This is a genomic window from Acinetobacter sp. 766875 (assembly GCF_000582055.1).
Classification (GTDB): domain Bacteria; phylum Pseudomonadota; class Gammaproteobacteria; order Pseudomonadales; family Moraxellaceae; genus Acinetobacter; species Acinetobacter nosocomialis.
Map to the genome: position 1 here is coordinate 1 of NZ_JEXX01000030.1, position 44915 is coordinate 44915.

Consider the following 44915-nt stretch of genomic DNA (forward strand, 5'->3'; position numbering starts at 1 on the left):
GGTGGATCAGGAAATTTGAACAACACTTATAAGTGATATTTTGCTCCCCAAATGATGTTATAAACATCAATATATGGAGTATTTTATGGCACGTAGACCAAGAAGAAATCATTCAAATGATTTTAAAGCTAAGGTAGCACTTGCTGCGATTAAAGCAGAAAAAACACTTGCTGAATTGAGTGCTGAATTTGATGTTCATCAAAACCAAATTATCGACTGGAAAAATCAACTGATTTCAGCTTCCTCGCAAGCTTTCGATCAATCAAAAGCTCCAACAGAACCACCCATCGATCTAAAAAAACTACATGCAAAAATCGGTGAGCAGGCATTAGAAATTGATTTTTTAGAAGGTGTGTTGAAGAAACTGGGCCGCTTCAACCACAAAAGTTAATCGATGACTCACTTCAGATTTCAGTATCTAAGCAAGCTCAGCTGCTGAAAGTCTCCCGTGGTTGTTATTACTATCGCCCAAAACCTGTGAGTGCATCAGATCTGAAGCTGATGCGGTGTATGGATGAGTTACATATGCAATACCCTTTTGCAGGTAGCCGTATGATGCGTGATTTGTTGAATCGTCAAGGACATCATATAGGACGACGTCATACACGTACTTTAATGAAGAAAATGGGCATTAATGCGTTATATTGCAAACCAAATTTAAGCCAGGCTAATCAAGCTCACCGCAAATATCCATATCTGCTCAAAGGATTGGCTATTCAGCGCAGTAATCAAGTGTGGTCTACGGATATAACGTATATCCCTATGGCAAAAGGCTTTGTTTATTTATGTGCTGTGATTGATTGGCATAGCCGCAAGGTACTTGCGCATAGAGTATCGATTAGTATGGAGGTTACATTTTGCATAGAAACATTAAATGAAGCTATTGAAAAATATGGTCGACCTGAAATATTTAATACAGACCAAGGCAGTCAGTTTACCAGTGATGCATTTATTGATGTATTGAAATCAAATGACATCCAAATCAGCATGGATGGTAAAGGTCGATGGGTTGATAATGTGATGGTTGAACGATTATGGCGGAGCGTTAAATATGAAGAGGTGTATCTCAAAGCCTACAGCAATGTTTTGGATGCGAAGAAGCAATTAAACGCATATTTTGAATTTTATAATTTGAAACGACCTCATTCGAGTCTGGACAAAATGACTCCAGATGAGTTTTACTATGACCAGCTACCACAACAAAATAAGGTAGCTTAACTAGAGCAGAGTATCACTTATAAATAAGCTTTTAGTTGTTCAAACATGTGGGACCACCTCTGACTGTGACAAAATCAGGCTTTCGAGCTATCGGAACAACTCAAGGTGAGAAAAACTTTAACCTATCCATTCTTTGTAATGGTGGCGAGAATAACTCCGGTATACCTACAAGTAACACATTGAGTTTAAGCTTTGACTACAATTCCGATGCTGCAAACAGTCAGGTTATTAGTAATAGTGCTGCTGAATCAACTAAAGCGAACGGTGTTGGTGTAGAACTTCTATGGAATATGAATGGTGCAAATAGTACGATTCAAAAAGGAAATAAACTAGGTATTGGTACTATAGGCTCCAACCAAACAGTTCAATATGATGTGCCATTAACTGCACGTTACTACCAAACTGCTGCCAATGTAACGGCGGGAGAAGTCAAAGCTAATGCCACCGTCACGATTCAATATGATTAGAGGCAATTTCATTCTTTCTGACTACTGAATCTTAAGAAGAGGTAGTTAGATAAGTTGAAGAATAAAGTTATTTGACTAATTTTTAACTAATACTAAAAGAATCATTTTTTGATATAAATTATTTTTTAAATTTTACTAACAAATAAATTAAAAAAATGCTCATAAGCGAATAAAGCCAATGAGCATTAGTGATAACCACTTAACCTGAAATACAAATTGTGGGAAATAGATCACAATTTGCATGACTATAATTTCAAAATTTACCTTAAATATCAAGTCTTTTTTTTAACAAAAGTTTGATAAAACTATTTAACCAGTTAATTTTAAACAAAAATTAATTAAAAATAAAATTTAGAATCCCTATTCTACAGACTTTCTAAAGAATTATCATTCGATTAATTAAGAAAATATGAATTTTATAGAGATTAATGTGCAGTAAAATTAAAAAATCGTTTATGTAGAATGTTTGAGTTAAAGCCCTAACTTCAAATTATGTAATTCTCTAAACTATAAAGCTTTACATAACCTATAAGAAAAAAAACATAAACAAATCTGGAAATATTCTTCAATTACAGCCTAAATCCCAGTTTTTATTACAAAACAACATGCTTATTTTTTGGAAAATCTTTTGTATTTTATTATTAAGTTTAGGGGCTTTCGGAGTTGGTTTAGGTATTAGTCATTTAGATTTTTTCTTATTTTTTATTGGGATACTTTTTCTATTGTGTTTTTTTCTAGCCCTAAAGCAAGCGCGTGAAGATGCAGGGATTTTCCCGGATGAATAAAAATTTCTTTAATTTAATAGGTACATAAGGAAAAACAGAGTTAAACAAAATTTAAAATTAAACTCTAAATGGTTCAAAACAATTCAAAAGAAAATCCATCACCACTCTTACCACAGGACTACTCCTTAGATCTTCATGGATGACCAACCAAATTTCAGCGCTCATCGGGTCATTATCTGGTAATTTTATCAAATTGCCTTGTTGGCCTAAAAAGTCAGGTAGAACGGCTAAACCTACTCCGCCGCATGCAGCTCTCCATTGCAACTCAGGATGATTAGTAACCATGAGCGGGTCTTTATTATTCAATTTTTCTTTTAATTTTTGTTGTTTCTGTCCATGTACACCACCGACCTCCACACTAATCCACTCATAATTTTCTTGATTCGTTGAAGCCAAATAACTTGGAGTAGCATATATTCCAAAAGGGATTTCTCCGACTTTACGAGCAACTAAATATTCATCTTTAGGTCGCCCAAATCTTACGGCAATGTCAGCCTCTCTATGCTGCAAAGATACATAATGAACATCTCCAAGTACACGTAGTTTTAATTGTGGATAATGACGATAAAACTTTCCGAGATGAGGCATGATTAGATGAGCGGCGGTTAACGGAGGCATACTAATAGAAACAGTCCCCGTAACCTCCTGCTGTCCAGCCAGAGCAAGCCTCTCAATAGAAAACGTCTCTTCCATCATACGTGCCACTACTTGGGCAAGCTGCTCGCCTTCAGATGTTAAAACGTAAGTGCGGGGTCTACGATCAACTAATTTTAATTTTAAGCTCTGTTCTAACTGAGCAATTCTTCTTGCAACAGTGGCATGGTCAACCCTTAACTTTCTTGCCGCAGCTGAAAGTGATTTTTCTTCAGAAAAAACTGAAAAATAATGTAAATTTTCCCAATCTATCATTGTGCAAATTTTCACATCAGAGATGAATTAATATGGAATTGTACACCTTTAAGTGATTACTCAGAATAGAGACATTCTTTTTCGGAGCCCTATCATGAATAAAACGGTGGTTTATGCCTACACAGGTGTTGTAATAACGATGCTTTTTTGGGGCTCAGCATTTAATGCGATGTCTTATATTATCCAATCGATGCCTCCTCTTTCGGCAGCAGCTGAGCGTTTTACGCTTGCAAGCCTTGCTCTATTTATTATTTTTGCGGCCATGGGAAAATTACGTTGGGCTACTTTTCAGCAGAATTTATTTATCTATCTTATTATTGGAATTATAGGGATTGCTGGTTTTAATATAGGTTGTTTCTATGGCTTGCAAACAACATCAGCAGTCAATGGTGCCTTAATCATGGCAACCACACCATTGATCACTCTACTGCTAGCAATTTTACTTGATGGAGAAAAATTAACACTTCCTAAATTTATCGGAGTTGTATTTGGTTTAAGTGGTGTGCTTTTCGTTATTAGCCATGGGCATATTTCCACGTTACTTCATTTAAAAATAGCAATTGGTGACTTTTATATCTTACTTGGTGGGATCAGTTTTTGTTTAGCCAATGTGTTATCACGCCGGTATGTAAAAAATGCTACGCCTCTAGAAACTACAACGTTCTCTATGCTGTTCGGTGCTTTGACTCTAATCATATTAAGTCTAATTTTCGAGCACCCATTTAAAGCAGTTGTTATGGCGCCTATTACTGCACACTTAGCTATGGGATACGTCATTATTTGCTCTACTATGATTGCTTATTTATTTTGGTTTAATGGCATTCAAAAACTAGGCGCAGGTAGAGCATCAATCTTTTTTAACTTTGTTCCAGTTTTTAGTATGTTAGTTGCAATGTTAGCTGGTCAAACACTTAATATCTGGCAAATTATAGGGACTGCTTTAGTTATGCTAGGCGTGCTAAGTAGTAGCGGCTTTATTCAAATTAAACGCCGTCCTGCACTTATAACCAAGCCTTGTACTAAATAGTGATCACACAAATTCATCTTAATTATTGCGTTGTAACAAACAATGTATGTTTCTTTAAAACTTAACAAATGGCTGCCATATATAGTTTTAAAAACACAACAAGGAGAAATTAAGATGAATTTGGATTTTACAACAATCGAAAAACAGGCCCAATTGCTCAAAGAAGAGCAAGAGAAATTAGAACAGAAAGATCATGATTTTCAGTTAGCTTTAGACAAGCACCGAGAAGCATTAAAAGACTTATTTAAAGAACTGTTTCACGATCGAGAAATTAAAACAGAAAAAGGAGGTCAATTTTGTGTCATATTTGGTGATTTTAAAATTTCTTTATTGATTGAAACAGCCAAATTTGAAAATGGTGTGCCCGTTAAATTAAACTCTGTGAACCCAATTATCGTTAAATTTAAGAAAGATAAACCAGTTGCCAAAGCTCAATTTTCCGATGCGACGCAATATCTAGATAGTGCATTTCAAACACCGCATTATCAGTACTACTATAAGCACGATGATAAAACCCAATTAGTCCAATTTTCGGAGTTACCCGTATTTTTTCAAGCCATTCTTGATGCTGAAGTCTAATTATCTGCCCTCATTAGAGGGCTTTTTTTATAGATTTTATTTACCGCTCACTTTCTCATCTTTATAAAAACACTCACCTCACCAGTCTACTGTTCTCACCACATCTAAATTTATGAGTAAAAAAATTAAAGCAATGATTTACCGAAACCATTGCTTCTTTTTGAAATAGCTTGTATATACATGTTTATATTTGTTTGTACAAAATGGATTCTAATAAAAGAAAAGCTCTTAAAGGATAAGGAGAGTGTTATGGACTCATCAACTGGAACATCGAAAAGTGGGTTTGTTGAAAACCGAAGTATTGACTTTATTCCTGAAAATGAAAGGCATGGCAGTATATTCGCCCAATTTACACTTTGGTTTGGTGCCAATTTACAGATTACAGCTATTGTCACGGGTGCATTAGCTGTCGTATTAGGTGGTGATGTATTTTGGTCAATCATTGGCCTATTTATTGGACAATGCTTTGGTGCTGCTGTCATGGCTTTGCATGCAGCTCAGGGACCCAAACTTGGCCTTCCCCAAATGATTTCCAGTCGGGTTCAATTTGGAGTGTATGGTGCATGTATTCCCATTATTCTGGTTTGCCTCATGTATATTGGCTTTACCGCAACTGGTGAAGTACTCGCTGGTAAAGCAATTGCACACCTTGCACAGGTGAGTAATACAACAGGTATTTTAATCTATGCTTGTTTTATTATTTTATTTGCAACTATTGGCTATCGCTTAATTCACTGGGTAGGAAAAGTCGCAAGTGTCATAGGTTTAATAGCTTTTATTATTATCCTTACTCAAATTTTAGCTCTCTCGAATATTTCAGAATTGCTTGCTGTACGCCATTTTAGCTGGCCATCTTTTTTATTGGCAGTTTCTCTTTCTGCTTCTTGGCAAATTTCATTCGGACCTTATGTAGCAGATTATTCTCGTTATTTACCTACAAAGACCTCTTCAAATCAGGTGTTTTGGGCAGTTGGCCTTGGGTCTTTAGTCGGCTCACAAATTTCTATGACACTTGGTGTATTGATTGCTCAAGTATCAAATGGTGGTTTTGTCGGTAATGAAGTTCAGTATGTTGTAGGTATGAATCCAATCGCTCTTGTGATTACTTTCTTATATTTTAGTATTGCATTTGGAAAGGTCACTTTATCCACACTCAATGCTTATGGCAGTTTTATGTGTATAGCGACCATTTGGAACAGCTTTAAACCAACTGGACAGATTTCAAAACTGACCCGACTTGTTATTGTTCTTGCAATGGTTCTGATCTCGACATTTATTGCAGTTGTAGGTGAACACACCTTCTTAAGTGCATTCAAAGCTTTTATTTTATTTCTTCTGACATTTTTCATTCCTTGGAGTGCAATTAATTTAGTTGATTATTATTTTATTTCTAAAGAAGAATGTGATGTAGACGCACTATATGACCCAAATGGTAGATATGGGCGCTGGAACACCATTGGTATAGCTTGTTATTTTATTGGCATATTACTTCAACTGCCCTTTATCGATAGCAAATTTTACAAAGGCCAAATTGCCGAAATGTTAGGTGGAATTGATTTATCCTGGTTAGTTGGATTGTTATCGACTGCACTTTTATATTATGTGCTAGCAAAAAGAGCTCAAACAAAGGTTTCAAAAAATCTTGAGCTTGAACAAATCAAATAGTTTTGCAAGAGATATCAAAGTTAACTCAACAATACTTTGATATCTCTTTAAAATTTTCTTCTATTCTTGAACAGTATTTACCTGTGCAGAAGCAGGTAATCCGAATAATTTATCGAATGTCCAGTTAAATATAAATGTATAAATTGGAATGATAATAATAAAGGCAACATCTAACCAAAATGCCGCAACAAGAGAAATATCCATCCACCATGCAATCAGCGGAATTAAGAACATCACTAAAGTGATTTGGAAACCGATCGCATGCGCGATTCTACGTTTAACAGTGCGTGACTTATTCTCTTGTCGTGCTTCCCATTTTTCGTAAAGAATGTTGTAAATAAAATTCCATGTTACCGCAATTGTCGTAATCATGACTGAGAGCGGTCCCGTGTGCTCTACACTATCTCCGGCCAAAAGAGCTAAACCTACTGATGAAATCACCATTCCAATAATTTCATATGAGGACACATAAACAATACGACGCTTTAAACCTTGCATAACCAATCATCTTTTCTTACTTCTTTTTATTTTAGTTTCAGTTAAAATCACATATAAAGTTAACAGCTTTCAGTTTCACTGATATCAAAATGAATTTTAATAGCGAAAATATAGAGCTTTTCTTAAGTGTACTTGATACTGGATCTTTCTCGGCAGCGGCACGTAAGTTAAATCGAGTACCCTCCGCCGTGAGCATGGCTGTTGCCAATATTGAGGCAGAACTTGGTTACCTTTTGTTTGAACGTACTCACCGTAAAGTCATTCCTACTTCAGCGGCTTTAGCATTAGAGCCCCAAGCACGTATTATTGCTGAGCAGCTTAGGTTATTAAGTACCCATGCCTATGAGCTTTCGCTAGGACTTGAAAGTAAATTAAAAATTGGTGTTGTTTCAGATGCAAATACCAATTTACTTTTTAAAGCGATAAAAAAACTGGCTGATAAATTTCCCTTACTTAATGTAGAGATTATTACAGCCCCCCAAGACGATATTCTAAATTTGCTCTATACAGAAAATATTAACCTTTGTCTGGCAGGTTCTGATCTCAATATAAAAATGCGTGAAAGCTTACAATTAGTGATGAATGAAACTCTAGTTGCTACAATTTCTGTTCACCACCCACTTTTAAAACAAAATAATAAGTTAATCTCTATTGAAGAATTAATTAATGTTCGACAAATTGTAGTTGCAAGTAGTGAATTAAACATACAGGATTCACGTTCAATTGTTGGAGAAATGTACTGGAAAACCAATAGTTTACAGACCGCGATTAATATGGTTGAGGCTGGTTTAGGATGGGGAAATTTTCCTTTATCTTTGGTAAAAGAAAAAATTGAACAAGGACATTTAGTTCAACTAGATTTTAAAAATACAAAAAATCATTTACCTTTATCTATCTATCTCATCTGGCTCCAAGATAAACCATTATCAAAAGCAGCAAGAGAACTTGTTCAAATGATTCAAGCAAATTTATCTCATGCTGCTTATTAAAAACCGCCCTATAGGCGGTTTTTAGTGCTTATTTAGATTTATCAGCTTCAGCTTTATCATTCTTATGCTTATAACAATAGCCAAACATTGCACCTGCGCTGAAGAAAAACATTGCTTTTAACATGATGACACTCCTATGCCTCGTTTAGTGAAAATTAAACTTAGCATTTAGGTGTGTTTCACTTTGACTACTATTTAAATCAGTTTTGTTCATAATGAAAATTTACGTGTCAATCTTTTTCAATTTATTAAAAAAAACCAAAAAAACTATTTATTTGATTCTATTAGATTAATTTTTTAAGAGATTTAGACTTGAGTTATCAATTAAAACAAAGCAAAAAGCCTATTCATGGTGAATAGGCTTCTTACTGTATTTCAGGACTAAGCAATAATAATAATTATCAAAAATACTCCACTACTGTATAAATTCCAAGTGTTTTAGTCAAGTATAAAATTCATCAATTACAAATAGTTGTAGGAAGTGTGAAAGAATATTCATTCTGTGTTTTACTGATAAAACTTACTGTAAAGTTATACTGATTTTAGAACCGGTCGTAGTCTTATTTTTTAATTTGCGAACTTCAAAATTTTTATAGATTGATAGTAATAGATTTAATAAATTTATCTCTATATGAACCCAGAATAACTTGTTCTATTCTATTCATTCTATTACGCATATCTTGAAAGTGAACCACATTGTTAGATTCTAATATTTTCTCTTTGTCATCTGCCTTTCTAATAAATAGTGGTTTATCACTTAAGTTATCTTCAAAAAATTTAAATGTTCTCCGTAAATCTTGAAAAGTAAAAGAGATATTACACTGCCCTTCTATTTTTTTTCGGAATTTTGAAATATTAACAATATGGCCAGTTTTAGACTTCACAGATGGGAACACCCATTCTTCATTAATTTTCATTTTACGATTTTTCATTAGATGCCAAAGGAAATCACCCATATAAAGTTTATAGCGCTCATTATTATAAGTATTTATAAAGGAAAGACTTCCTTCATCTAAGTCTAGATCTTCCCAACGTAAGCTTTCACACTCATTTCTAAAAAGTCCTGTTAAAACAAGTGTTAATAAAAAGTCCTTATTTGTTTCATTTTCTTGGCCCCGACCTTCATATTCAATAATTGCGTGTACCCATTTTTCTAAATTTTCTCTATGAATATAGTTACTTCGACTTGAAACTGCTCGCCAACGTTGTTTTGAATTTAAAAAATTAACTGGGTTCATCGCAGATATGATGAGTTCTTTACTTCTGTCTTGATAATACTTAACCGAAAAACGATAAATAGCTCGAAGTACTCGCATAGATAAGTTCGCTTTGGCATAACTAATTTTAGATAATTGAATATACTTATCTTCAACCATCTGTTCAGTAATATCAGTAAGTTTAAGCTCCCTCCAATCCATTAAGTATTTTTCTATGACATCTCTATAATCAACTAGTGTTCTGTCTTTTAGTTTGTGTTGATTGATATATGCTTGAAAAGCTTCATCGAGACTAGGCTGGTTAATTTTCTTATCTAAATTATTTTTTAATATTTTATTATTTTTGCTAATTAAATAATTGTTTTCAGTTAAATCTTTTAACTTCCGCTGAGCAAGTATACGAGCTTCTTCAAGAGTAATTTTTTCGTAATCTCCTAATTTACAACGTATTGCTCTACCTTTTACTTTCTTTTCTACAATATAAGTTTTATATGAATTATTTACACGAATAGCAAAACCAATAATCTCACTATCTCTATAAATTGCTGGAATGAGTTTAAGTTGATCGATAAATGACTTAGTTAGCTTTACTCGTGAAGTGCTCATAAGCTAGAATCCCTAGCGCTTGTGATAATTAACAATATAGCAAAATATTTTTCAGGTCTACTGCACACCTACTTTTGAAAAATACTTGTGTTTAATAAAAAAATTGATTAGTATTGCAGGCACTGAAAAGCCTTGAGATTAAAAGCTTTTCTTATTTATAGGGCCTATAGCTCAGTTGGTTAGAGCAGCGGACTCATAATCCGTTGGTCCACAGTTCAAGTCTGTGTGGGCCCACCAAATACAAACCCCAAAAACTATAAGTTTTTGGGGTTCTTTAATTTTAGACATACAGTCCAATATCACTACATTATTCAAAAATTGTTCGATTAAACTTAAAAAAATCTTTTCCTATTTCCATATTTTTAAACGTTCCTTTTAATATTTTGATTATTATTAATTATTAACTTAATTATTTGATCTATTTTTAGGCTAAATTTTGTTGAGGCATTGATTTCGAGTTTTCCATTTGAACATCCCAAAACTTTTTCCATAAATCACAGTATTCGAGACATAAGTTTTCTAAACGAATATAGTCTTCTTCTGTACAAGCTTGCATCAAAATAAACCAAAGGTCTTCTTCATGGTCATCATCTGCTGCCTCAGCAGTTTTGTCTTCAGAGACGCCATGAACATGGTAATATCCACCACCCTCAACCTCTATACCAACAGCACTTGTTGCTCTACGTAAAGGTGGACTATATAAAATGACTTCTTCTTCAGCTACTGCCAATAAAGCTGAAACAGCTTTATAGTCGTTATAAGAGTTTTCTAAAAATTCTCTCACTTGATGTGCAATGCTGGTCGGTTTATAACTTCGGCGCTCTTCCTCTGTTACGCCAAAATCATTAAGCACATCTTCGAATAATGGATAATGGGCATATTCAGGGTTTCCCTGATAGTAACCATCTCGATCGGCTCCAGGACGGAATCCAAACTCATCAAATATATTCAGGCTTAAAAGAAAACGCGGGAACATCTTTGCACCGGCATGCAATCTCGGCTCTAACTGCTTAGTTTGATACTGAGCCATTAATAAAGCATCTGTAAATGTTTGTACGATTGCATGACGATACTCTAAATGAATACGCTTTAAATTTTCTTTATTAATTTCTCCGTTATTTAAAGTTTCAATTGCAGGATGATGAGATACAGGATGCTGCGCAATCTTCGCTCTTAATTGAGTTAAAAAGTTAAGATTTTTATCCCAAAGTTCAGCTGAAATGCTTTGTTTCATCCCTGCGAGTGCCTTTTTCCTAGGATTATTAAAGTTCTCAAATTTTTTAGGCATAATCCACTCTCGTTAAACTTATTAAAGTTCTTTGGTTTTCCATATTTTATTTTAAAAACAAAGAGTTATACCAAAAATAAAACTCCTTTTATCAAAAATCCATATTAGAATTAAAATCATACGAAATCAAATAGAATATTTAAAAAAAGTTAAAAATAATGTCTATTATTTTTATAATATTAACTTGAATCAAATTATGTTTTTGATTATGATCAAATTGATTAAAAATTTAAAATCTATGTAAAGTAATAATTAGTTTTAACTAAATGGAATAGTAATGTCAAAAAAAGAAGATATTATAAATACTGCTTTGGATCTTTTTAACCAAATTGGTTATAACGCTACAGGCGTAGATAAAATTATTGCTGAATCAAACGTCGCGAAGATGACTTTTTATAAATACTTTCCCTCTAAAGAAAGTTTAATTATGGAGTGTCTGCATCATCGAAATATTAATATACAAAATTCAATTTATGAAAAATTAAGTTTACATCCAGACGCCGGACCTCTTGAGAAAATACATCTCATTTTTAATTGGTACATTGACTGGATCAATAGTGAAAACTTTAACGGTTGCTTATTTAAGAAGGCATTTATTGAAGTATCTAAACAATACACTTCAATTCGTGAACCATTTCAAGAATATACAAATTGGCTTGTAAATTTACTTAATACTTTATTAGTAGAGTTAGATATTAAAGAACCTACACCGCTTACTCATATCATCATCTCGATTATAGATGGAATTATTATTGATGGAACCATTGATAAAGAATTGATTGATCCTGTAAAAAAATGGAGATATATCGAGTATTTAATTAAAACCGAGAATTCATAGTATTTTTAATATATAAAAAATTACTTTAAATTGATTTATTATATATTTTTCTATTACGGATTTAAAATATAATATTAATAAATATAAATTTTATTAAATATTTCAATTTAAAAATTAAAATAAATAAAGTTTAACATGTTGATAATTTTCTACCCTTTTAGACCAACTCATATTAGAATTCCGCAACCTTATTGTCTCCCACGTCTCTATGAAAAAGTTTTTAGGCAATTCTATCTTCAAAGCAGTTGGTTGGACCTATGATGTAGATCCTACAATTCTTGAAAAAAAACAAGTAATTATTGGGTTCGAGCACACTTCTAACCTTGATGCGATCTTATCAATCGCTCTGTTTCAAATATTAGATTTAAAAATTCATACGCTAATTAAAAAAGAGCTTTTTAAAGGCCCAATGAAGCCCATACTTGAAAATCTAGGCGGCATTCCGGTAGACCGTAAAGCAAGTAAAGATATTGTTTCTCAAATGGTCGAGAAATTTCAAAGTAATGATACCTTCAATCTAGTCGTTGCCCCTGAAGCAACTCGTGCAAAAGATGGATCTGAGCGCAAACCTATTCGTACAGGTTTCTGGCATATTGCAAAAGCTGCGAATGTTCCAATTGTACTGATGTATGCAAATGCAAGAACAAAGAAAGGTGGCATTTTAGGTAAAATTTACCCTTCAGATTTGCAAAAAGATCTTGAAACAATTAAAGAACTTTATGCGCAATATGATATTGATGTGAAGATTAGCTAATTTGTTCTGTAAGCGCTTTTAAGACTAATTTTTTACTTAAATTTAGGCCTTCTAATCGTTGCTAATTGGTTAACAAAACATAGGACAACAGTTTTCAAGAAAACCATGCCTATGATAATATTCTGTCACTTTTGCATTTTTTAATTTTTGGAGTTCACTTCCATGGCGGGTCATTCTAAATGGGCCAATATTAAGCATCGTAAAGCTAAACAAGATGCAAGTCGCGGTAAAGTTTTTACTAAATATATTCGTGAAATTGTGACTGCTGCCAGACTTGGTGGTGGAGATGCTGCTAGCAACCCTCGCCTTCGTGCTGTTGTCGAAAAAGCACTTTCAGTCAACATGACACGTGACACCATTAACCGTGCAATCCAACGCGGTGTGGGTGGTGAAGACAATGACGATTTAAAAGAAGTAACTTACGAAGGTTATGGCGTTGGTGGTGTTGCTGTCCTTATTGAAACAATGACAGATAACCTCAACCGTACAGTTCCAGATGTACGTCACTGTTTCAGTAAAACAAATGGTAACTTAGGAACTGCAGGTTCTGTATCTTATCTATTTACTAAACGTGGTGAAATTACTTTTGAAGATGTTTCTTTAGAAGACAAAATCATGGAAGTAGCTTTAGAAGCAGGTGCAGAAGATATTGAAGTTTCAGAAGATGAAATTTTAGTAATTACTTCACCAGAGACTTTTGGTGAAGTTCAAGATGCTCTGGCTGCCGCAGGTTTAAAATCTGATAATGCAGAAGTTGTGATGAGTCCATCAACAAAAGCTGAGATTACAGATATTGACCAAGCAAAACAAATTCTTAAAATGATTGATATGTTTGAAGATCTTGATGATGTACAAAACGTTTATACAAACGTTGAATTCTCGGAAGAAGTTTTAGCTCAATTAGATGCTTAAACCAAACATTGAAATTAAAAACGCACCAATTGGTGCGTTTTTTTATAATTTATTTAATAAGTTATAACAGTTAAATACATTGTACTCTTTGATGACAAAGCTCGAATGTAGAGCGACTACATTGTCAATTTTACCAATACGTCTTAATAAAATTTCGCTATAGTCATCCATATTGCGCGCCACTAATTCAAGAATGAAGTCAGCACTTTGACCCGTAACTAAAAATGCATTTGTAACTTCAGGAATGGCTTCAATTTCAGAAAGAAATTTATCGAAGGTTTCACTATCATGTTTACTCAAAGAGACTTGTAGCAAAATATGCAAAGTAAACCCTAGTTTGCTAAAGTTAATTTCTCTTTTAAGCTGCCCCATGATATTAGCTTCAATCAAATGCTTAATACGGCGATGGACAGAGCTAACTGAAAGATTAATCCGTTCTGAGAGCTCATTCAAATTCAGGTCTTCATGAGACAAAATTTCCAGAATTTGTTTATCAAAACGGTCAAGCTCCATCCTTTTCTCCAAATAGCATTTTATATAACTTAACAGTATATCCTAAAGCCAAGCCCACTTTAAAAATCAAACCCGATTAAAAGTAGGAATAAGCTTTACTTTAATATCTTGAATCAAGTCTGTGCCTGTTAACTGTGCAGTAGCATGGCATTTATAGCGCATTTGAAATCGCTATAGCGTTATATTTTTTCAATGTTTCACTTAGCACATCAGCAAAAGTATATCTTATTTCAAAAATCTCAAGCTTTATTTAATAAAATCAATAGTTTTAAAATTTTTAAAAAGTTGGCACTGTTTTTGTTATGCACATACGGGAAAACTTTATCCGATGTGGGGAATGCTTGTGAAAAATATCAAAACTTTAGTTCTAGCAATGACTACTATTAGCCTAACAGGTGTAGTTATGCCAGCCCATGCAGCTACTGACGCAGAAGTAGATGCTTTACGCAAAGAGGTTGGTGAGTTAAAACAACTTGTGCAGCAATTATCAAATCAGCAAAAAACAGCATCAGCAGTAAATACTCCAACAGTTTCAAAAACGACAACCGTAGCTAGCTCACCAGCTCCTCAGAGCAAACCAGGTTGGATGCAAATGCCTGATGGACAAACTCAAGTTAAGCTTTATGGAAATGTACGAGTAGATGCCACTTATGACTTTAAAGGTTCAAATGGAAGTATTTCAAATGCAGCCAACTATCCTTTAAACAAAGATGATCCAAGACAGGACTCGCTAAATGTATCTGCAGCAACCACACGTATTGGTTTAGATATCACCCGACCTACGCAATATGGCGATTTAACCGGAAAAATAGAAGCCGACTTTATGGGCGGTAATGGCGACAATGGTAGTGGAACTTTCCGGGTACGCCATGCCTATATGTCTTTAGGTAAATGGTTAGCAGGTCAAACCACTTCACCCTTTGTAAATACGGACACATCCCCAGAAACATTAGACTTTACTGGCGCAGTTGGTACAGGAACAACGCGTACAGTACAAGTTCGTTATACACAGCCTATTGATGCACAACAAAAAATATTATTTGCTTTAGAAGGTGGTGATATTGAAAAAGTAGGAAATATGGCGGGTGGAAGCCGCTTCCCTGCTCTAACCACTCGATATGATTTTAAAACTGCTGATAATAAAGGCTTATTACAACTTCATGGACTTGCTCATGAAAACCGAGTAGCACCTAAGGATAGTGCATCTGAAGAAAAATTTGGTTGGGGTGTCGGCATAGGTGGAAAATATGATATTACCCCTCAAGATAGTGTAGTTGCCAACTATTATCATGTTAAAGGTGATGGACGCTATTTGTCTTATAGCAACGCTGCCTATGTATATGACACGGCGGCTCAAGACATCCAATTAGGTGAATTTGATAGCGCAGTGATCGGCTATCAACGTAAATGGAATCCAATACTACGCTCTACTTTCGCAATTGGCGGAGTCCAATATAAAGATGACAACACATACGCAAATAGTAATTTGACTAATACCAGTTATAACAAGGAAATTTATAATGCACTAGTAAACCTAATCTGGAACCCTGTTAAGAATATTGACTTAGGTGCTGAATATACCTATGGCCAGCGCAAAACATTTGCAGATGATAAAGGCGATTACTCACGCATAAATTTATTAGCAAAATATAATTTCTAAAAACTTAGAAATAAAAAAGAGCCTTTATAGGCTCTTTTTTATTGTTGTATTTAATGCATTGCCTGAATTTTCTGCAAGAAAAGTTTAGCACGCTCATGACGAGCTTCTAAATTATCAAAAAATTCATTGGTTGGACAATCTTCAAGAATTTTACCTTCATCCATGAAAATTAAACGGTTAGATACGCGTTTAGCAAAGCCCATTTCATGGGTAACACACATCATGGTCATACCTTCATGAGCAAGTTGCACCATAACTTCAAGAACTTCACCTACCATTTCAGGGTCGAGTGCCGAAGTAGGTTCATCAAACAACATACAGACTGGGTCCATCGATAATCCGCGAGCAATTGCAACACGTTGCTGCTGCCCACCAGAGAGTTGACCTGGAAATTTATCTTTATGAGCAAGTAACCCAACGCGTTCTAAATACTTAAGTCCCTTTTCACGCGCTTCAGCAACTGAACGTTTTAACACCTTCACTTGAGCAATGGTTAAATTTTCTAAAACAGTCATGTGCGGAAAAAGCTCAAAATGCTGGAACACCATTCCTACACGAGAACGAAATTTCGCCAGATCAGTTTTTGGATCTTTTAATGAAACCCCGTCAACAATAATGTCACCTTGCTGAAATGGTTCTAAAGCATTTACAGTTTTAATGAGCGTTGATTTTCCTGAACCAGATGGTCCACAAACAACAACGACATCACCTTTTTCAATACTCGTCGTGCAATCTGTTAAAACCTGAAAATCACCATACCATTTAGAGATATGTTGGATGTCTATCATTGGCATTTAAAATCTCCAATTAGCGAATGATGGCAATTTTTTTCTGCAAACGTTTGACTAGTTGCGATAGCACAAACGAGCTACAGAAATACACCACAGCGACGATTAAGTAGAATGTTGCTTTCGTTTCAGGACCATAGGTATTAGCCAATGTATCTGCACGGCCTAAGAAGTCTGGTGCACTAATCACATAAACTAATGACACATCCTGAAAGAGAATAATAGTTTGAGTGAGTAATACTGGGAGCATATTACGGAAGGCCTGCGGTAACACCACATAACGCATAGATTGCCCATAGGTAAACCCTAAAGCGTAGCCTGCATTGACCTGACCTTTTGAAATAGACTGAATACCCGAACGTACAATTTCCGAGAAAAATGCAGCTTCAAAAATAGCAAAGGTCACTACACTCGAAAATAATGGCCCCCAATAAGTATCTGATTGAAACTCAAATATTTTCGGCAACAAAAAATAGAAAATAAAGATGACCTGAATTAATGGGATACCACGAAACAGATCGACATAAAATTTCGCAAAGTTACTTGCAATGGTGCTGTTAGATAAACGCATCATTGCTAATGGAGTTCCTATCAGGATCCCCCCCATCATCGCAAGCACCGTTACCGTAAGCGTGAAGATAAAACCTTCTTTTAATGCAGCAATAACATCAGGGTTATGTAGTAGAGAAAAATCCATATTTATTTTCCTCCCGAACCTAAACCAGGTACAGCCATGCGCTTTTCAATCCATGCCATCACAAATTTAATGGTGTAGGTAATGATTAAATAAACCGGCGTAGACAGAATAAGAATAATAATGTCCTGAGAAGTTTCTTCTCGCATGGTTTTGGTATAAGCGAAGAAGTTCAAAACGCTTAGAGCATATAGAACTGCCGAGTTCTTGAAGACGTTCATTGCTTCTGAAGTAATAGTTGGCCATACCGTACGGTATGCAACTGGTAGAATCACATAACGGTAACTTTGCGCTATTGTGAAACCCATTGCAGACGCTGCAAATTTTTGTCCGCTAGAAACCGTGTTAATCCCCGCTCTTACATGCTCAGAAACACGTGCTGCGGTATATAGACCCAAAGCAAAAACACCAATAACAGCAGGATGATGATTTAAAATATTTTTCCACCAACCACCTGCTACGACATCCCCACTTCCGGCACTTAAACTATCTGGTAAGAACTCTGGGAATACAAAAGCCCAGAAGAATAACTGTACAATTAAAGGAATATTACGGAATATTTCGACATAACAGTTGCCGATAAAAGCAAGCGGTTTATTGGGTAAAGTACGAATTACCCCGAGGAGAGAACCTAATAAAAATGCGATAAGAAAGGCTACAACGGCAGTCCATACCATAGTAAAGACACCAGAACCTAACATTTGTAACCATGTGGGCGCCTCAGAATAGGCATTGTAGCTAGAGCTACCAATGACTTTACAAACTGATTCTGCCCATGCGGCTTTATCGACACCATATTCATTAGACTCCGCACAGAATATAGTCCAGTTTAGCGAGCCGACTGACATGTTTGCCCCTTAAATGAATATCTTAGAAAATAGACCACTTGTGCAAATGAAGTTTTACACTTGCACAAGTAAATTTAGGACAAAAGGATCTGGTTAGATTCCTGCATCTGTTGGGTGAGCTTTAAGTTTTTGTAAGATGAACTTGGTTGCATGTTCAAATTAGTATTTTTTGGTGGGATTGGTGATAAGAACCATTTCTTATATAAAGCGTCCATTTGACCAGTTTTCCATAAATTATTTACGGTACGGTCAGCAATTGCTTTAAATTTTGGATCATCTTTTGCAATCATGATGCCATAAGGTTCTGATGAAAGTACTGGCCCTACAATTGCGAATGCTTTTGGTGTAGATGACTTGGCAATTAGACCAGCTAAGATATTGTCATCCATTACAAATGCTGCGGCACGACCAGATGCCATCATGGCAAATGAGTCAGAATGGTCTTTACCATAAATGTTTTGTACATTAAGTGACTGACCTTTTTCATTCATTTTAATGTACTTGTCTGATGTTGTACCTTGAGTCGTAACAACCGCTTTACCATTTAAATCAGCTAGACTCTTAATACCAGAGTTGGCTTTAACAGCCATACGCACTTCTGTTGCATAGTAGTTCGTTGAAAAACCAACTTGCTGCTGACGCTGTTTAGAGTTTGTAGTGGTACCACATTCCATATCAATATTGCCGGCTAAAAGCTCAGGAATACGTGTTGATGAAGTGACTGCCTTGTATTCAACTTTTAAACCAGGCATTTTCAATTCTTTTTTAATATCATTTGCGAACTGGTTACAAATGTCGACTGCATAACCTACCGGTTTACCTCCAACAACGTATGAAATTGGGTCGGATGATTCTCGGTGACCAATAACGATTTTTCCAGTACTTTTAATTTTAGCTAATGTATCTGCTGCCTGAATTTGAGAAGTAGCACCAACCGTACAAAGCATAACTGTTGAAACAATGAGAGAGGTTGCAGAACGTTTCATAAGAACTCCTTGATGATCATTCTCTCTATTTGTCTACAGAATCATTCTTATAGAGAAATAGAGCGATTTATTATTAAATTGCAATTATCGAGCCAACTTTTCCAAGCAGGACTCCATCCATTTGCTTCACTTATTATTCATCTGTTTCGCAGAATTAATACCTTTAAAACTGCTCACATGTTTCTACTTTAATCTAAGTTTTAATCTTCTGTCTATTATTAAGCTCATCTATTTACACTTAAATGTGGCAATTATTGATTACAATGTAAACACATGCACAATAAAGTGGCTTAAATTTTTCTAAAAACTGTTTTTAGAAAAAGATTACTATCTTGATAAAAAGAAAAATTAAACTTATTAAACAGTTAGGTTGAAGCAAATTATTTTTCTAAAAAAGAAGATAAAGCATCAAAATAATATTTATAAATGTTTTAATAAAATCCATTTATAAAATTGATAGTAATATTTTTACAATTAAAATGTTTTTAGAAATATGTCAAAAAAGGCCCGATTTATTTCGAGCCTTTTTATAAAACCTATAGATTAAATGCCTCGCCAATCAACGCGTGCATTTCTTTCAGTTTGATAAATTCTTAAAACATATTGTCCAAGCGGCAAATCAAGTAAACTTTTTTGATAATTACTCCACTCTGGCGACACCTCTTCATCCTCTTCGGGTTCCCATGGCGTACCTTTTATTTCTAATAAAGGTGCAAGCATAGAACACACCGAAATATCAGCGAGACTCAAGCGGTCTCCAACCATATAACGTGCTTGGTTTTCAATGAGGTACTGATTCAACTCACTGATGAGTTCATCCATACGCTCTTTTGACTGGCTCACCACTTCCCCTTCAAGCTTATAGTTCTTCTTTACTAAAGTCTTGAGGAAAGGTTTTGATATTTTTTCAAACTGGCGCAAGTAACCTTGTTCACCCATCATAATCTCTAGAGCATGGTCGCCGTGGGCTAAAGTATGGGCAAGTGCCCAACGACGTACATGTACACCCAGTTCATCTGCCAAACTATCAATCTTAAGTGTTTGCTGCCTAAGTTGCTCATCACGGCGTAAAAGTGCATGTTCTGGATAAGTATCATCCAGATAAAGCGCAATTTTAGTTGATTCAGCAATCCAGCGATGGTCATCTTTCAAAATCGGCAATAAGTTTTGCCCTGTTTTGAGTTGTGCAAAAGCACGATGAAAGCCAGGAATCAAATTATGTGCAACGTAATCAAGTTCTTTATGGTCTAACAACCAGCGAGCTTTTTCACAATAATGAGATAAAGGAAACTGATACAAAACCCGCATAAAATCTCCACGTTTATTTTTATTTGACTATTCGTACAAAAATCGTCTTCGGTAAATAGATACTTTAGAAGCTATTTTTAATGAAAACAATGGATATTGTGCTCATTTTTCACTGACAGTTAGGTCTATATTTTTTATATCTTTTTTTACCGTACTTATAGCTCTTTTTCATATTAAAAAGGCTTTAGTAATTCATTTTGCAAATAAGAATTATAATTCTTTGATTTTTAATATTTTTCTATATCTCTATTTATCTATTAAAAATCAAAAAAAGTGCTTTGCATTTTTATTCATAAGCTGAGCATAAGTCCTCGTTTAGTGGAAAAATATTTCTTTTGTAAGGTAATGACAGCAATACAAGGTGTCATTATGTCTAATTCTCTATCTAAAACGACGGCATACGTCCAAGTCATTCAAAATGATCAACAAGCGATTAATGCTGCTTATCAAGTGGCTGATTTTGCTTTAGAGGGTCGTAATACACGTGATCAACAACGCCAACTTCCTTATGAGCAAATTGAAAGTTTTAGCCAAAAAGGTTTAGGTGGAATTCGCATTGCAAAAAAATATGGCGGTGCATTTGTTTCCAATAAAACACTGGCACAAGTTTTCCGTATTTTAAGTAAAGGCGATGCAAATGTTGGTCAAATTCCACAAAATCAGATTAGCCTGTTGAACCTGATTGAAATCATGGGTACAGAACAACAAAAACAATTTATCTTTTCAGAAATATTAGCTGGTAAACGTCTTGCCAACGGTGGTCCAGAGCGTAATACACATGACTCAAAAACACTAAAAACTACCCTTACCATTGAAAACGATAAATACATTTTAAACGGCGAAAAATTTTATTCGACTGGAACAAGTTTTGCGCATTGGCTCGCAATTAAAGCGGTTCATCCCGAAGGTCATGTTGTTTTAGTGATTGTTAACCGAGATGCTCAAGGCATTGAAGTGATTAATGACTGGAATGGGTTTGGTCAGCGTACTACAGCGAGTGGTACGGTTAAATTAAATCAAGTTGAAGTTAATCCTGAACTTATTTTTGATGAACGCTTATTAACACAAACTCCAACCTATCGCGGTGCGTATTCACAGCTATTACAAGTGGCAATTGATGTCGGTATTGCGGAAGCTGCTTTTGAAGATACTTTATCGACTATACACAAAGCACGCCCAATTATTGATGCAAATGTTGAAAAAGCCAGCTTTGAACATTACACACTACAAGAAGTGGGTAAGTTAAATATTTTACTCGACGCAGCAATTTTACTGCTTGATGAAGCTGCTGAATATTTAGATAAACTTGACCAACTTGAAAATGTGACTGATGAACAAGTAGCTAAAGCTTCAATTTTGGTTGCTGAAGCAAAAGTCTACGCCAATGATGCAGCTCTACAAATCTCTGAAAAACTACTAGAGCTAGGTGGTAGCCGTTCGAGCTTAAGCCAACACAATTTAGATCAACATTGGCGAAATGCCCGTGTACATACCTTACACGACCCTGTTCGCTGGAAATTACATTCCATTGGCAATTATTACCTTAATGGTCATTTCCCTGCCCGCCATGCCTGGATTTAAGGAGCAATTGTCATGACTTCATATCAATCGGTTCAAACCAAACAAACATCGGCATCTGGTCAAGCACATATTATTCAAACTGATGCGGAAGCATTAGAAATTGCAAAACAGTTTGCCGAACAATTTAAAAAAACCGCAGTTGAGCGAGACGCTAAACGAATTTTACCGTATACCGAAATTGATGCATTGAGCCAGTCTGGACTTTGGGCAATTACAGTACCCAAGCAATATGGAGGTGCGGAAGTTTCAAGCCATACCGTTGCCAAAGTAATTGCGCTTTTAAGTAGTGCCGATGGTTCAATCGGACAAATTCCACAAAACCATTTCTATGCATTAGAAGTGTTACGTAATACGGGCACAGAAGCTCAGAAACAACGTTTATATGGCGAAGTGCTAAATGGCACTCGCTTTGGTAATGCACTTGCTGAGTTTAAAACCAAAACTTCAACTCATAAACAAACCAATATTCGTCCGCATGAAAATGGCTACCTGATTCAAGGAGAAAAGTTTTACTGCACAGGAAGTTTATTTGCTCACCGTATTCCAACCTTAGTTTTAGATGATGCAGGTCGAGAGTATCTGGCATTTGTAAAAAGTGGTTCACAAGGATTAAAACTTGTTGATGACTGGTCTGGCTTTGGACAAAAAACCACAGGCAGCGGAACGGTTAAATTTGATCAGGTTTTTGTCGATGCAGATGATGTCATTCCTTTTGATACTGCATTTTTACAACCAACCTTAGTCGGTCCTTTTGCCCAAATCATGCATGCATCGATTGAGGTAGGTATTGCACGTGCGGCCTTTGAAGAAAGTTTGCAAAGAGTGCATCAGGCCCGCCCCTGGATTGATTCAAATGTAGAAACTGCAAACCAAGATCCTTTAACGATTTATGAATTAGGACGCATTGCGGTAGATGTACGAGCTAGTGAAGTGTTATTAAAACAGGCAGCTCAATCAATTGATGCCGCAAAAATTGAAACCACACCTGAAAGCATTGCTAAAGCATCCATCGATGTTGCCAAAGTACGTGCTCATAGTACTGATATCGCACTCAAAGCATCGTCTAAACTGATTGAACTTGCAGGAAGTCGTGGCAGTCAGTCACAGGATGGTCTAGACCGTTTCTGGCGCAATGCGCGCGTACATACGTTGCATGATGCTGCACGATGGAAATATTACTTTATTGGGAACTATGTTCTTAACGGTGTTCTACCACCTCGTCGGGGGACATTGTAATGGCAGACTTTAAAGCAAAAGAAATTCTACTAAATGCCTTTGACATGAACTGTGTTGGTCATATCAATCATGGCTTATGGACACATCCACGTGATGAATCACATCGTTTTAACGAATTGAACTACTGGACAGAACAAGCCAAAACCCTAGAAAGTGGTTTATTTGACGGTTTGTTTATCGCCGATATTACAGGTGTGTATGACGTCTATCAAAATGGTATTGATTTGACTTTAAGAGAGTCCATTCAGCTTCCGAGCCATGACCCATCTACACTTATTTCAGCTATGGCGGCAGTCACTCAAAACTTAAGTTTTGGGGTCACTGTGAACTTAAGCTATGAACATCCATATCAATTTGCCCGCCGCTTTGCGAGTCTCGACCATTTAACTCAAGGTCGTATTGGCTGGAATATCGTGACAGGTTATTTAGATAGTGCTGAACGCTTAATTGGTCAAAAAGGTTTAAAAGACCATGATGCTCGCTATGAACAAGCCGAAGAATTTTTAGAGCTCTGTTATAAATATTGGGAAGGGTCATGGGAAAACGACGCAGTTAAGAAAGATAAAGCACGGCGTGTTTTTACAGACCCATCTAAGGTGCATACCATTCACCACCATGGAAAGTATTACCAGAGTGAAGGTGTGTTTCAGGTGTCTCCTTCTGTACAACGCACTCCAACCCTATTTCAAGCAGGTGCTTCACCTAAAGGTATGCAGTTTGCGACTCGTCATGCTGAGTGTGTATTTATTGGCGGCGACAAACCGGAAAAAATACGCGAACAAGTAAAAAAGATTCGTGCTCTTGCCGAACAGCAAGGACGTGCAGCAGATGACATTAAAGTCTTTGTCGGTATAACCGTTGTTGTTGCCGACACACATGATCTGGCTGTACAAAAACTTAATGAATATCGTCAGTATGCCAGCCCTGAGGCAGGCTTAGCGCATTATGCGAGTTCAACAGGCATTGACTTAAGTAAATTTGCTGACGATGAAGCGATTCCTTACCAAAAAAGTAACAGCATTGTTTCGATTACCGAAAAATTTAAAGAACAGCAAATCACAAAAAATGACTTAAAAGCTCAACATGTTTTAGGCGGCCGTTATCCCCTCATCGTGGGTAGTGGTGAAGAAGTTGCTGAATACTTAATTCATCTTTTAGATGAGACCGATATTGATGGCTTTAATTTGACACGTACAGTTGCGCCTGAGTCTCACCACGACTTTATTCGCTTGGTCATTCCTGAGCTACAACAGCGTGGTCGCTATAAAACTGCATATAAAACGGGTTCATTACGGAACAAAATTTTTAATCGGGGTGATCAATTACCAGAACACCACCCTGTTCAAGCGTTCCGATGTAGTCCCTATAACAACAGCAAAAACTTAACAACAATTGAAGAAATAACTGCTTAAATTTGGAGATAGATATGGCTCAAACAGCCTCTAAAAAATGGCTAGGCGTAGGCCTAGTCGTTGTAGTCCTTTTTGTTGCTTTATTCTTATGGAATAAACATCGTCAAAGTGGCTCAAATGAACTTGTGATTGGCATTAGTCCACCATTTGCAAAACCTTTACAAGCTGCTGCCGATGAAGCAAAAAAACAAGGTTTAAATGTAAAACTGGTTGAGTTTTCTGACTGGAATACCCCAAACATTACCTTAAATCATGGGGATATTGATGCGAACTTTTTCCAGCATCAACCTTTCTTAGACAATGCAATTAAAGAAACTGGCTTTAAATTAAAGGCATTTGCAGTGGGTGCAGCGTCACATGTGGGACTGTATTCAAAGAAGTATAAAAGCTTAGAGGAATTGCCACAAAACGCACGTGTAGTCATTCCAAATGATCCGGTCAATCAAGGTCGTGCGCTACTACTTTTACAGCAAGCTAAATTAATTACGCTTAAAGATTCAAACAATCATTTATCTGCACTTAAAGATGTTGTTTCGAACCCTAAAAACTTGCAATTCATTGAGGTTGAAGGGCCACAGACTGCCCGTGCGATTGATGATGTTGACTTGGCTTTTGGCTATCCACATTACTTACGCTTAGCAAAAACAGCTGATCCTAATAGTGCACTTTTACTTGATGACAATACCAATAAGCGTTATGCCATTTTGTTTGTAGTGCGTGATGACTATCAAGATAAGGGAGACAAATTAAAGAAATTTGTTGAGATCTATCAAAACTCGCCAAAAGTTAAAGCTGTGTTAGACGCTGAAATTGGGCCAAAACTTTGGTTCCCTGGCTGGAAGTAATAACGGAAAGATTATGGCGATTCAGTTCAAACAGCATAAGCCTTGGTTACTCGGAATTACGATTTTAATCGTAGTTCTGGGCCTCGTCGGTTATCGTTATATTAAAAATAAACAAACCGATGATGTTTTAACGATTGGTATTAGCCCGCCTTATGCTGAGCTATTACAAAGCGTTGCCAATGAAGTAGAAAAGCAAGGCGTTCATGTCAAGCTTGTTGAGTTTTCTGATTGGCGGGCACCAAACGTTGCCGTACAAAACGGTGATATTGATGCAAACTTTTTCCAGCAAAGCGTATTTCTACGTAATGCTGTTAAAGAAACGGGCTATGACTTACATGCATTTGGTGTGGGTTCAGGAAGTCATGTCGGTTTATATTCAAAAAAATATAAATCACTTGCAGAATTACCTTCAAAAGCACGTGTAGCTATTCCAAATGATCCGGTCAATTTAGCCCGCGCTTTAATTTTATTGCACCGTGCAGGTTTAATTCAGCTTAAAGATATAAATAATGAACTTTCAACAACCCAAGACATTATTGCTAATCCTAAACAGCTGAGCTTTGTTGAAGTTGAAGGCCCTCAAACCGCACATGCATATAATGATGTCGATTTAATTTTCGGCTTCCCCCACTACTTAAAAATGGCAAAGGTAACCGATCCACATAGCGCATTATTTTTAGATCCAATCGATAAAAAATATGCAATTTTGTTTGTGACCCGTCGCGATTACCAAGACAAAAACCAAAAACTTGCAACCTTTGTTAAAGCATTCCAGAACTCAAAACAAGCACAAGACATTCTGGATAAAGACTTTGGTAAAGGTTTGTGGTTTCAAGGCTGGAAATAAGGAGAATGGCAATGGTGAGTTTTGGATCACAAGTTGATTTTTCTCTACCTCATATCAAAATTCGTGGTTTAAATAAGTTTTACCAATCTCAAGGTCAAAAACTGCATGCGTTAAAAGAGATTAACCTTGATATCCCACAAGGTAAGATTTTAGGCATTATTGGTAAAAGTGGTGCGGGAAAATCTTCCTTACTTCGCACATTAAATGGTTTAGAACAAGTAAATACTGGCAGCATTCATATTCATCAACAAAATATTGCTGAATTGAGTCATGCTGAACTCATTCAAACCCGCCAGCGCATTGGAATGATTTTTCAACATTTCAATTTGATGTCTGCAAAAACGGTCTGGGAAAATGTGGCATTGCCCTTAAAAGTTTCCAATTACAACAAAGCAGATATCGACCAACGTGTAAATGAAGTTCTAGCACTCGTAGGTCTTGCAGATAAGTCTGGCTACTACCCAGCACAACTTTCGGGCGGACAAAAGCAGCGTGTCGGTATTGCACGTGCACTTGTTCACCACCCTGAAATTTTACTATGTGACGAGGCGACCTCAGCACTCGACCCTGAAAGTACTGCCACTATTTTGGCTTTACTTAAAAAGATTAATCAGGAACTAGGCCTCACCATTGTATTAATTACTCACGAAATGCAAGTGATTCGAGAAATTTGTGATCAAGTCGTTGTGATTGATCAAGGTGAGATTGTAGAGGCTGGACAGGTTTGGTCGGTATTTTCACGACCAGAACAACAAATTACTCAAGAACTGTTAAACCTTGAGCAGATTACCCTGCCTTTTAAAATCAGTCCTCTACCGGATGAAAATTCGACTCATATAATCCTAAAACTGAAATATGAGGCGGAAGCACATCAGGTTCCGGATATTCAAGAACTCCTTGCTAAATTTAAAGCACCAGTCAATTTATATCAAAGTCAGGTCGATACCATTCAAGGGCACATTATTGGTTCACTTTTAGTCGGTATTCCTAACGTAGAAATTGATCTTTCATCTATACAACAAGATGCATTAACAGCAAATGCACAATTTGAGGTACTTGGCTATGCAAGACCAGCTCATTGATTTATTAATTACTGGAACTGTAGATACCTTACTCATGGTAGGCGCATCTGCATTCATTGCCTTTTTAATTGGCTTACCTATCGCTGTTATTTTAGTCAGCACTTCTGAACATGGCATTCACCCGTCGCAAAAGATTAATCAGTCTTTGGGTTGGGTCATCAATATCACTCGCTCAGTACCTTTTCTTATTTTAATGGTTGCACTTATTCCGCTTACTCGCTGGATTGTGGGTACAAGTTATGGGGTTTGGGCAGCCGTTGTTCCGCTGACTATTGCTGCAATTCCCTTTTTTGCGCGTATTGCAGAAGTCAGCTTACGTGAAGTCGATCAAGGCTTAATTGAAGCAGCACAAGCCATGGGTTGTAACCGTAAACAAATTATTTGGCATGTACTTTTACCAGAGGCTTTGCCGGGTATTGTGGCAGGCTTTACAGTGACTATTGTGACCATGATTAACTCATCTGCGATTGCTGGTGCTATTGGTGCGGGTGGCTTAGGAGACATTGCTTATCGTTATGGCTATCAACGTTTTGATATGCAAATTATGTTGGCTGTAATTTTAGTGCTCATTGTTTTAGTCATGTTAGTACAAGCGACTGGCGATGGATTAGCCCAGCAACTTGATAAACGTAAAGTTTAAAAGCAATACACCCCTGCTCTAGCCATGACTTTGTCATGGCTTTCATGTAAAATCAGCGACAATTTTTAATTTACACATTTGTGAGTGGTTTTCATGGGTTTTAATTGCGGTATTGTTGGTCTGCCAAACGTAGGGAAATCTACCCTTTTCAATGCATTAACGAAAGCAGCGATTGCAGCGGAAAACTTCCCTTTCTGTACCATTGAACCAAACACAGGTATTGTTCCTGTACCAGATCCACGTTTAGACAAACTTGCTGCGATTGTTAAACCACAGCGTATTTTGCCAACTACAATGGAATTTGTGGACATTGCAGGTCTTGTTGCTGGTGCCTCAAAAGGTGAAGGCTTAGGTAACCAGTTCCTTGCTAACATTCGTGAAACTGATGCGATTGCTCATGTTGTACGTTGCTTCGAAGATGAAAACGTCATTCACGTAAATGGTAAAATTGATCCGTTAGACGACATTGCAACTATTAATACTGAACTTGCACTTGCAGACCTTGAAACTGTTGCTAAAGCAATATTACGCTTAACTAAAGTAGCTAAAGGCGGTGACAAAGAAGCTGTAGCAACTAAAGCAGTTTTAGAAAAAATTCAACCGTTGCTTGACGAAGGTAAACCAGCTCGTGCAGCTGATTTATCTGATGACGAGCGTAAATTAGTTCGTGGTTTTGGTTTAATGACTTTAAAACCAACTATGTATATTGCAAACGTTGCAGAAGATGGTTTTGAAAACAACCCACACTTAGAAGCAGTTAAAAAACTTGCGGCTGAAGAAAACGCTATCGTTGTTCCTCTTTGCAACCAGATTGAAGCTGAAATTTCATTATTAGAAGATGAAGATCGTGCTGAGTTCTTAGAAGCAATGGGTATGGAAGAACCTGGCTTAAACGTGGTTATTCGTGCAGGTTATGCGCTTTTAGGTTTACAAACTTATTTCACTGCTGGTGTACAAGAAGTTCGTGCATGGACAGTAAAAGTTGGTGCAACCGCTCCTCAAGCAGCTGGTGTGATTCATACCGACTTTGAAAAAGGCTTTATCCGTGCTGAAGTTGTTGCATACGATGACTTCGTACAATACAACGGTGAGAACGGCGCTAAAGAAGCTGGTAAATGGCGTTTAGAAGGTAAAACTTACGTTGTTCAAGACGGCGATGTTATGCACTTCCGTTTTAACGTTTAAGTTAAAGCTAAAAAAGCCCCACTATCTTGGGGCTTTTTTTTTATTTAATGACTTAAATCCATCGCCTCTCGTTTACTACGAGCCTCTTGTAGAATACGCGCATGCAAAGGCTTTCTAAAACCTAGCATAAATATAAATTCTGCCAATACAAATAATGGCCCTATGGCAAGTCCAATCACATCATCAACAAAAGCTGGTTTTTTCTTTTCGAAATAATGCCCAACAAACTGAAAGACCCAACCCACCACAAAGAAACCGATACTTGCCACTAACCATTGTCCTAAGGATAATTGAGCAATTTGGCTCGCCAGTGGATACACAGCGGCTAAAAGAATCAGCATAATTACGCCAAAAACTTTATCTAGAAATAAATAATAAATTGAGCTTATTGCAATCAACACTATGGCTAAAGTGAGTTTAAAACTGTAAATGTCTAGTCCAGCTCTTGCTGTTAAACATAAAATTGAAAATACAATAAGCGGAATACCAACAAAGTGCGTCAAAATATTTTGATGATTTAAATGATAAGCCGCATATTGGCTCAGTTTCTGTTCCAGATTTGACATAAGTTATTCCCTATTCACCTAACTATAGCCATACTGTACAAATAAGGAAAATTTAAAGTTGTCAGCTATTTGACAAAGTAATGAATTTTTTCATGGATGGGCTGATATTGGATCTTATTTATATTAACCGATTAAAAGAAAACACATGGTTTAGTGTGCTTCCGGAAGCATTCCAAAAGTTTATTCTAGAACATGGCAAACAAATTACTTTTGAGAAAAACAGCTATGTTTTCCACGCTAAAGATAAGTTTAATGGGATCTATACCGTCCTTGAAGGCTCAATTAGTTTAGGTTATGTCGATGTAAATGGTAATGAAGCACTTTCTGCAATTGCTGAGCCGATTATGTGGTTCGGTGAAATATCTTTAATTGACCATGAACCACGTTCGCACGATGCGATTGCTTTGAAAAAAAGTACAGTTCTACATATTCCTGCAAAACCATTAAATGAGCTACTCAAGGACAATCCGTATTATTGGTATTATTTTGCGCGCTTAACCAGTCAAAAACTCAGGTACGTTTTTTTAGAACAGATTGCCATACAAACACGCAGTCTTTCTCAAAGACTTGCTCAACGTCTTTTATTTATTTTAGAGGGTTACGGCAATCATCTTATTGTCCAAGAAAGACAAATTCATATTTCTCAAGACCAATTAGCTAATATGCTAACCGTCTCAAGACAAACCATTAATCATGAATTAAACCTTTTAGATAAACAAAATATTATTAAAATTTCGTTTAGAAAAATTGAGATTTTAGATATGGAAAAATTAAATTTAATTGCAAAATCGCATACTTAAAGGCGCTATATAATAAAAACTTAAAATTAAATTAAAAAATCAGATAACACTGCAAAATAAAACATTGTTCAAACTCTATTTCACAAAATAAGTATTCCAAAACAGAAATTTTCATCTTACACTCAAACTGAGCAATAATACTCAACAAGGCGCTGATTAACATGAAAAAATTATCAACAATTCTTACAGCTGGCGTATTGGCAATGTTAAGTGTTTCGGCATTTGCATGTCCAAAAGGAACTCAACTCCAAGGAGGAACTGGACCACATCATAAAGGCGGTAAATGTGTTGCTGTAAGCGGCAAGACTACTGCTCAAAAAGCAAAAAAAGAAGCTGAAAAAACAAAAACAGATGTTAAAAAAGATATGAATGAGCAGAAACATGCTGCAATGACTAGCGCAACTCACGCTAAACAAGAAGCAAATCAAGCTACTCATCAAATGAAACAAGATGCTGTAAAAACTGCGAACACTGCTAAAACCGCAACAAAACCATAATTAATATTGATTAATTTATGGATATAAAAAGGCGAGATTTAAAATCTCGCTTTTTTATATGTAGTCTCTTTATTTCGGAGATGTATTTCCTAAATTAGGATTATCAATCGCGTCCTTACATTGCTGCTTATCACGCTCATAATCAGCCTGTTTTTGAGCAACAGAATTTGCATTTTCCACAGTTTCTCTCGCCCACACATCTAAACTGGTTAAGGCTTTGCGGCAAAGCGCATATTTTCCTTCAGTGACCGAATCCGTCATTTTCACATTAATACGCCAATCCGTACTGAGCTGACGCAGTGGTTTACGAACTTTATCATTTATCTGACTAAGCTGTTTTCCATAGACTAAAGGATCAACGGTATTAATGAGTGTCCATGCTTTGTTTGCATAGGCCGTTGCATCATTGGTTAATTTCGGCGCTGGTTTAATTTCAACTTTTTTATCCGTGCTCTGATTTCCATTATCACAGCCTTGCAATATAAATACGCTCGCACTCAGGATGGCGATATAAACTAAACGAGTTTTTGACTTGAACATATCAAACTGCCGAATTAAACATTTCGGCACTATGCTATTAAATTCGGCTACAATACTCAATCTTTCAAGTTTTTATAATTGGTTTACTGCCAAGGTGTCTTGTGTCAAATCAACAACAGATGGCTGCTCAAACAGCAACTTTTTGGCAGGGTGCCAAAGATAGTCAAGCCATCGTACTTACTTATTTACCGGTTTCTTTTGCCTTTGGCGTTTCTGCATCTCAATTTGGTTTTAGCCCATGGGAAGCATTTTTTCTTTCATGTTCAATGTATGCAGGTGCTAGCCAATTTTTAGTGGTGGCACTTTTGGCAAGTGGCTCCTCTATTTGGCTAACTGCCCTGACGGTTATTGCTCTTGATATTCGCCATGTACTTTATGGGCCTGCTCTTTATAATTTAATTCCCACTAAATTAAATTTAAAGAAGACAGCCGTTTGGGCTTGGGGTTTAACGGACGAAGTTTTTGCCAGTGGTATGATCCAACTTTCACAGCGCAGACAACAATGGTCCGAGTCTTGGATGTTGGGCTTAAGTCTATTTAGCTGGATGTCTTGGGCAAGTGGTTCATTATTAGGCGGGTTATTTGCAGATCAAGTCGCACACCTTCCAAAGTTTTTACAAGCAGCTTTAGATTTCTTATTACCTGCTTTATTTTTAAGTTTTTTATTAGCGGCATTTGAACGAAAGCATAGCCTTGTAGTTGCTGTATCGTTAGTGGTTTCAGCTTTAGCATGTTATTGGATTAACTTATCAGCAGCTATCTTTATTGGTATTTTTTCAGGCATTTTAGCGGGTCTATTTAAACATTATGTGCTGAAACAATTTGATGAGGTTGAAACTTAATATGAACCTAGAAATTATTTTGGTCGGCATTATTGTGGGTATCGCTAATTTTGCTTCACGCTTCGGACCATTTTTCGTAATACAAAAACTACAGGGCAACCAACAAAGACGCGGCTCAATCTGGTTAAAAATCGCTTTAGGAAGTATTGGTATATCTGCAATTAGCGCCATGCTTGTGGTTGCAACCCTTCCACCTTTACTTGAAACCCCAAATAAGAGCTTAGCAATGCTTATCGGTTTTATGGTTCTAGCTGGTCTTTATTTTAAATTTAAGAAAATTGTTCCTGCCACCTTAACAGCCGCAATCGTTTATGGCCTTATCTATACTTATTTACCTTTATAAATAGATAAACTGATCAACCTTATATAATATATAAATGCTAGAAGTGATTAAGAATAATAACTTCTAGCATAAAAACTCATTTTTGAAATTTATTAAAAGATAAATCCATCTAGCGATTAGAGATAAAAATGTCACAAGTTAAAATTTATGCAAATGAACGAACCATTATTCAGTATCGCGAACTGCTCTCTCATGCGATCCATCAAGCACTTATTGAAGAATTGAAGTATCCCGTCGAGAAAAGATTCCAAAGGTTTTTTAGCCTTAAACCAGAAAACTTTATTTATCCTTCAGATCGAAGCCAGCACTACGTTATTATTGAACTTTCAATGTTTACTGGCCGAAGCACCGAAACCAAGAAAAGATTAATCCAAACCTTATTTCGTAATATTGAACAGTATTGCCGAATTACTCCTCAAGACATTGAAATCACAATTTTCGAAACCCCTAAAGAAAATAGGGGTATCCGTGGTCAAAACGCAGATGAATTACATTTAAATTATCAAGTTAACGTTTAAAAACGACTTACCTCATTGTCTGACAAAATTCATCTTTTTATGCGTTATAAGGCTTAACTCCACCATAAGTTCTGCTATGCTTAAAAAAATAATTTTGTCAGGATGATTCGCATGAGCGTGACACTCGGTACCCCACTTCAATCTTCTGCATTTAAAGTTTTATTGTTAGGTTCAGGAGAGCTTGGCAAAGAAGTTGTAATTTCCCTACAACGCCTTGGTGTCGAAGTACATGCAGCCGACCGTTATGATCACGCACTAGCTATGCAAGTTGCACATTTTTCTTATGTGTTAAACATGGCTGACCCTACTCAATTAAAACAGCTCATTGAAAAAGTTAAACCGAATTTAATTGTTCCAGAAATTGAAGCGATTGCGACAGAAGTTTTGCTTGAGATTGAAGCTAACCAAACAGCAACTGTCATTCCTTCTGCTAAAGCTGTAAACCTCACCATGAACCGTGAAGGTATTCGCCGACTTGCTGCTGAAGAGCTTGGTTTACCTACTTCTGCTTATCGTTTTGCTGACTCTTTAGAAAGTTTCCGCGCAGCTTGTGATGATATTGGTTATCCGAACTTTGTAAAACCAGTCATGTCATCTTCAGGTAAAGGTCAGTCTCGCGTAAAAAGTTTCGATGAAGTCGACGCGGCTTGGGAATATGCAATGCAAGGTGGTCGTGTTAACCAAGGCACTGTCATTATTGAATCTCAAATTGATTTTGATTTTGAAATTACCTTACTTACTGTTCGTGCTAAAAACCCTGAAACCGGTGAAATTGAAACTCACTACTGTGACCCAATTGGTCACCGCCAAGATGCAGGCGACTATGTAGAAAGCTGGCAACCACAACCAATGACACCTGCTGCACTTGAAGAAGCAAAACGTATTGCAAATAAAGTGACAACAGCACTTGGTGGCTGTGGTATTTTTGGTGTAGAACTGTTTATCAAGGGTGATAAAGTTTGGTTCAGTGAAGTTTCCCCTCGTCCACACGACACAGGACTTGTAACTTTAGCGTCTCAGTATCAAAGTGAATTTGAATTACATGCCCGTGCCATTTTAGGTTTACCTGTAAACACAGCACGTCACAGTGTTGCCGCAAGTGCCGTAATTTATGCTGGAGTTGATGCTAATAATTTAAGTTATAGCAATCTGAATGTAGCCTTAGCTCACCCAGATACTGACTTACGTTTATTTGGCAAACCTGAAGGTTTCAAACGTCGCCGTATGGGTGTGGCAACGGCTCGTGCTGAAAATACTGATCTTGCCCGTACTTTAGCGAAAGAAACCGCTGATCAAGTAAGCGTTCAAACAAATTCTTAATTTTTACTTATTGGTAGACCCATTTTCATGATCAATACATCGCCATTGTTGAACTATGTCTCAAGTCATCATGATATTAAAGCCATTAATCAGTGGCGAACGGATGTAGAAAAACAGTTGCAAGATTCATATGAAAATGGGCAATCTATTCGTGAAATTATTAAAGCTCGTTCAGATTTAGTTGATGAAGCACTTATCTTTTTATGGAAACATGCTGAACTTGATCAGACTGAATTGGGTCTTTTTGCTGTAGGTGGTTATGGGCGCCGCGAAATGCTGCCCTATTCCGACGTCGATATCATGATCCTATCAGAACATGAAATTAACGAAGAAAATGAAAAACGCATCTCTACTTTTATTTCTTCTTTATGGGATGTGGGAAACTTTAAACCCGGCATTAGCGTTCGTACCATTCAAAGCTGTGTTGAACAAGCCGCTACCGATTTAACCGTTGCAACCACTTTAATTGAAGCACGTTTAATAACAGGTAATACTCAACTTGCAAGATGGCCTCGCCGCATTGTTTCACAAACATGGACAGATAAAACCTTTTATGACGCAAAAATGGCAGAACAAGCCAAGCGTTACCACCAACACAACAATACTGAAAGTAATTTAGAACCTGACATTAAAAATGCACCAGGTGGTATTCGTGATATTAACCAGATTGGTTGGATTGCTAAACGCCACTTCCGTGTAAACCGTATTTATGACTTAGTACATTTAGGCTTTATTTCAGAATTTGAATTGGGTGTTTTAGAAGAAGCAGAAAGTTTTCTTTGGGAAATCCGTCACCACTTACACCGTTTAGCCAAACGTGATGAAAACCGTTTGCTTTTCGATCACCAGAGGGAAATTGCCGCTAAATTTGGATATGTGCGTCAAGAAGGCCAACCTGTCAATTACGGCGTTGAGCAGTTCATGAAACGTTACTATCGTACGGCACAACAGGTTTCAACACTGAATGAAATGTTGCTGGCATATTTTAGCGAATCGGTAATTACCCCTCGACTCCCCAACTATGAACGCAAAATTGAAGTTGTTAACGATCATTTTAAAATTGTCGATAATAAACTTGCCGTACAGCATCATAAAATATTTGCAGAACATCCAAGTGCGATTTTAGAGTTGTTCTATATTTTAGCGAATCGACCAGATATCGAAGGTATTCGTGCTCGAACTTTGCGCTTACTTATTCTTGCAGCAAAAAGAATTAACCAAAGTTACCGTAATAACCCAGAAAACCAAGCACTGTTTATGTCGATTATTCGCTCACCGTATCGTCTATACGATACCTTAGTTGCGATGAAACGTTATGGTGTTTTAGGAAACTATATTCCTGCTTTTGGGGAAATTATGGGTCTTATGCAATATGACCTATTCCATATCTATACGGTCGATGCTCACACCTTATTACTACTACGTAATTTAAATCGTTTTAGAGAACCTGAATTTGCCAAAGAGTTCCCTGTGGTAAGCTCAGTTTTCCAACGTCTTGCCCGTCAAGATATTGTCTTTATTGCTGCATTATTCCATGACATTGCAAAAGGCCGTGGTGGTGACCATAGTGAACTTGGTGCAGAAGATGCAATCGAGTTTGGACGTGCACATGGCTTTACAGAGCGTGAATGCAAATTAATTGCATGGCTGATTCAAAACCATTTACTCATGTCACTCACAGCTCAGAAAAAAGATATTTCTGATCCGGATGTCGTGAAAGATTTTGCAGAAAAACTTGGCGATATGGAGCATCTCGATTATCTCTATACTTTGACGGTTGCCGATATTAATGCGACAAATCCAAAACTTTGGAATACATGGCGCGCATCACTTATGCGTCAGCTTTATACCCATGCCCGTGATGTAATCCGTACTGGTTTAGGTCGTCCTGTTGACTATCAAATGCTGATTGAAGACACCAAATTTGCAGCAAGTGAATTACTTGTAAATAACTTTGCATTGGCTGATGTCGAAAAAGTATGGCAAGAACTTGGTGATGAATACTTCATTAAAGAGTCGGCAGACGAAATTGCATGGCACACACAAGCAATTTTAAAACATGGCGATAATCCGGAGCCATTAGTCCTCTTGCGTGCTCACCGTAAAGCAGCTCAGGATGCTGTGCAAATCTTTATTTATACACGCGATCAACCTAATCTCTTTGCCACAACCGTTGCTGTTTTAGACCGAATGAACCTAGACGTTCAAGATGCAAAAATTATCACGGCAAGTACAGCATTTAGCTTAGACACTTATGTTGTACTCGATCGTTTCGGTACATTACTTACCGACCCAGAACGCGAAGAAACCGTTAAAAATGCATTAGTGAAGGCACTTAGCCAACCAGATCAATACCCGGGGCTAATGCAACGCCGTATTCCACGTCAATTACGTCACTTCGATATCGAAAATACAGTCGACGTTACATTGAATGAAGCTCTACAGCAAAACATGGTCGAAATTTCAACACTTGACCATCCTGGCCTACTTGCACGTGTAGGTGGTTTATTTATGATGCAAGGTTTAGATATCCATTCAGCCCGAATCGCAACTTTAGGTGAACGTGCCGAAGATATTTTCTTTGTCACCAAAAAAGATGGAAAACCGCTGAATAACGAAGAGGTCAAACTCTTCTCGGAAAAACTGAAAGCTGCATTAGATGAAGCATCTAATCAAATTTGTCAGCACTGAAACTCAACTACTTGGTAACTGTTTAATGAACTCTAGCTTGTCGTTATTACATCCGTATCCATTTGAAAAGTTAAACCAACTTTTTAAGGATACTACTCCTGCTAACCTTCCCTTGATTCCACTATCAATTGGTGAACCTAAGCATCCAGCACCAGAGTTTGTTAAACAGGCTATTATTGATAACTTTAATCATCTATCCACTTATCCAAACAGCAAAGGCTTACCTGAGCTTCGCCAAAGCATTGCAGATTGGTTAACTAAGCGCTTTAAACTTAACAGCATTAATGCTGAAAACCACATTTTGCCAGTATCTGGTACACGTGAAGGGATTTTCTCTTTTGTTCAAGCTTTGATTAACCGTGAAGATGCACCCTATGTGGTGATGCCAAATCCGTTTTATCAAATTTATGAAGGTGCTGCTTTACTCGCAGGTGCAAAGCCATACTTTATTAATTGCACAGAAGAAAATGGCTATTTAGGTGACTTTGACGCGGTACCAGCAGAAGTTTGGGAAAAGACAGCGCTTCTTTTTGTATGTACACCGGGTAACCCAACAGGTACTGTACTTTCTAAAGAGCAATTTAAAAAGCTGATTGCCCTATCTGATCAATATAATTTTGTTATTGCTTCTGATGAATGCTATTCAGAACTTTGGTTTGACCAAGCCCCTACAGGTTTATTAGAAGTTTGTGCTGAACTTGGACGTGATGACTACAAAAACTGTATCGTCTTCCATTCACTTTCAAAACGTTCAAACTTACCGGGTATGCGCTCAGGTTTTGTAGCTGGTGATGCTGATTTATTAAAACCATATTTGCAATACCGTACCTATCACGGTGCAGCAATGCCTGTTCAACATCAACTTGCATCAATTGCAGCATGGAATGATGAAGATCATGTTGAAGAAAACCGTAAACAATATCGTGCAAAATTTGACTTATTCCAATCTGAATTAGGCCATTTACTGCCATTACAAAAACCTGATGCTGGTTTTTACTATTGGCTAAAAGTTGATAATGATGAAATTTTTGCCAAGATGCTCATGGAAAAAGCACACATTAAAGTTCTACCGGGTCGTTATCTATCTCGTGATACCGAACAAGGTAACCCTGGAGCCAACCATGTACGTATGGCTTTAGTAGCAGATTTAGCACAATGTGAAGAAGTAGTTAAGCGTTTAAAAGCAGTTCTTTAAGTCTCTTCTTAGCAGTTGTACAGCCTTTTACTCAGGTTGTACAACTGGGCTATAACACTATTTATAGGTAATCAAAAGCACAGCAAAAATAATAAAAGCAATACTAGAACAATAGTATAAACCTGTCGCAGAGCGTTTAATTTTGTCTAAAACCCGCCCCTGAGCAAGTAATCCAATCAGCAGAATATTCCAACCAAGAACAACTCCAACCATCCATACACTCATGAGCAGTTTTTGAATTAAGCTAAACTTATATTGTATAAGCAGCATCAAACTACTATAAAACATAATGTTTTTAGGATTTAGAAGACTAGACTGCACACCTAACATTAAACTTTTAATTTTGTTTTTCTTAAGGTTGGCTTGACCACTTAAATTATTGTCTTCAGTTGAAAAAGATAAAACACTAGATCTGGCTGCCTTAAAGCAAAGAACACTCAAATAAACTAAATAAGCTGCACCAAGCCATTTCAATAATGTAAGAATGCTACTGCTCAAATCTCCAAGCAGCATAAAACCAAACAAACATGCAGCTAAAATTAAAGCATTTCCGAAAGTAATGCCCAAAACAACACCATAGGTATAACGGCGCCCTTTTTGCAAAAGACTAGTGAGAATTAAAAAGAAATCTGGACCCGGTGATAACAGTGCCAAAAAATGAGTAAATGCAATAATTAAAAAAACTTCCATAACAGCGTCATCTATAAAACGGTCTGGAAAATCTTAAAAATAGAGCTAAACAATTTCTTGTAAATTATTGCGCGGCTGCAAGCTGGAACTGCCGAGGGGTTACCCCTGTATGTGCTTTGAAAGCTTTATGAAAATGGCTTTGATCGCTAAAACCTAAGTTGACGGCTAGCTCTGCGAGTGAAATTCCCTGTTTAAGGAGTTCTCGAGCTTGGTTAATTTTTAAATTTATTTGAAAAGCATGTGGTGTTAGACCGACATTTGCTTTAAATAACCGTATGATCGCATAACGGCTCAGACCAATCTGCTGGGCAAGTACCTCTAAAGAAATAAAATCCTCAGAAGAGGTAATTACATTAACTAAATCTAGAAAATCTCTATATAAGTACTGCGGTTTTTGTATTTCTTCTAAAATAAAATGAGGCAATAATAAATCTATAAGACAATCAAAAAGCGCCTGTTCCTTTTCAAGAATTAGCTTTTGCGTATCAAAAAGTGTCTTATTCATTTCAGTAAAAGCTTTGTATAAAGTTTCATCTTTTATAATGATCGGCTTATGCTGTGGCAGATGCAAATCAAAACCTTGCTGTTGAAACTCTGAATATAACTGGCTTAACCAAGTCAGATCTAAATGCAGCATTTGGTAACTCCAAGCCATATTTGGCTTAGGATTACAAGAATGCTCAATATGGGCGGGCACAATAACTAAAGTACCCGCGGAGATCTCTTGCGCAGTGCTAAAAGAACTTTTAAAAATACTATTCCCTTCGTCTACAGCACCAATTGAAAATGTTGGATGGCTATGAGACTTATAACATGTTCGGCTAAAACACGACCTTCGAGTTTCAACATATGGCATTCGCCGATCTTGCCAAAACTCGAAAGGTTGAGGAATAGCGTTCATTGAATCGATTAGCCCGCTAATGCTTTTTCAATATCGGCTTCCAATGCCTCTGGTTTAGTTGTAGGTGCATAACGATTTAAAACTGAACCATCTTTGCCAACCAAAAACTTGGTAAAGTTCCATTTAATACTACTACTTCCCAAAATTCCTTTTGCTTCACGTGTTAAATATCTAAAAATCACATGAGCTTCAGGCCCTTTCACATCGACTTTGGCAAACATAGGGAATTTCACCCCATAATTTCGCTGGCAGAAAGCCCCGATTTCTTTATTATTTCCTGGATCTTGCCCACCAAACTGATTGCAGGGAAAACCTAAAACTTCCAAACCTTGATCTTTATATTTTTCATAAAGTTTTTCGAGGCCCGCAAACTGTGGAGTAAAACCACATTTACTGGCAGTATTTACAATTAATAAAACTTTACCTTTGTAATCAGCAAATTGCTTAATATCACCTTCTAACAATTCAGCTTCAAACTGATAAATGTTACTCATGGATAAGTTTCCTCGTCATTTTTTTCTTGTGTTTTAAGTTGTAATGATGCCGAGTTCACACAGTAGCGTAAACCTGTCGGCTGTGGTCCATCTTCAAAAACATGCCCAAGATGGGCTTCGCAATCATGACAAACAATTTCAGTTCTGACCATACCATGTGTTAAATCTTCATGTTCATCAATAACAGTTCCATTTACTGGGCGAAAGAAGCTTGGCCAACCGCAACCGCTATCGTATTTTGCATCTGACGAGAACAATTCCGCGCCACAACAACGACAAACATAAGTACCGTGCTGCTTAGTATTCCAGTATTGCCCCGTAAAAGCTGGTTCAGTGCCCTTTTGTCGTGTTATCCGATATTCTTCTGGTGATAACTCTCTTTGCCATTCCCGGTCTGTTTTATTAACTTTTCCCATGACATGCACCTTTTATTCTGATGTAAACATAAATTGATAATCGTATTTTATATTTACGCCATTCATCAAAAAAACACTAGTCTCTGAACGTAAAATTTGTTGGAATTTAATCATCTAAGCAATAGGAAGCAAAAAGTAAGCAAATTACAAAAACAAAAGTAAGCATATTTATGCTTTATTTTCTTTCAAGGAAGCAAAGATGGTGCTATTCTTGTTTGGCACGGTTGTATAGGACAAAACATGTCTCAGAAAAAAAGTGTGCTTTTCCAGCAACTATTACCAGTTATCAAAGAGTATCAGCAATCGGGTTTTACCCATGAAAAAATTGTTGAATTACTAAAAGATCAACATGATCTAAATTTGGTAACGGTTAAAACATTTAAAAGTTATTTATACCGATATGCAAAAGTGAACCCAGCTATGTCTAAAAATACTGCTACTCTCCAATCCATGCCAACTTCTCGGGAAATTAAGAAATCATCGAAGCTTGAGCATGTTTGCTATGACATTCGCGGACCAGTATTACGAGCCGCCAATGAAATGGAAGAGCAAGGACATAAAATCATTAAGCTGAATATCGGCAACCCTGCCCCATTTGGCTTTGAAGCACCACAAGAAATTATTAATGATGTTGCTTTAAACCTACCAAATGCAATTGGCTATGTAGATTCAAAAGGTATCTTTCCGGCACGTAAAGCAATCTGCCAGTACTACCAGCAAAAAGGCATCTTAAATATGCACGTTAATGACGTGTATATCGGTAATGGTGTATCTGAACTCATTGTCATGGCTATGCAAGGCCTACTCGATGATGGTGATGAAATGCTCATTCCGATGCCGGACTATCCGCTTTGGACAGCTGCCGTTAACCTGTCAGGCGGTACAGCCATTCATTATAAGTGTGATGAAGAAAACAGTTGGTATCCTGATATTGCCGATATTGAAAGTAAAATTACTTCAAACACTCGTGGTATTGTCATTATCAATCCGAACAACCCAACTGGTTCGGTATATCCACGTCATGTGCTTGAGCAAATTGTGGCACTTGCAAAGAAACATGACCTGATTTTATTTGCTGACGAAATTTACGACAAAATTGTTTATGACGGAATTGAGCACGTTTCGGTTGCCTCTTTAGCTGGCGATCAGTTATGTATTTCGTTCAATGGTTTATCAAAAGCTTATCGTATTGCTGGTTTCCGCTCAGGTTGGATGGCAATCACAGGCGATAGAAGTCGTGCGGCAGACTATATTGAAGGCTTAGATATGTTAGCTTCTATGCGTTTATGCGCAAACGTACAAGCTCAATATGCAATTCAAACTGCGCTTGGCGGCTATCAATCCATTAATGACTTAATCCGCCCGGGTGGTCGTTTATATGAACAGCGCAATATCGCATGGGAAATGTTAAATGAAATTCCTGGGGTAAGCTGTGTAAAACCAGAAGGTGCAATGTATTGTTTCCCACGACTTGATCCTAATATTTACCCAATCGAAGATGATGAAAAGTTAATGTTAGATTTACTTCGCGCCGAAAAAGTACTTTTGGTACAAGGAACGGGATTTAACTGGCCAACACCAGATCATTTCAGGGTTGTTTTCTTACCTGCAGAAAATGAATTACGCGAAGCAATTGGTCGCTTAGGTCGTTTCTTAGCAAATCGCCGTTAAAAAATGCATAATTAAAAAAGGCATCTAATTAAGATGCCTTTTTTATTTTTATACCATTTATGCAGGTAGTTAAAAACTTACCCACTTCATTTTAAGCATACTTAAAAAACAACTTAGCATATTGATTCAAATATATTTTTTATAAAACAAATTCATTTTAGTCTCTTCTTAAAAAGAAAATAATATTTTTTACCATTCGATTAAATTCTTATATTTTTCCTGTATTTCTCTTCTCGCTATTATGCAAAAAATGCATGAGTTGATATTTTTTTGCATTTCACACTGCTTCAAAATCGAGCAACAATCCCTTTCCATAACAACATCACCATATTCGATTCGGTTAACACTGATGCAGATTTAGGAAGATGAAATCAGTTAATGGACCGAACTGAACTTACAAGGAAAGCTTTTCAATCATCTCTAGCCCATCTAAAAGATGATTGAACCCAAAGGATAGAGGTTCATATGAAGCAAAAGAAATTGCTCAAGTATATTGTGGTTGCTATTTTATTAGGAGTATTGACAGGTTGGATCTGTCACCACTTCTTTAATGAAGGTGAGCAACTGAAGCAAATCGCTTCTTATTTCAATATCGTCACAGATATCTTTTTACGTCTCATCAAAATGATTATTGCACCACTGGTATTTGCCACAATTGTGTCTGGCATTGTATCTATGGGTAAATCAACTTCTATTGGTAGTATCACGCTTAAGTCAATGACTTGGTTTATTACTGCGTCATTTGTATCGCTTGCAATCGGTATGGGTTTAGTCAATTTTTTTCAACCCGGCGCGGCATTAAATTTAGTATTACCAACAGCTCAAGAACTCAGTAGCGCTTCTCTCCCAGCGACTACTGGCTTTACACTACAGTCATTTTTAAGCCATGTTTTTCCACGCAGTATTGCAGAAGCCATGGCGAACAATGATATTTTACAAGTGCTTGTTTTTGCTATTTTCTTTGGTTCAGCACTCGCATATGTCAATCAGGGTAAAGAAAAAGACTCCGTTATTATTCGCCTAACAGATGAACTCAGTAAAATTATGTTCCGTATTACTGATTACGTCATGAAATTTGCACCTATAGCAGTTTTTGCAGCAATTGCTTCTGCAATTACAGTACAAGGTTTAGGATTAATTGTTGACTACGGAATTTTAATTGCAGAATTCTACTTTGGGCTTTTATTACTCTGGGTTGTTTTATTCTCGGTGGGTGCAATCGTACTGAAAAAAGATATCTTCCGTTTAGGCAAGTTAATTCGTGAGCCTGTAACCCTTGCTTTTGCTACAGCTTCTAGTGAATCAGCTTATCCTAAAGTTATGGACGCCCTAAATAAGTTCGGTGTGCCTAAAAAAGTGACGAGCTTCGTTTTACCTTTAGGTTATTCATTTAACCTAGATGGTTCAATGATGTATACCACCTTTGCGGTACTCTTTATTGCTCAGGCTTACCACATTGATTTGAGCTTTACCCAGCAAATCTTAATTTTGTTAACTCTTATGGTAACAAGTAAAGGTATTGCAGGTGTTTCGAGAGCTTCTATTGTTGTAATTTCAGCAACACTCACGATGTTCCATTTGCCTGAAGCTGGCATTTTGTTATTGCTTGGAATTGACCAATTCTTAGATATGGGCCGCACCGCTACAAATGTGGTTGGTAATAGTATTGCTACCGCAGTTGTGGCAAAACTTGAAGGTGACAAAGTTGCTGATATTGAAGAGTCGCCAGAACCTGTATTAATTAAAACAACACAAGAACAAACGATCGCTTAAGTTTCTCTTTTCTCCCACTCTCCCAACTAAAGAGCAATTTTATATGACCAATAAAATTGCTCTTTTTTTTATTCTAAAATTAAACAATAAAAATTTACCGACATTTTTATATTAAATAATGAACTCAATAATAGGTTTTAGTTCCTATTAAATTTCTTAATTTTAAACCTTAAAAAAAGAATAAAAACCAAACAATCAAAATTTATATCTTTAAAAATATAGATCAAATGCTTACTTTTTAATTCAATTTATTGTTTATTATTTATATTAAATAACTGAAA

At 36.7% G+C, this 44915-nt stretch carries 43 protein-coding genes, 1 tRNA gene and 2 pseudogenes; 30 read left to right on the top strand and 16 right to left on the bottom strand.

Going from position 1 to position 44915, the window contains the following annotated elements; translation table 11 throughout:
• Positions 1-73 precede the first annotated feature (73 nt).
• From J576_RS19940 to J576_RS19950, 3 genes and pseudogenes are all read left to right on the top strand, one after another.
• Positions 74-1218, top strand: a protein-coding gene (locus tag J576_RS19940) for an IS3 family transposase (protein ID WP_085944219.1) whose coding sequence is annotated in 2 segments (ribosomal slippage) — positions 74-338 and positions 338-1218 — 1146 coding nt in all. Because the reading frame shifts where the segments join, the coding sequence is not laid out codon by codon here.
• 62 nt (positions 1219-1280) lie between these two features.
• Positions 1281-1685: pseudogene (locus tag J576_RS17755) on the top strand (fimbrial protein); the annotation flags it as partial.
• 605 nt (positions 1686-2290) lie between these two features.
• Positions 2291-2470 carry a hypothetical protein gene (locus tag J576_RS19950; RefSeq protein ID WP_002049890.1) on the top strand — a complete coding sequence of 60 codons (180 nt, stop codon included), beginning with the start codon at positions 2291-2293 and terminating at the stop codon, positions 2468-2470.
• Positions 2471-2527: 57 nt separating this feature from the next.
• Here the strand turns inward: J576_RS19950 and J576_RS17765 are convergent, their stop codons facing one another.
• Positions 2528-3379: a LysR family transcriptional regulator gene (locus J576_RS17765; RefSeq protein WP_002050142.1), complete on the bottom strand. Its 852-nt coding sequence runs from the start codon at positions 3377-3379 to the stop codon at positions 2528-2530.
• 94 nt (positions 3380-3473) lie between these two features.
• Between J576_RS17765 and J576_RS17770 the strand changes: the two genes are divergently transcribed.
• From J576_RS17770 to J576_RS17780, 3 genes are all read left to right on the top strand, one after another.
• Positions 3474-4406 (top strand): DMT family transporter, encoded by a 933-nt coding sequence (locus J576_RS17770; RefSeq protein WP_002050245.1) that lies wholly within the window; start codon positions 3474-3476, stop codon positions 4404-4406.
• A 114-nt stretch (positions 4407-4520) separates the two neighbouring features.
• Positions 4521-4985, top strand: coding sequence for a hypothetical protein (locus J576_RS17775; RefSeq protein ID WP_002049801.1), 465 nt, complete (start codon positions 4521-4523; stop codon positions 4983-4985).
• A 249-nt stretch (positions 4986-5234) separates the two neighbouring features.
• Positions 5235-6650 carry a purine-cytosine permease family protein gene (locus tag J576_RS17780; protein ID WP_002049936.1) on the top strand — a complete coding sequence of 472 codons (1416 nt, stop codon included), beginning with the start codon at positions 5235-5237 and terminating at the stop codon, positions 6648-6650.
• Between the two features lie 60 nt (positions 6651-6710).
• Here J576_RS17780 and J576_RS17785 read toward each other — a convergent pair whose 3' ends face one another.
• Positions 6711-7148 carry a PACE efflux transporter gene (locus J576_RS17785; RefSeq protein ID WP_002050023.1) on the bottom strand — a complete coding sequence of 146 codons (438 nt, stop codon included), beginning with the start codon at positions 7146-7148 and terminating at the stop codon, positions 6711-6713.
• Between the two features lie 89 nt (positions 7149-7237).
• Here J576_RS17785 and J576_RS17790 point away from each other — a divergent pair, with 89 nt between their 5' ends.
• Positions 7238-8137, top strand: a complete 900-nt coding sequence (locus J576_RS17790) for a LysR family transcriptional regulator (RefSeq protein WP_002050184.1) — start codon at positions 7238-7240, stop codon at positions 8135-8137.
• Positions 8138-8727: 590 nt separating this feature from the next.
• On the opposite strand, the gene J576_RS17795 is transcribed toward J576_RS17790, so the two are convergent.
• On the bottom strand, positions 8728-9960 hold the full coding sequence (locus tag J576_RS17795; protein ID WP_002050248.1) for a site-specific integrase: 1233 nt from the start codon (positions 9958-9960) through the stop codon (positions 8728-8730).
• A gap of 160 nt (positions 9961-10120) precedes the next feature.
• Between J576_RS17795 and J576_RS17800 the strand changes: the two genes are divergently transcribed.
• Positions 10121-10197, top strand: a tRNA-Ile gene (locus J576_RS17800).
• A gap of 187 nt (positions 10198-10384) precedes the next feature.
• Here the strand turns inward: J576_RS17800 and J576_RS17805 are convergent.
• Positions 10385-11248 carry a heme oxygenase-like domain-containing protein gene (locus J576_RS17805; RefSeq protein ID WP_004887549.1) on the bottom strand — a complete coding sequence of 288 codons (864 nt, stop codon included), beginning with the start codon at positions 11246-11248 and terminating at the stop codon, positions 10385-10387.
• Positions 11249-11525: 277 nt separating this feature from the next.
• On the opposite strand from J576_RS17805, the gene J576_RS17810 reads away from it, so the two are divergent.
• From J576_RS17810 to J576_RS17820, 3 genes are all read left to right on the top strand, one after another.
• Positions 11526-12086 (top strand): TetR/AcrR family transcriptional regulator, encoded by a 561-nt coding sequence (locus J576_RS17810; RefSeq protein ID WP_002049962.1) that lies wholly within the window; start codon positions 11526-11528, stop codon positions 12084-12086.
• Positions 12087-12294: 208 nt separating this feature from the next.
• A complete protein-coding gene (locus J576_RS17815; RefSeq protein ID WP_002049823.1) occupies positions 12295-12840 on the top strand; it encodes a 1-acyl-sn-glycerol-3-phosphate acyltransferase in 546 nt (181 codons plus the stop codon).
• A gap of 162 nt (positions 12841-13002) precedes the next feature.
• Positions 13003-13752, top strand: a complete 750-nt coding sequence (locus J576_RS17820) for a YebC/PmpR family DNA-binding transcriptional regulator (protein ID WP_002050219.1) — start codon at positions 13003-13005, stop codon at positions 13750-13752.
• A 42-nt stretch (positions 13753-13794) separates the two neighbouring features.
• Here J576_RS17820 and J576_RS17825 read toward each other — a convergent pair whose 3' ends face one another.
• Positions 13795-14265, bottom strand: a complete 471-nt coding sequence (locus J576_RS17825) for an Lrp/AsnC family transcriptional regulator (RefSeq protein ID WP_002050132.1) — start codon at positions 14263-14265, stop codon at positions 13795-13797.
• A 343-nt stretch (positions 14266-14608) separates the two neighbouring features.
• Between J576_RS17825 and J576_RS17830 the strand changes: the two genes are divergently transcribed.
• Positions 14609-15925, top strand: a complete 1317-nt coding sequence (locus J576_RS17830; protein WP_194166195.1) for a DcaP family trimeric outer membrane transporter — start codon at positions 14609-14611, stop codon at positions 15923-15925.
• Between the two features lie 50 nt (positions 15926-15975).
• On the opposite strand, the gene J576_RS17835 is transcribed toward J576_RS17830, so the two are convergent.
• The 5 genes and pseudogenes from J576_RS17835 to J576_RS17855 all read right to left on the bottom strand — a co-directional run bounded on the left by J576_RS17835 (position 15976) and on the right by J576_RS17855 (position 20549).
• Positions 15976-16719, bottom strand: a complete 744-nt coding sequence (locus tag J576_RS17835; RefSeq protein ID WP_002049786.1) for an amino acid ABC transporter ATP-binding protein — start codon at positions 16717-16719, stop codon at positions 15976-15978.
• A gap of 13 nt (positions 16720-16732) precedes the next feature.
• The gene (locus tag J576_RS17840) at positions 16733-17410 is read right to left on the bottom strand and encodes an amino acid ABC transporter permease (protein ID WP_002049960.1); all 678 of its coding nucleotides are present in this window, start codon (positions 17408-17410) and stop codon (positions 16733-16735) included.
• Between the two features lie 2 nt (positions 17411-17412).
• Positions 17413-18255 carry an amino acid ABC transporter permease gene (locus J576_RS17845; RefSeq protein WP_002049882.1) on the bottom strand — a complete coding sequence of 281 codons (843 nt, stop codon included), beginning with the start codon at positions 18253-18255 and terminating at the stop codon, positions 17413-17415.
• Positions 18256-18348: 93 nt separating this feature from the next.
• Positions 18349-19241: pseudogene (locus tag J576_RS17850) on the bottom strand (amino acid ABC transporter substrate-binding protein).
• Between the two features lie 543 nt (positions 19242-19784).
• A complete protein-coding gene (locus J576_RS17855; RefSeq protein ID WP_002050156.1) occupies positions 19785-20549 on the bottom strand; it encodes a glutathione S-transferase family protein in 765 nt (254 codons plus the stop codon).
• 345 nt (positions 20550-20894) lie between these two features.
• On the opposite strand from J576_RS17855, the gene J576_RS17860 reads away from it, so the two are divergent.
• From J576_RS17860 to ychF, 8 genes are all read left to right on the top strand, one after another.
• Positions 20895-22130: an SfnB family sulfur acquisition oxidoreductase gene (locus J576_RS17860; RefSeq protein ID WP_081400925.1), complete on the top strand. Its 1236-nt coding sequence runs from the start codon at positions 20895-20897 to the stop codon at positions 22128-22130.
• A 12-nt stretch (positions 22131-22142) separates the two neighbouring features.
• Entirely contained in the window at positions 22143-23366 is a 1224-nt protein-coding gene (locus J576_RS17865) for an SfnB family sulfur acquisition oxidoreductase (protein WP_002049998.1), read from the top strand.
• Positions 23366-24778, top strand: a complete 1413-nt coding sequence (locus J576_RS17870; protein WP_002050120.1) for an LLM class flavin-dependent oxidoreductase — start codon at positions 23366-23368, stop codon at positions 24776-24778. Before J576_RS17865 ends, J576_RS17870 begins: the two co-directional genes overlap by 1 nt.
• 14 nt (positions 24779-24792) lie before the next feature.
• Positions 24793-25623 carry a MetQ/NlpA family ABC transporter substrate-binding protein gene (locus tag J576_RS17875; protein WP_002050216.1) on the top strand — a complete coding sequence of 277 codons (831 nt, stop codon included), beginning with the start codon at positions 24793-24795 and terminating at the stop codon, positions 25621-25623.
• Positions 25624-25636: 13 nt separating this feature from the next.
• Positions 25637-26470 carry a MetQ/NlpA family ABC transporter substrate-binding protein gene (locus J576_RS17880; protein WP_002049825.1) on the top strand — a complete coding sequence of 278 codons (834 nt, stop codon included), beginning with the start codon at positions 25637-25639 and terminating at the stop codon, positions 26468-26470.
• Positions 26471-26475: 5 nt separating this feature from the next.
• On the top strand, positions 26476-27552 hold the full coding sequence (locus tag J576_RS17885) for a methionine ABC transporter ATP-binding protein (RefSeq protein WP_081400924.1): 1077 nt from the start codon (positions 26476-26478) through the stop codon (positions 27550-27552).
• A complete protein-coding gene (locus tag J576_RS17890; RefSeq protein WP_002049866.1) occupies positions 27533-28192 on the top strand; it encodes a methionine ABC transporter permease in 660 nt (219 codons plus the stop codon). Before J576_RS17885 ends, J576_RS17890 begins: the two co-directional genes overlap by 20 nt.
• Positions 28193-28285: 93 nt before the next feature.
• Positions 28286-29377: a redox-regulated ATPase YchF gene (ychF, locus tag J576_RS17895; protein WP_002050104.1), complete on the top strand. Its 1092-nt coding sequence runs from the start codon at positions 28286-28288 to the stop codon at positions 29375-29377.
• 44 nt (positions 29378-29421) lie between these two features.
• Here the strand turns inward: ychF and J576_RS17900 are convergent, their stop codons facing one another.
• Positions 29422-29943, bottom strand: a complete 522-nt coding sequence (locus tag J576_RS17900) for an Mpo1 family 2-hydroxy fatty acid dioxygenase (protein WP_002050001.1) — start codon at positions 29941-29943, stop codon at positions 29422-29424.
• A 92-nt stretch (positions 29944-30035) separates the two neighbouring features.
• Here J576_RS17900 and J576_RS17905 point away from each other — a divergent pair, with 92 nt between their 5' ends.
• Entirely contained in the window at positions 30036-30743 is a 708-nt protein-coding gene (locus tag J576_RS17905) for a Crp/Fnr family transcriptional regulator (RefSeq protein WP_002049813.1), read from the top strand.
• 161 nt (positions 30744-30904) lie between these two features.
• Positions 30905-31240: a hypothetical protein gene (locus J576_RS17910; RefSeq protein ID WP_002050113.1), complete on the top strand. Its 336-nt coding sequence runs from the start codon at positions 30905-30907 to the stop codon at positions 31238-31240.
• 69 nt (positions 31241-31309) lie between these two features.
• On the opposite strand, the gene J576_RS17915 is transcribed toward J576_RS17910, so the two are convergent.
• Entirely contained in the window at positions 31310-31780 is a 471-nt protein-coding gene (locus J576_RS17915) for a hypothetical protein (RefSeq protein WP_002050258.1), read from the bottom strand.
• Positions 31781-31899: 119 nt separating this feature from the next.
• On the opposite strand from J576_RS17915, the gene J576_RS17920 reads away from it, so the two are divergent.
• The 6 genes from J576_RS17920 (at position 31900) to dapC (ending at position 38689) form a co-directional block, all read left to right on the top strand.
• Positions 31900-32622, top strand: coding sequence for an AzlC family ABC transporter permease (locus J576_RS17920; RefSeq protein WP_081400922.1), 723 nt, complete (start codon positions 31900-31902; stop codon positions 32620-32622).
• 1 nt (position 32623) lies between these two features.
• A complete protein-coding gene (gene ygaH / locus J576_RS17925) occupies positions 32624-32965 on the top strand; it encodes an L-valine transporter subunit YgaH (protein ID WP_001047284.1) in 342 nt (113 codons plus the stop codon).
• 128 nt (positions 32966-33093) lie between these two features.
• On the top strand, positions 33094-33483 hold the full coding sequence (locus J576_RS17930) for a tautomerase family protein (RefSeq protein ID WP_002050082.1): 390 nt from the start codon (positions 33094-33096) through the stop codon (positions 33481-33483).
• A gap of 102 nt (positions 33484-33585) precedes the next feature.
• Positions 33586-34803, top strand: coding sequence for a formate-dependent phosphoribosylglycinamide formyltransferase (gene purT / locus J576_RS17935; protein ID WP_081404079.1), 1218 nt, complete (start codon positions 33586-33588; stop codon positions 34801-34803).
• 27 nt (positions 34804-34830) lie between these two features.
• Entirely contained in the window at positions 34831-37494 is a 2664-nt protein-coding gene (gene glnD, locus J576_RS17940; RefSeq protein WP_002050009.1) for a [protein-PII] uridylyltransferase, read from the top strand.
• 25 nt (positions 37495-37519) lie between these two features.
• Complete coding sequence (gene dapC, locus J576_RS17945) at positions 37520-38689, top strand: succinyldiaminopimelate transaminase (protein WP_002050207.1); 1170 nt, start codon at positions 37520-37522, stop codon at positions 38687-38689.
• A 57-nt stretch (positions 38690-38746) separates the two neighbouring features.
• Here the strand turns inward: dapC and J576_RS17950 are convergent, their stop codons facing one another.
• From J576_RS17950 to msrB, 4 genes are all read right to left on the bottom strand, one after another.
• Positions 38747-39379, bottom strand: a complete 633-nt coding sequence (locus J576_RS17950; RefSeq protein ID WP_002049799.1) for a LysE family translocator — start codon at positions 39377-39379, stop codon at positions 38747-38749.
• Between the two features lie 64 nt (positions 39380-39443).
• The gene (locus J576_RS17955) at positions 39444-40289 is read right to left on the bottom strand and encodes an AraC family transcriptional regulator (protein ID WP_025467801.1); all 846 of its coding nucleotides are present in this window, start codon (positions 40287-40289) and stop codon (positions 39444-39446) included.
• On the bottom strand, positions 40289-40774 hold the full coding sequence (locus tag J576_RS17960) for a glutathione peroxidase (RefSeq protein ID WP_002050111.1): 486 nt from the start codon (positions 40772-40774) through the stop codon (positions 40289-40291). Before J576_RS17960 ends, J576_RS17955 begins: the two co-directional genes overlap by 1 nt.
• Positions 40771-41190, bottom strand: a complete 420-nt coding sequence (gene msrB, locus J576_RS17965) for a peptide-methionine (R)-S-oxide reductase MsrB (RefSeq protein ID WP_002050224.1) — start codon at positions 41188-41190, stop codon at positions 40771-40773. Before msrB ends, J576_RS17960 begins: the two co-directional genes overlap by 4 nt.
• Positions 41191-41430: 240 nt before the next feature.
• On the opposite strand from msrB, the gene J576_RS17970 reads away from it, so the two are divergent.
• Together J576_RS17970 and J576_RS17975 are read left to right on the top strand one after the other, a co-directional pair.
• Positions 41431-42861, top strand: a complete 1431-nt coding sequence (locus tag J576_RS17970; protein WP_002049850.1) for a pyridoxal phosphate-dependent aminotransferase — start codon at positions 41431-41433, stop codon at positions 42859-42861.
• Between the two features lie 465 nt (positions 42862-43326).
• Positions 43327-44634: a dicarboxylate/amino acid:cation symporter gene (locus J576_RS17975; RefSeq protein WP_002049955.1), complete on the top strand. Its 1308-nt coding sequence runs from the start codon at positions 43327-43329 to the stop codon at positions 44632-44634.
• The last annotated feature ends 281 nt before the right edge of the window (positions 44635-44915 follow it).

Coding starts and splice junctions, on each gene's coding strand:
- J576_RS17975 (WP_002049955.1), top strand. CDS start 43,327: ATGAAGCAAAAGAAATTGCTCAAGTATATTGTGGTTGCTATTTTATTA.
- J576_RS17970 (WP_002049850.1), top strand. CDS start 41,431: ATGTCTCAGAAAAAAAGTGTGCTTTTCCAGCAACTATTACCAGTTATC.
- J576_RS17960 (WP_002050111.1), bottom strand. CDS start 40,774: ATGAGTAACATTTATCAGTTTGAAGCTGAATTGTTAGAAGGTGATATT.
- J576_RS17810 (WP_002049962.1), top strand. CDS start 11,526: ATGTCAAAAAAAGAAGATATTATAAATACTGCTTTGGATCTTTTTAAC.
- J576_RS17775 (WP_002049801.1), top strand. CDS start 4,521: ATGAATTTGGATTTTACAACAATCGAAAAACAGGCCCAATTGCTCAAA.
- J576_RS17870 (WP_002050120.1), top strand. CDS start 23,366: ATGGCAGACTTTAAAGCAAAAGAAATTCTACTAAATGCCTTTGACATG.
- J576_RS19950 (WP_002049890.1), top strand. CDS start 2,291: ATGCTTATTTTTTGGAAAATCTTTTGTATTTTATTATTAAGTTTAGGG.
- J576_RS17890 (WP_002049866.1), top strand. CDS start 27,533: ATGCAAGACCAGCTCATTGATTTATTAATTACTGGAACTGTAGATACC.
- J576_RS17865 (WP_002049998.1), top strand. CDS start 22,143: ATGACTTCATATCAATCGGTTCAAACCAAACAAACATCGGCATCTGGT.
- J576_RS17875 (WP_002050216.1), top strand. CDS start 24,793: ATGGCTCAAACAGCCTCTAAAAAATGGCTAGGCGTAGGCCTAGTCGTT.
- J576_RS17795 (WP_002050248.1), bottom strand. CDS start 9,960: ATGAGCACTTCACGAGTAAAGCTAACTAAGTCATTTATCGATCAACTT.
- J576_RS17880 (WP_002049825.1), top strand. CDS start 25,637: ATGGCGATTCAGTTCAAACAGCATAAGCCTTGGTTACTCGGAATTACG.
- J576_RS17845 (WP_002049882.1), bottom strand. CDS start 18,255: ATGTCAGTCGGCTCGCTAAACTGGACTATATTCTGTGCGGAGTCTAAT.
- dapC (WP_002050207.1), top strand. CDS start 37,520: ATGAACTCTAGCTTGTCGTTATTACATCCGTATCCATTTGAAAAGTTA.
- ychF (WP_002050104.1), top strand. CDS start 28,286: ATGGGTTTTAATTGCGGTATTGTTGGTCTGCCAAACGTAGGGAAATCT.
- J576_RS17780 (WP_002049936.1), top strand. CDS start 5,235: ATGGACTCATCAACTGGAACATCGAAAAGTGGGTTTGTTGAAAACCGA.
- J576_RS17820 (WP_002050219.1), top strand. CDS start 13,003: ATGGCGGGTCATTCTAAATGGGCCAATATTAAGCATCGTAAAGCTAAA.
- J576_RS17900 (WP_002050001.1), bottom strand. CDS start 29,943: ATGTCAAATCTGGAACAGAAACTGAGCCAATATGCGGCTTATCATTTA.
- glnD (WP_002050009.1), top strand. CDS start 34,831: ATGATCAATACATCGCCATTGTTGAACTATGTCTCAAGTCATCATGAT.
- J576_RS17860 (WP_081400925.1), top strand. CDS start 20,895: ATGACAGCAATACAAGGTGTCATTATGTCTAATTCTCTATCTAAAACG.
- J576_RS17785 (WP_002050023.1), bottom strand. CDS start 7,148: ATGCAAGGTTTAAAGCGTCGTATTGTTTATGTGTCCTCATATGAAATT.
- J576_RS17855 (WP_002050156.1), bottom strand. CDS start 20,549: ATGCGGGTTTTGTATCAGTTTCCTTTATCTCATTATTGTGAAAAAGCT.
- J576_RS17950 (WP_002049799.1), bottom strand. CDS start 39,379: ATGGAAGTTTTTTTAATTATTGCATTTACTCATTTTTTGGCACTGTTA.
- ygaH (WP_001047284.1), top strand. CDS start 32,624: ATGAACCTAGAAATTATTTTGGTCGGCATTATTGTGGGTATCGCTAAT.
- J576_RS17835 (WP_002049786.1), bottom strand. CDS start 16,719: ATGCCAATGATAGACATCCAACATATCTCTAAATGGTATGGTGATTTT.
- J576_RS17910 (WP_002050113.1), top strand. CDS start 30,905: ATGAAAAAATTATCAACAATTCTTACAGCTGGCGTATTGGCAATGTTA.
- J576_RS17765 (WP_002050142.1), bottom strand. CDS start 3,379: ATGATAGATTGGGAAAATTTACATTATTTTTCAGTTTTTTCTGAAGAA.
- J576_RS17885 (WP_081400924.1), top strand. CDS start 26,476: ATGGCAATGGTGAGTTTTGGATCACAAGTTGATTTTTCTCTACCTCAT.
- J576_RS17915 (WP_002050258.1), bottom strand. CDS start 31,780: ATGTTCAAGTCAAAAACTCGTTTAGTTTATATCGCCATCCTGAGTGCG.
- purT (WP_081404079.1), top strand. CDS start 33,586: ATGATTCGCATGAGCGTGACACTCGGTACCCCACTTCAATCTTCTGCA.
- J576_RS17770 (WP_002050245.1), top strand. CDS start 3,474: ATGAATAAAACGGTGGTTTATGCCTACACAGGTGTTGTAATAACGATG.
- J576_RS17930 (WP_002050082.1), top strand. CDS start 33,094: ATGTCACAAGTTAAAATTTATGCAAATGAACGAACCATTATTCAGTAT.
- J576_RS17815 (WP_002049823.1), top strand. CDS start 12,295: ATGAAAAAGTTTTTAGGCAATTCTATCTTCAAAGCAGTTGGTTGGACC.
- msrB (WP_002050224.1), bottom strand. CDS start 41,190: ATGGGAAAAGTTAATAAAACAGACCGGGAATGGCAAAGAGAGTTATCA.
- J576_RS17905 (WP_002049813.1), top strand. CDS start 30,036: ATGGATGGGCTGATATTGGATCTTATTTATATTAACCGATTAAAAGAA.
- J576_RS17805 (WP_004887549.1), bottom strand. CDS start 11,248: ATGCCTAAAAAATTTGAGAACTTTAATAATCCTAGGAAAAAGGCACTC.
- J576_RS17920 (WP_081400922.1), top strand. CDS start 31,900: ATGGCTGCTCAAACAGCAACTTTTTGGCAGGGTGCCAAAGATAGTCAA.
- J576_RS17790 (WP_002050184.1), top strand. CDS start 7,238: ATGAATTTTAATAGCGAAAATATAGAGCTTTTCTTAAGTGTACTTGAT.
- J576_RS17825 (WP_002050132.1), bottom strand. CDS start 14,265: ATGGAGCTTGACCGTTTTGATAAACAAATTCTGGAAATTTTGTCTCAT.
- J576_RS17840 (WP_002049960.1), bottom strand. CDS start 17,410: ATGGATTTTTCTCTACTACATAACCCTGATGTTATTGCTGCATTAAAA.